We start from the raw sequence: 45,652 nt of genomic DNA on the forward strand, positions 1-45,652 counted from the left end.
GGGTGTAGGCGGTGGCGAAGGATTCCGGGTGGGTGCGGCGGAGGTGCAGGGCTGTGGTGGTGACGTGGAGCTTCTCCTGTGCCGGAGGTGCCTGGTCGCTGTTCGCGCCGTTCCCCGCGCCCCCGGGGGCGAAGGTGACTGGGTGGCGGTTGTCGGGGTCGACCAGGGTGTGCAGGGGGTGTTCGCTGCCCTGGTAGAGGTCGGGGACGCCGGGCATGGTGAGGTGCAGTAGCGCGGCGGCGAGGGTGTTGCTGCGGGCGTAGGGGGCCAGGCGGGTGACGAACGCGGTGATGCGGGCGGCCAGTTCCGGGGTGGCGGGGACGGCGCGGGCGAAGTCCTCGACGGCGCGTTCGTAGTCCCCGTCCGGCGTGGTCCAACTGGTGCGGAGCTTGGCCTCGCGGACCGACTTGAGGGCGGTGGCGGCCAGCCGGTCGGCGTCGATCGGCCAGGCGGCCAGCGCGGTCTGGAACACCAGGTAGGCGGCGTTGGCGTCGCCGTAGGGGGCCGGCAGCAGCTTGGTCCAGGCTGCCAGCTCGGTGCGCCACTCGTCCGGGAGCTCGGCCAGCACGGCCAGGCGGGCGCGGGCGTCGGCGCTCCGCTTGGTGTCGTGGGTGGAGAGCACCGTCATCGCCGCCGGGCGGTCGCGCTGCATCCGGACGCAGTAGGCGTGGAACTCGGAGGGGGTCAGGCCCGGGCCGGCAGGGTCGCCGCCGACCTCGTTGAGGGACAGCAGCGGGTAGCGGCGGTAGAAGGCGGTGTCCTCGACGCCCTTGGCGGCGACCACCGACGCGGTCTGGGCCAGTCGGATCCGGAACTCGTCCTTGACCGGGCTGCGCCCGTGCCGGCCCAGGGCGAGGTCCCTGACCAGGTCGGCGGTGGCGGCGTGGTGCGGGGGCAGCAGGGTGCGGGCGGTGGCGGCCGCACCGGTGAGGCGCTCGATGTCGGCGGGGGAGTCCGGCTCGCCGGGCACCGGGTAGGGCCGGTAGACCGGGTAGGCGGCCAGGGTCCCGGCTATCGCCGCGCGCAGCGCCCAGACGGGGTGGTCGCGCAGTTCGGGGGCGTCGTCGGTGCATATCGCGGTGGCCAGCCGGGTCAGCCGGGCGATCTCGGCGGCCAGCGCGCCGTCGGGGGCCGTCATCTCGGTCCGGCCGCGCCTGGCGGCGGCGGTGGCGCTGTCGACCCGCGCTGCCGGGTCGTGGGCGGTCAGGTGGTCGGAGTAGACGGTGGTGAGGGCCGCTGTGCCCGGCCCGTCGGTGAGCAGGCCGTCGATGCGGCGCAGCGCGTCGTAGCCGGTGGTGCCCGCGCAGGCCCAGTCCGGTCGGAGCTCCTCGTCGGCGGTGAGGATCTTCTCGACCACGACGTAGGCCCCGCCGGTGGCCTCGGCCAGTCGGGCCAGGTAGCCGCGCGGGTCGGCCAGCCCGTCGGGGTGGTCGATGCGGAAGCCCTGGACCACACCCTCGGCGTGCAGTCGCAGCAGCACCTCGTGGGTGGCCCGGAACACCTCGGGGTGCTCCACCCGGACGCCGACCAGGTCGGAGACGGTGAAGAAGCGCCGGTAGTTCAGCTGGGTGCGGGCCATCCGCCACCAGGCCAGCCGGTAGAACTGCTGGTCGAGCAGGTCCGGCAGCGGGAGCTGCTCGGTACCGGGGCGGATCGGGAAGGCGTGGTCGTAGTAGCGCAGCACCGGCTCGCCGTGCCAACTGTCGGTCTTGAGGTGGGCCAGTTCCACCCCGAGCCGGTCGGCCAGCACCGGCAGCAGGATCCGGCCGGACCCGGCCGCCCAGTCGACGTCGAACCAGGCCGCGGCCGGCGACTGCGGGCCGTCGCGGAGCAGCTGCCACCAGACCGGGTTGCGGTGCGCCGGGACCGGGGCCGCCATGTGGTTCGGCACGGCGTCGACGATCAGGCCGAGGCCGTGGGTCCGAGCGGTGGCGGCCAGGGCGCGCAGCCCGTCCTCACCGCCGATCTCCTCGCGGACGCGGGTGTGGTCCACCACGTCGTAGCCGTGGGTGGAGCCGGTGACTGCCTCCAGGACCGGGGACAGGTGCAGATGCGACACCCCGAGACCGGCCAGGTAGGGGACGGCCAGCCCGGCCTCGGCGAAGCCGAAGGCGGGCTGGAGCTGCAGTCGGTAGGTGGCCGTCGGGACGCTCGGCTGTTCGGCGGTCATGCCCCACGCTTACCCCGTCCGGGGCCGTCGCACGACCCGGAGGGCCCACCTGGGCGACGGTGGCCGGTCAAGGACCCTCCGGTGTCCGGTTCAGGCCGGGCGCTGGAGCACCATCATCGACCGGTCCGCCAGGTGCAGGCCGTCCCCGGCGCGCACCTTCTGGCCGGTTCCCGGGGCGATCACCCAGGGCAGCGCGGTGTCGACGACCACCTGCCACTCCCGGCCGTGGTTGATCGGGACGGTGAAGTCGATGCCCTTGTCGCCGGCGTTGAAGAGCAGCAGGAAGGAGTCGTCGGTGATCTTGCCGCCGCGGCGGTCCGGTTCGGAGATGGCGTAGCCGTTGAGGAAGACCGTGAGCGACTTGGCGTAGGAGGCGGACCAGTCCTCGCCGGTCATCTCCTCCCCGCCGGGGGTGAACCAGGCGATGTCGGTGAGGTCGTCGTGGGTGCCGGAGACCGGGCGGCCGTGGAAGAACCGGCGGCGGCGGAAGACCGGGTGGTCCCGGCGCAGCCAGACCATGTGCCGGGTGAACTCCAGCAGCTGGGCGGCTGAGCTCTCGATGTTCGGGGTCTCCTCCGTGTCCGTCTCCTCCTCGGCGGAGGGCGGCATCCGGGTGGGGCCGATGGCGGCCTCGGGCCAGTGCACCCAGGAGATCGCGTTGTCCTGGCAGTAGGCGTTGTTGTTGCCGCCCTGGGTGCGCCCGAACTCGTCGCCGTGGGACAGCATCGGCACGCCCTGGGAGAGCATCAGGGTGGCGATGAAGTTGCGCTGCTGACGGCCTCTCAGCGCCAGCACGCCGGGGTCGTCGGTGTCGCCCTCGGCCCCGCAGTTCCAGGAGCGGTTGAAGCTCTCGCCGTCCCGGTTGTCCTCGTGGTTGGCCTCGTTGTGCTTGCCGTTGTAGGAGACCAGGTCGCGCAGGGTGAAGCCGTCGTGGCAGGTGACGAAGTTGATCGAGGCGATGGGCCGGCGGCCGTCGTCCTGGTAGAGGTCGGAGGAGCCGGTCAGCCGGGAGGCGAACTCGGCCAGCGCCGCGTTCTCGCCGCGCCACAGGTCGCGCACGGTGTCGCGGTACTGGCCGTTCCACTCGGTCCACAGCGGCGGGAAGTTGCCGACCTGGTAGCCGCCCTCGCCGATGTCCCAGGGCTCGGCGATCAGCTTGGCCTGGGAGACGATCGGGTCCTGCTGGACCAGGTCGAAGAACGAGGACAGCCGGTCCACCTCGTGGAACTGCCGGGCCAGGGTCGCCGCGAGGTCGAAGCGGAAGCCGTCGACGTGCATCTCGGTGACCCAGTAGCGCAGCGAGTCCATGATCAGCTGCAGCACGTGCGGATGCCGCATCAGCAGGCTGTTGCCGGTGCCGGTGGTGTCCTCGTAGTAGCGGCGGTCCTCGGCCAGCCGGTAGTACGCGGAGTTGTCCAGGCCGCGGAAGGCCAGGGTGGGGCCCAGGTGGTTGCCCTCGGCGGTGTGGTTGTAGACCACGTCCAGGATGACCTCGATACCGGCCGCGTGCAGGGCCTTCACCATGGACTTGAACTCCTGCACCTGCTGGCCGCGGTCGCCCAGCGAGGAGTACTCGCCCTGCGGGGCGAAGAAGCCGATGGTGTTGTAGCCCCAGTAGTTGGACAGGCCCAGGTCCACCAGGCGGTGGTCGTGGACGAACTGGTGTACGGGCATCAGTTCGATCGCGGTCACGCCCAGCTTGACCAGGTGCTCCACCACGGCCGGATGCGCTATTCCGGCGTAGGTGCCCCGGATCTCCTCGGGGATGCCCGGGTGCAGGAAGGTCAGGCCCTTGACGTGGGCCTCGTAGATGACGGTGCGGTGGTAGTCGGTGCGTGGCGGTCGGTCGTTGCCCCAGTCGAAGAAGGGGTTCACCACCACCGAGGCCATGGTGTGAGGGGCCGAGTCCAGGTCGTTGCGCTGCTCCGGCGATCCGAAGTGGTAGCCGTAGACGGACTCGTCCCAGTCGACCCGGCCGCTCATCGCCTTGGCGTAGGGGTCCAGCAGCAGCTTGGAGCCGTTGCAGCGGTCCCCCTTGCGCGGCTCGTAGGGTCCGTGCACCCGGAAGCCGTAGCGCTGCCCCGGCTGGATGCCGGGCAGGTAGGCGTGCCGGACGAAGGCGTCGGTCTCCCGCAGCTCCACCGAGGTCTCCGAGCCGTCGTCCCCCAGCAGGCACAGCTCGACCCGCTCGGCGACCTCGGAGAACACGGCGAAGTTGGTCCCGGCGCCGTCGTAGGTGGCACCCAGGGGGTACGGATGTCCCGGCCAGACCTGCATCGTCGTCAACAACTCCCACTAGTGCCAGTGCCGACCCCCGCGGAGAAGATCGGCAACCATTACGTCCCCTATGCCCAGGGAGGGGGCCCGTCATGTCCACCCGCATCGTGTCGCAGCCGGTGCCCGGTCATGGCCGATTCCCGGCTACTTCGCCCGAACGGGTGTCCCAGTGGCCGACGGTGACGGTGTGGCAGCACTGCGGAAGCGGGCGGTGCGTCGCGGTCGACCACAGTACTCTTGATCGTCCGGAGTCACCCGGACGGGCTACTGAGGAGCCTCCGGCGCGGTACGTTGTCGGCGACGGTTCGGCGATCGCCCGGCAGCACGGGAGTTGAACCGTGGTTGAACACGGTCGAGAGGAACGGTGAGGTCCGGGATGGTCGTCCCCGACGGGGGTGCCGCAGGAGGCACGGCGCGGGGAGAGGCCCCGACCACGGTCGTCCGAGGCGGCCCCGGCCGGACCGCACCGCACCAGCCGGGCCCGCTGGAGCCCGCGCTGGCCTGGCCCGCGGCGGCCTGGGACGAGGCCAGGACCCGGGTCCGCCGGGCCGGGCGCGCCTATGTCTGGCTCAACCTGGTCGAGCAGCGGCTGCGCTCGGTCGTCGCCGAGGTGCTGCGCCCGGTCTACGAGCCGGTGCACGGCGAGGACTGGGTGATCGCCGCCGCCGGACCGGCCGGCGAGGAGTGGGTCCAGCGCGCGGGCGCGGTCCGCGAGGTCAGCCGGCGCAAGGGCTATCTGCTGGACCCGGACGACGACGCCCTTGTGGTGTTCCTCACGCTGCCGCAGCTGCGCGAGCTGATGGTCCAGCACTGGCCCTGCTTCGAGCCGTTCCTGAGCGACCGTCGGGAGGTCGAGGTCGCCCTGGACGAGCTGGAGGTCGCCCGGCACGTGGTCTCCCGCAACCGGGCGCTGTCCGAGAACGTGCTGGCCCAGGCCGAGCGCGCGGCCGCCAGGCTGCTGCAGCTGCTGGACGGCCGGGTGGACGCGGCCCGGCTGCGCGCCCCGGTGGACGTGGTCGAGGAGCTGGTGGGCGACCGCTACGCGGATGTGATCGGGGTGCACCAGGACCGGGTCAGGCTGCAGCGCGACCTGCCGGTGGAGGACCTGCTGGCCGGGGCCCGCCGACTGGACGCGGTGGGGATCTCGCTCAACCTGCTGTGCCAGAACTTCACCGGGCGGCGGCTGGTCGGGCTGGCCGACAGCGGCTGCCGGGTCCGGCTGCTCTTCCTCAACCCGGCCAGCAGCGCGCTGCGGCGCCGCGAGCGGGAGTTGGGCATCGGGCGCGGCGAGCTGGGCAAGGCCGTGGAGACCAACATCATGCACGTCCGGCGGGTCCGGGCCCGGCTGCGCGACGCCGGCTCCTTCGAGATCCGGGTCTACGACGAGATGCCGCGCTTCACCGCCTACCTGGTCGACGGGGACGGCCCGGACGGCCTCGGCGTCGTCCAGTCATATCTGCGCCGCTCGCGCGGCATAGAGTCGCCGGCGCTGGTGCTGCGCGGCGGGACGCCGGGTCCGATCCTGTCCGGACGTCCCCCCGAGCCGGGCCTGTTCCAGGTCTACCAGGAGGAGTTCGAGGGCACCTGGAGCGACTCCCGCTCGGTCTCCTGAGCCGCCTCCGTCCCCACCCGCCCCTCCCGTCCTGTTGTCAGTGGTGCACGGGATGATGGTGCAGCAAGCGGACGAGAGGACGACACGATGAGCTGGCTGCAGGACACCCTGGTCGGATTCGACCTGGAGACCACCGGGACCGACCCCGCCGAGTCACGGATCGTCACCGCCGCGCTGGTGGAGGCCGAGGGCGGCGTGGTGGTGCGCGAGCGGGACTGGCTGGCGGACCCCGGCGTCGCCATCCCGGACGAGGCCGCGGCGATCCACGGGATCGTCACCGACCGCGCGGTGGCCGAGGGCCGGCCCGCGGCCGACGTCGCCGAGGAGGTCGCGACCGCGCTGTGCGAGTACTGGCGGGCCGGCGTCCCGGTGGTGGTCTTCAACGCCTCGTTCGACCTCAGCCTGCTCGCCGCCGAGCTGCGCCGGCACGGCCTGCCCTCGTTGGAGCAGCGCCTCGGCGGGCGGCCGCCGGGCCCGGTGCTGGACCCGCTGGCCGTGGACCGTGCGGTGGACCGCTTCCGCAAGGGCTCGCGCACCCTGCAGAGCGCCTGCGCGGTGTACGGGGTGGAGCTGGCCGACGCGCACCGGGCCGGCAGCGACGCCCTCGCCGCGGTGCGGGTGGCGCTGGCGCTGGGACGCAAGTACCCGCAGGAGGTCGGCGGCCTGGACCCGGCCGAGCTGCACACCCGTCAGGTCGGCTGGTACGCCACTTGGGCCAAGGGGTTGCAGGAGTGGCTGCGGAAGAAGGACCCGCAGGCGGTGGTGAGCGTGGACTGGCCGACCCGCGCAGCAGTCGGCTGACCCTCTCCCCCCGTGTGGAGAGGGTCAGCCGACTGGGTCATCAGGGACCGTTCACCGGTCCGTACGCGGCCGGGGTCGCCGACGGTTCGTCAGAAACCGTCCCCGGAGCTGTAGGCCGGCTCGGGGGCCGGGGCCGGGGCCGGGGCCGGGGTCGGCGCCGGGACCTCGCGGCGCGGCTCCGCGGTCCCGCCGTCGAGGTCGCCGGCCGTCTCGCCGTGGCCCAGCCGGGGCAGCCAGCCCAGCCAGCGGGGCAGCCACCAGTTGCGCTCGCCCAGCAGGCTCATCACCGAGGGCAGCAGCACCGCGCGGATGACGGTCGCGTCGATCAGGACCGCGACGGCCAGGCCGATGCCCATCTGCTTCATGGACTGCATGTCCAGGGTGCCGAAGACCGCGAACACCGCCACCATGATCGCCGCCGCGCTGCTGACCACTCCGGCCGTGGTGGTGATGCCGTGGGAGACGGCCGCCCGGGTGGACAGGCCCCGGTCGTGCGCCTCCTTGATCCGCGAGACCACGAACACGTGGTAGTCCATGCTCAGCCCGAACAGGATCACGAAGAGGAACAGCGGGACCCAGGTCTCGATCGCGCCGACGCCCGAGGTGCCCAGCAGCGAGGCGCCGACTCCGTGCTGGAAGACCAACGTCAGCGCTCCGTAGGAGGCGGCGACCGACAGCAGGTTGAGCGCCAGCGCGGTCAGCGCCACCGTCACCGAGCGGAAGGAGAGCAGCATCAGCAGGAAGGCGAAGCCCATCACGAAGGCGAACACCGGAAGCAGGCTGCCGGTCATCTGCGAGTTGAAGTCCTCCGACCCGGCCGTCTGACCGGTGACGTCGGCCTGGGCGCCGGCGACCTTGCCGAAGGTCTGCGGGACCAGCGTGCCGCGCAGCGCGGCCAGCGCATCACTGCTGGTCCTGTCGTTGCCGCTGCCGGCCATCGGCACGTCCAGCGTCTCCAGGCCCTTGTCCGGGTGGGCGGTGACGGTGATCGGGTCGTGCAGCAGCCCGGTGGCCACGGCCTCGGACTTGAAGTCGGCCAGCGCGGTGGCCATCGCCGGCGAGTCCAGCCGGTCGGACGTGACCACCACGGTGGCCTGGTTGGGGTTGCCGGGGAAGGCGGCGGCGATCTTCTGCTGGGTGGCCACCAGCGGATTGCCCTTGGGCAGTTGCTGGGCGAAGGTCAGGTTGGCGGTGTGCATGCTGAGCAGCGGTGCGGCCAGGGCCAGCAGGAAGGCGGTGGCGACGGCGGCGGAGACCAGCGGTCGGCGCAGCACCCGTCCGAGCACGGCCCGCCAGAAGGCGCTGCCGGCCTCGGCGCCGGGACCGGTCTTCGAAGGCTGCATCATCCGGCGGCCCAGGAACGGGACCCGGCCCTTCATCACCCGGTCGCCCAGCATCGACAGCAGTGCCGGGAGGACGGTGACCGAGCCGAGCACCGCGGTGATCACGACCAGGATGGTGGCCATGCCCATGGCCTGGAAGTCGGCGATGCCGGTGAGGAACATCCCGGCCATGGCGACCACCACGGTGAGCCCGGAGACCATGACGGCCCGTCCCGAGGTGGCCGCGGCGATCTTCAGCGCGGCCTCGGGGGAGCGGCCCCTGGCCCGCTCCTCACGCTCGCGGCGCAGGTAGAAGAGGCAGTAGTCGACGCCGACGGCCAGTCCGACCAGCAGCATCACCGAGGATGCGTCGTCGCTGGTGTGCAGCAGGTGGCTGGAGAGCGCGACCAGTCCGCCGGCGGCGACGAAGGCGGTGAGCGCGAGCAGCACCGGCAGCACGGCGGCCACCAGGGCGCCGAAGGCGATCAGCAGGATGCCCAGCGCCAGCGGCACGGCGGTCCACTCGGCGCGGCTGAAGTCATGGGTGAAGGCCTCCTTGAACCACTTGTCGGCGCTGGCGTCGCCGAACTCCTGGACCGTCAGCTGTCCGTGCCGGGCCTGGACGCCGGCCACCGCGGACAGCACCGGGGCGACCCGGTCGCCCGCGGTGCCGGGGTCCCCGGCCATGGTGACCACCACCAGCGCCGAGTGCCCGTCCGGGGCCACCGTGCCGTTGGTGTAGGGGGACTTGACAGCCGAGGCCGCGCCGGTCGCCCTGATCGCGGCCATGGTGTCGTCGACGGTGCTGCGGAAGCGCGGATCGGTGGCGGTGAAGCCGCTGCTCTGGATCAGTACGGTCTCGGTGGCCGGGGAGTGCAGTCCGGCCGCGGCGATCATCTGATCGGCCCGGCCGGACTGGCCCAGGCCGTTGTCCTTGTCGGTGGTCTTCAGGCTCCCGGCCATCCCGCCGAGGACGGTGGCCAGGACGACGAACAGCAGCCAGCCGAAGACGGCGGTCTTGCGGTGCCTGGCGCTCCAGCCGCCGATGGAGGCGGCGAGGCCGAGGCGCTCGGGCGCAGCGGCCCCGCGCTTCGGTGACGTACGGGCATGGGATGTCACGGTGGTCCCCCTGGGCCGGATTTCGGACGGTGCGGGCGGGTGCCGAAGCACACCGACGAAGCTACGGAGCAGGGCTCCGAAGGGACATCCGGCCAGCGGGGGATCGGACCCTGGGTCTGGCCCCAGGGTCTCCCGGGGGCTGTCCCCACCCCCTGCCTCCGGTCCCCCTCAGGGTCCGTCTCCGCCCTGAGGGGGAGATGACTCCACCCGGGGGACGAGGAAACGGCCGGTCGCGGCGGGTGAAGATAGTTCCCGGACATCTAAGGGTTCCGTCAGCAGTCCAGGGACCTGGGTTCTGACTTGCCGCGCGGCAAGTCGGTTTCCTATGATGCCCGGACCACACTTACTTGCCGACCGGCTAGCATTACCGGACCGATCGCGCTGCCCGTGCACCTTCGCCGGGGCGGAGTGATCTACGCCTTGGAGGCGCACCCAGATGTTTCATCGGATAGGACGCACCGTCGTGCGTCACCCGGTCTGGACGATCGTGGCGTGGATCGTCGCGGCCGTCGTGATCGCTATGACGGCGCCCACGCTGGCGTCCAACAGTGACGAGAGCAGCTTCCTGCCGAAGAGCTACGAGTCCATCCAGGCGATGACGCTCCAGCAGAAGGCGTTCCCCGCAGCCTTCACCCCGGCCGCCGAAGCTCTGTTCCAGCGCACCGACGGCCAGGCGCTGACCGCGGCCGACAAGGCCACCGTCGCCAAGGTCACCAGTGAGCTGAACAAGGAGACCATCAAGGACGTCCAGGGCGTCTTCGCCGGTCCTTACTCCTCCGACGGCAAGTACGGCCTCAGCCTCGTCAAGATGGACGACAAGAGCAACGGCCAGCCCTCGCAGGCGGACGCGGCCAAGGCGCTCCGCGACGACATGGCGACCCTGACCAAGGGCACCGACATCAGCGCCAAGCTCGGCGGCTCGGCCGCGCAGGTGCTGGACCAGCAGGACGCGTCCAAGCGCGGTCAGTCGCTGATCGGCGTCGGCACCTTCGTGATCATCATCGTGGCGATGATCCTGATCTTCCGTGCGCCACTGATGGCGATCCTGCCGCTGCTGCTCATCGGCATTGTCGCGGTGGCCGCGAACGGTCTGATCGCGGACATCACCAAGCTGCTCGGACTGGAGTCCAACTCCTCGGTGTCCGGCATCCTCATCGTGGTGCTGTTCGGTGTCGGCACGGACTACATCCTGTTCCTGATGTTCCGTTACCGAGAACGGCTGCGGGCGGGTGACGACTCCAAGGAGGCCATGATCACGGCGGTCGGCCGGGTCGGCGAGGCCATCGCCTCCGCCGCCGGCGCGGTCATCATCGCCTTCCTGGCGCTGTCGCTCTCCTCGGTCTCCTTCCTCAAGCAGATGGGCCCGGCGCTGGCCATCTCGGTCGGCGTCACCCTGATCGCGGGCCTCACCCTGGTCCCCGCCGTGTTCTCGCTGATCCCGCCGCGGGCTCTGTTCTGGCCGTCCAAGAAGTGGAAGGTCGAGCCGCACGGCTCGGCGTTCGCCAAGGTCGGCCGCGGCGTGCAGCGCCGTCCCGCCCTGGTCGCCATCGTCTCCGGCCTGCTGATGGTCGCCCTGGCGCTCGTCGCCACCAGCTACAAGGCCAGCTTCGACTTCGCCTCGGGCTCGATGCCCAAGACCAAGGAGTCGATGGTCGTCCAGGACACCGTCACCAAGGCGTTCAGCGCCGGTGCCACCCAGCCCACCCAGGTCTACCTGACCTCCGAGAACGGTTCCCCGCTGGACAGGACCGCGGTGGCCGCCTTCGGCCAGAAGCTCACCACGGTCCCCGGCGTGGGCTCGGTGGCCCCGGCGACCTACAACAAGGACGCCAGCACCGCCAGCATCTCGGTGATCCTCAAGTACGACCCGCAGAGCTCGGCCGCCATGAGTACGGTCGACAGCATCCGCACGACCGCCCATGCCAACGCACCCAACGGTGACAAGGCGCTGGTCGGCGGTATCTCGGCGATCTACAAGGACATCAACAAGGCGATCAACCACGACTACCTGGTGGTCTTCCCGGTCGCCGGCCTCCTGATCATGCTGATCCTGGGCCTGATGCTGCGCAGCGTGGTCGCGCCCTGGTACCTGATGGCCTCGGTCGGCCTCGGCTTCGCGGCCACCCTGGGCGCCACCGTGCTGATCTTCCAGCACATCCAGAACCAGTCGGGGCTGATGTTCATGCTCCCGGTGTTCATGTACCTGTTCGTGGTCGCCATCGGCACGGACTACAACATCCTGATGATCTCCCGGCTCCGCGAGGAGGCCCGTGAGGGCCGCGAGCCCAGGGAGGCGGCATCGCAGGCGCTGCGCCACGCCGGCCCCACCGTGGCGGCCGCCGGCGCGATCCTGGCCGGCACCTTCGCCAGCATGATGCTCGCCGGGAACACCCTGTTCGCGGAGATGGGCTTCTCGATCAGCTTCGGCATCGTGATCGCGGCCTTCGTCATGGCGATGTTCTTCACCCCGTCGCTGACCGCGCTGATCGGGCACGCCGCCTGGTGGCCCGGCCGCGCCGACCGGCAGACCCAGGCCAAGGGCGAGAGCCGCGTGGTCGCGGGCAACGTCCCGGCGGTGGGCAAGCGGGACGACCTGGACTCCTCCTCGCGGAGGTAGTGCAGCAGTAGCAGAACAGCAGCACACAGCAGGACAGCGGGCGAGGGCCGTCGTACTCCGGTACGGCGGCCCTCGCCCGCTGCGTCCGTCAATCGGTGGCCGGCTGCTCGGAGTCCAGAATCTCCGTCATCGCCCCGGACAGGGCGTCCAGTGCGGCCACGGCCTCGGCCAGTCGCTGCCCGCCGAGCCGCTCGACCAGCTTGCGGGCGAGCTCCGCATGGGCGGGACCGATCGCGTGGACCGCGGCCCGGCCCTGTTCGGTGGCCTGGACCAGCTTGGCCCGCCGATGCGCCGGATTGGGCAGGTACTCGGCCAGTCCCTGCTCCACCAAGAGGTCCGCCAGCCGCTGCACGCTCTGCCGGGTGATCCCCATGCTGCGGGCGATTCCGGCCACGGTCAGCGGCTCGACCAGGACGGCGCCCAGCACCTGCCAGCGGGCCGCGGTGAGTCCGATCGGGCGGGACAACTGCTCGGCGGCCTCCAGGAACAGGCCGTTGGCCCGGAAGGAGCCCAGTGCGGCGGCGGACAGCAGCGCCCCGGGGGTGGGTGCCGGCGCGGACGCCGCGGTGGGCGCGAGGGTGGGCGCGGTCTCCGTCATGCGGTGGAGACCAGGCTCATCAGCTCGCCGAAGGCGGCCGCCTCGGAACGGCTGAACAGCCGGAACCAGGCGTCCAGCACGGCCGGCTGCCAGATGCCCAGCTCGGCGATGGCCTCGCGGGCGAAGGCCACCGAATCCGTCGGTCCGGCGGTGATCAGCCCGCGGTCGCGGACCGCGTCGGCGTCCCGGTAGCGGGCGCCGCCCCGGTAGCCGCTCATCGCCAGGTACTCGGCGGCGGCCCCGGTGTGGTCGCGGTCGTCCAGCAGTCCGGCGGCCGCGAAGCCGAAGACGGCCCCGCAGATCGCCGCCACCGGCGCACCGGCGTCCAGGAACTCGCGTGCCTTGAGCGGGAACCCGGTGTGGCCGCCGGCCTCCCAGCCACCACCGCCGGGGACGATCAGCATGGCGCTGTCGGCGGGGGAGAGCTCGTCCAGCGCCAGGTCGGGCACGACGGTCACTCCGCCCATGGTGCGCACCGGCTCCCGGTCGACGCCGACGGTGCGGACGTCATGGGTGGCGCCGCCGATCTGGAAGGTCCCGCTACGGATCTGCGCCACCGCCAGCCCGGCCTCCCAGTCGGCGAGTCCGTCGTAGACGGCGAGGTGGACGATCGGTGCGACTGCTCGTGTGTGCTCCGCTTGATTCGCCATGACAGCATTCTGTCACTTCGACAGCATGCTGTCGATATCACGGGCGGATGCACTGCCCCAGATACTCCGGCGGCACGGCGTCGGTGAGCCAGACGCCGTTGGCGCTGACCCGGAAGCGGTGGCCGTCGGCGGACATCCGGGCGGCGTCGACGGTGAGCACGACCGGGCGGCCCCGGCGGGTGCCGACCCGGGTGGCCGTCCCGGCGTCGGGCGAGAGGTGCACGGCGTGCCGGTTCATCGGGCGCAGGCCTTCGGCCCGGATGGCGTCCAGCGCCTGCGGATGGGTGCCGTGGAAGAGCAGCGCCGGGGGCTCGGCGGCCTCGTAGCCCAGCTCGACCGGGACCGAGTGGCCCTGGCTGGCCCGGATCCGGGTGCCGGTCGGGTCGAACGCGAAGCGCTGCTTGTCGTTCCGCTCGACGACGAGGTCGAGCTGGGCCCGGGTTAGCGGGCGGCCGCAGGCCGCGAGCGCGGCCAGCAGGTCGCTGACCCCGACCCAGCCGGCCGGGTCGAGGGTGAGGCCGACCCGGCCCGGGTCGTGACGGAGGATCAGGGAGAGGAATCTGGAGGCTCGTACCTCAAAAGGCTGGAGCGCCAACCGCTGTGCGCGGTCGGGGTCGTCGATGGATGCGGATTCGGACATACCGCGATGGTAGGGCGGGTGCTATGTCCAAGTCGCCTGGATTTCAACCCGGTTGATCGGGCCTCAACCCGGTTGGTCAGGCCGACGCGGCCAGCGGCAGGCGGCCCCCGTCGCGCAGCGCCTCGTCGTGGCGGCGCAGCAGCAGGCGGGCCAGCTCCGGGGTCGCGCCCAGCGGTGCGGCGACGATGTCCACGCCGGCCGTGGCTGCCTGGGCCGCGATGCGGTCCGGCAGCAGCCCCGGCGCCAGCAGGTACGGGGCCACCGCCACCCGCTCCAGCCCGCGGGCGCGCAGCGCGGCGACGGCGTCGGCGACCCGGGGCGGTGCGGCGGAGGCGTGGGCCACCTCGACGCCGCCCCAGCCGCGCAGCCGCTGCCAGGCGGCGGCCACCTCCAGGGTCACCGCATTGGCGGCCGGGTCGGAGGAGCCGGCCGAGGCGAGCACGATCCCGGTACCGGCCGAGGGCCGTACCCCCGCCTCGGCCAGCCGCCGGTCCAGCGCCTCCAGCAGCAGCGGGGAGGGGCCCAGCACCGCTCCCTGACGGACGGTCACCGAACCCCGCCGGGAGGCGGCCGCCTCCGCCAGTACCGCCGGGATGTCACTGCGGGCGTGGAAGGCGTGGTTCAGCAGCAGCGGGAGCGCCACGACCTCGCCCCGCAGCCGGGACAGCAGCTGCGGGATCCGCGGCGCGCAGTGGTCCAGGTAGCCGGTCTCCACCGGCAGGGATGGCCGCTGCGCCCGCACCAGCGCCGCCAGGTCGGTGACCGTGGCGGCGTGGCGCGGGTCGCGGCTGCCGTGCGCGACCAGGAGCAGCGTGCCGCCCCCGGTCATCGACGGGCCACCAGCAGGCCGCGGGAGCGGAGCACCCGGCGCTCCAGCGGGGCGAAGATCAGCAGTTCGATACCGATGCCGACCAGCAGGATCAGCAGGATGGTGGAGAGCACCCCGGGCATGTCCTGGACCTCGCGGGCGTTCTCCAGCGACTGCCCGAGGCCCAGCCCCAGCGCGGGCGAGCTGGCGATCAGCTCGGCGGCCATCAGCGAGCGCCAGGCGAAGGCCCAGCCCTGCTTCAGTCCGGCCAGGTAGCCGGGCAGCGCGGCCGGCAGCAGCACGAACCAGACGCCGCGCAGCCCGGTGGCGCCCAGGGTGCGCCCCGCCCGCAGGTACAGCGGCTGGATCTGGTCCACGCCGGCCACCAGGCCGTTGGCGATGGAGGGGACGGCGCCGAGCAGCACCACGGCGTAGATCGTGGCGTTGCTGAGCCCGAACCAGATGACGGCCGCAGGGACCCAGGCCACCGAGGGGATGGACTGCAGGCCGGACAGGATCGGCCCGATCGCCGCCCGCACCGGCTTGACCTTGGCGACCAGCAGGCCCAGCGGCGTGCCCAGGACGACCGAGGCCAGGAAGCCGAGGGCGCCGCGGGACAGCGAGGTCCAGATGGTGCCGAGGATGGTGCCCTCGAGCCACTGGTTGTAGAGGCTGTTCCAGACGTCGAGCGGGCTCGGCAGCAGGTCGGGCCGCTTGATGTGGGCCGCGTAGGCGAGCTGCCAGAGCAGCAGCACCAGGGCTATCGCGACCAGCGGCGGGACGACCTTGCTGACCAGGATGGTGCGCAGGGGGGTCCGTTCGACGGCCTGGGTCTCCAGGGCGTCCAGTCCCGCACCCAGTGCCGCGGCGTCGTCGGCGGCGCCGCTCGCGGTGGCGGCCGCGGCGTCGGCGCTCTTCACGTCGGTGCTCTTCACGTCGGCGGTGGGCTCGGCGGCTTCAGTCGCCACCTCGGTCAGCTGCTCAGTGCTGGACATGGCGGCGGATCTCCCCTCGGAGCTGGTCGGTGATCTCGATGGAGAGGTCCGCGACCGCGGCGTCCTCGATGCGGCGCGGCTGCGGCAGGTCGATCCGCCATTCGCGGGCGATCCGGCCCGGGCGGGAGGACAGCAGGACCACCCGTTGGGCCAGTCGCACCGCCTCGCGCACATTGTGGGTGACGAAGACGACGGAGATGTTCGTCTCCGCCCAGATCCTCGTCAGCTCCTCGTGCAGCACGTCGCGGGTGATCGCGTCGAGCGCGGCGAAGGGCTCGTCCATCAGCAGCACCTTGGCGTCCTGGGCGAGCGCGCGGGCCAGCGCCACGCGCTGGCGCATGCCGCCGGAGAGCTCGTGCACCCGCTTGCGGTGGGCGCCGCCGAGGCGGACCAGGGCGAGCAGCCGCTCGGCCTCGGCGCGCCGCTCGGCCCGCGGCAGGCCGCGCAGCCGCAGCGCCAGCTCGATGTTCTGACCGGCCGTCAGCCAGGGGAACAGCGCGTGCTCCTGGAACATCAGCGCGGCGCGGCCGCCGGGGACCTCGATGCTGCCGCTGCTGGGCCTGTCGAGACCGGCCACCAGGTTGAGCAGGGTGGACTTGCCACAGCCGGAAGCGCCCAGGAGGCAGACGAACTCGCCGGGCGCGACGCTGAGGCTGATGTCGTCCAGCACGGGGTGTTCGGCGCCGGTACGGCCGAACGACTTGCTGACGTGGTCGAGCGTCACGGCGGGCGGTTCCGTGGCGAGGACGGGGCTGGGCAGCTGGTCGGTGACTACCGAAGCCATTCGGTCACCTCCTGGAACGGTGCGGAAGGGGGAGCGGGAAGAGCAGGACGGGAACGGGGGGCGGGGGCCGGAGCCCGTCCCGCAGGCATCGACATGGATGCGGGACGGGCCCCGGAGCTTGTCACTGCGTGCCGAGCCCGGCGGCGGAGACGGTCGGCCGACCCGCTGCCTTCAGGACCTTGTTGAGCAGCGTCAGGTCGTAGATGCCGGACAGGTCGGGCTTGGCCAGCAGGCCGGCCGTGACCGCGTGGTCGGCCTCGGTCTGCAGCGAGGCGGCGAGCGGGTCGTCGGTGACGGCCAGCTCGGCCCAGGCGGCGTCGAGGACCGAGGTGGGCAGCTCCTTCTTGGTGAGGGTCTTCAGCGCGGCGTTGGCGTCGGTCCTGGCCGCGGCCGGGTTGGCCGTGATCCAGGCGTTGGTGTCGACCGAGGCCTTCAGTACGGCCTCGACGACGTCGGGGTGCGCCTTGAGGAAGGTCTGCGAGACGATCACGTTGGTGGACACGAACTTGCCGCCCGGCCACAGGCTCTTCTCGTCGACCAGCACCTTGGCTCCCTCCGCCACCAGCTTGGAGGCGGTGGGCTCGGGCACCCAGGCGCCGTCGACGGCGCCGGACTCGTAGGCCGTCGGGGTGAGCGAGTTGTCGGTGCGGATCACCGACACGTCGCCCTTGCCGGACTTGGCGTCGACCTTGAAGCCCTTGGTGGACAGGAAGTTGAGCAGCGCCACGTCCTGGGTGTTGGCCAGCTGCGGGGTGGCGATCTTCTTGCCCTTGAGGTCCGCGACGCTCTTGATCTTCGCCGGGTCGACCACCAGTTCGGCGCCGCCGGTGGTGGCGCCGGAGATGATCTTCAGGGCGGAGCCGGCGGACTTCACATAGCCGTTGATGGCCGGGGAGGGGCCGATCCAGGCGATGTCGACGGCGCCGGAGTTCAGCGCCTCGATCTCGGACGGTCCGGCGTTGAAGATCTGGGTCTTGACGTCGGTCGCGCCCAGGTCCTTCTGGAACTGGCCGTTCTGGATCCCGATCAGCGGCGTCGCATGGGTCAGGTTGGCGAAGTAGCCGATCCGGACGGTGTCGGCGGAGAGCTTGGCCCCGGTCGCCGAGCCGGAGGCCTGGGTGGCGGCAGCGGCCGAGGTGTCCGCCTTGGACCCGTAGCCGCAGGCGCTGAGCAGTCCGACGAGGGCCAGGCCGGTGCCGGCCGTGATGAACGAGCGTCTGTTGCGGATCCGGGAGAGCGCAGACATGGAGGGGGTCCCTAACGATGGTTGGCAGGAAGCGGACGGGTTGTGACGAGTCGTCAACAGCCGGTGGCGCGACACTGGGCGATGCCGCCCTGGCCCGCACCGAGCGCGCCGCTGCCGACGCGCCCGCCTTCCTTCGCCATGCGGGAGAAAGCCTCGCCGCCCATCGTGTGCATCCCTTCGTCGGTCGTCTTCGGAACTGCTAGAACGCCTCGCCGGCCATGCCGGCCGTCAGGGTGGTTCCGTCGGCCGGGTCGATCAGCAGGAACGAGCCGGTGTGGCGGTTCACCGCGTAGGGGTCCAGGGCCAGCGGCTCGGAGGTGCGCAGCACCACCTGGCCGATGTCGTTGACCTGGAGGCTCTCCGGCTGGGGGATCCGGTCCAGGGTGTCGATGTCGATCCGGTAGGGCAGTTCCTTGACGATCGCCCGGACCGTGCGGGTGGTGTGCTTGAGCAGCACCCGGTCGCCGACCCGCAGCGGGCGCTCGTGCAGGTGCGACACGGTCGCCAGTACGTCCTGGGTGGACTCGGGGGCCGCCCCGGCGGCGATCAGGTCGCCTCGGGAGACGTCGATGTCGTCGGTCAGACGCACCGTCACCGACTGCGGCGCCCAGGCGATGTCGGTCTGCTTGCCCAGCACGTCGATCCCGGCCACGGAGGTGGTCAGCCCGGACGGCAGCACCGTCACCGGGTCGCCGGCCCGTAGCACGCCGGAGGCCAGCTGGCCGGCGTAGCCGCGGTAGTCCAGGTGCTCGGCGCTCTGCGGGCGGATCACGAACTGGACCGGGAAGCGGGCCGGCTCGTCCGAGGGGTCGGAGCCGACCGGCACCGTCTCCAGGTGCTCCAGCAGGGTGGGGCCGCCGTACCAGTCCATGTGCGCGGAGGGCTCGACCACGTTGTCCCCGGCCAGCGCCGAGATCGGGATCGCGGTACTCCAGTTTTCTGGGGCGAGTCCTCCGGACCGCCCGGCGGGGACGCCGAGCGAGGCCGCGTAGGCGTTGAACTCCTCGGCGATGGCCGCGAACACCGGCTCGGCGTAGTCGACCAGGTCCATCTTGTTGACGGCCAGGACGACATGCGGGACGCGCAGCAGCGCGGCGACGGCCGCGTGCCTGCGGGTCTGCTGCACCACGCCGTTGCGGGCGTCGACCAGTACCACGGCGAGTTCGGCGGTGGAGGCGCCGGTGACCATGTTGCGGGTGTACTGAACGTGGCCGGGGGTGTCCGCCAGGATGAAGCGGCGGCGGGCGGTGGCGAAGTAGCGGTAGGCCACGTCGATGGTGATGCCCTGCTCGCGCTCGGCCCGCAGGCCGTCGGTGAGCAGCGCCAGGTCGGGGGCCTCCTGGCCGCGCTGCTGGGAGGCGGTGGTGACCGCCTCCAGCTGGTCGGTCAGGATCGACTTGGAGTCGTGAAGCAGCCGGCCGACCAGCGTCGACTTGCCGTCGTCGACGGAGCCCGCGGTGGCGAAGCGCAGCAGCGCGGTCGCCGACCCGGTCTCCAACGCGGGGGTGGTGTGGTGCAGTTCGGTGCTCATGCTTAGAAGTACCCCTCGCGCTTGCGGTCTTCCATGGCGGCCTCGGACACCTTGTCGTCGGCCCGGGTGGCCCCGCGTTCGGTCAGTCGGCTGGCGGCCACCTCGGTGACGACGTCGGCGACGGTGGTCGCGTCGGAGTCCACCGCGCCGGTGCAGGACATGTCGCCGACGGTGCGGTAGCGCACCTGGCGCCGCTCGACCGTCTCGCCCTCCTTGGGGCCGCCCCACTCGCCCGCGGTCAGCCACATCCCGCTGCGCTTGAAGACGTCGCGCTCATGGGCGTAGTAGATGGCGGGGAGCTCGATCTTCTCGCGCTCGATGTACTGCCAGACGTCCAGCTCGGTCCAGTTGGACAGCGGGAACACCCGGACGTGCTCGCCGGGGGAGTGCCGGCCGTTGTAGAGCGACCACAGCTCGGGGCGCTGGCGGCGCGGGTCCCAGGCGCCGAACTCGTCGCGCAGCGAGAAGACCCGCTCCTTGGCGCGGGCCTTCTCCTCGTCCCGGCGGCCGCCGCCGAAGACCGCGTCGAAGCGGTTGGACTCGATGCCGTCCAGCAGCGGCACGGTCTGCAGCGGGTTGCGCAGCCCGTCCGGGCGCTCCCGGAGCCGACCGGAGTCGATGAAGTCCTGGACCTTGGCGACGTGCAGCCGCAGGCCGTGCTCGGCCACGGTGCGGTCGCGGTACTCCAGCACCTCGGGGAAGTTGTGGCCGGTGTCCACGTGCAGCAGCGAGAACGGGATCTGGGCCGGCCAGAAGGCCTTGAGTGCCAGGTGCAGCATGACGATGGAGTCCTTGCCGCCCGAGAAGAGGATCACCGGGCGCTCGAACTCGCCGGCCACCTCACGGAAGATGTGGACGGCCTCGGCCTCCAGGGCGTCCAGGTGCGAGAGCGCGTAGGGGTTCTCGTACGCCTCGGCGGTCAGGATGTCGGTCGCGGTGGTCACGCCAGTCCCCTCTCGGTGAGCAGTGCGTGCAGGGCGGCGGCCGAGTCGGCCACCGGCTGGGTGTGCGCCTGGATGCGCAGGTCGGGTGCGGTGGGGGCCTCGTAGGGGTCGTCCACCCCGGTGAGGCCGGAGATCTCGCCCGCCGCCTGCTTGGCGTACAGGCCCTTGACGTCGCGCTCCGAGCAGACCTCGACCGGTGTGGCGACGTGCACCTCCAGGTACGGCGTCCCCTGCCCGGCGTGGCGGGCGGCGACGGCGGCGCGGGAGGCGGCGTAGGGGGCGATCACCGGTGCGAGCACCTTGACGCCGTTGGAGGCCAGCAGTTCGGCCACGAAGCCGATCCGCTGGATGTTGGTGTCCCGGTCCGCAGGGCTGAAGCCGAGCCCGGCGGAGAGGAAGGTACGGATCTCGTCCCCGTCCAGGATCTCCACCCGGTGGCCCTCGGCGCGCAACCGCTCCGCGAGCGCCAGCGCGATGGTGGTCTTCCCGGCGCTGGGCAGGCCGGTCAGCCACACGGTGGCGCCGGCTGCGGCCACGGCGGCCGCCGGGGCGGTCGCTGCGTCGACGGTGGTGGTCATCGGTCTCTGCTCCAAGGTGGGTCGGGTGGGGCTGTCAAGGGCGCATGGGGTAAGAGTGCTGGATGAGTCTGAGAGCTTCCTGACCTACAGGTGAATGCCGCACTCGGTCTTGCCTGCTCCGGCCCAGCGGCCGGAACGGGCGTCCTCACCTGCGAGGATCCGCCGGGTGCAGGACTCGGGGGAGCAGCCGATGGACGCGTAGCCGTCACTGAGCAGCAGGTTCAGCAGAATCCCGTGCTCGGCGACGTAGGCGTCCACGTCCGCCTGGGTCCAGCGGGCGATCGGGGCGATCTTCACCTTCTGCCGCTTGGCGTCGTAGCTGACGATCGGGGTGTTCGCCCGGGTCGGCGACTCGTCCCGGCGCAGCCCGGTCGCCCAGGCGTCGTAGCCGGCCAGGCTGCGGTTGAGCGGCTCGACCTTGCGCAGGGCGCAGCAGAGGTCGGGGTCGCGGTCGTGCAGCCGCGGCCCGTACTCGGCGTCCTGTTCGGCCACGGTCTGGCGGGGCGTCAGGGTGATCACGTTGACCGGGTAGACCTCCGCGACGGCGTCGCGGGTGCCCAGGGTCTCGGCGAAGTGGTAGCCGGTGTCCAGGAAGATCACATCCACGCCGGGGAGCGCGGTGGACGCCAGGTGCGCGACGACCGCGTCCTCCATCGAGGAGGTGACGGCGAAGCGCTTGCCGAAGGTCTCGGCGGCCCAGCGCATGATCTCCTGCGCGGAGGCGTTCTCCAGCTCCCGGTTCGCCTGTTCGGCGAGGTCCCGGAGCTCCTCGGGAGTTCTGGTCGGTATGTCAGTCCTTGTTGCCATCTGACGGTCCCCCAGATGTGGATGAATGCGAAGAAAGCAGGCCTAGGAACTTCAGGGAGAACGCCCGACGACAACTCGCGCATTCCCAACCCCCGTGCCCCCCTTCCTCACTGGGGCGCAGGTCCTCGTCCCCGCAGTACGGGCAGTAGAACGGTGCGGCTCGCTCGGTCACTTGAGGGCCCCTTCGTCGGCACGGAGCGCCCATTCGGCGAAGCGCTCGTCCTCGGTGCGCTCTGCCTCGAAGCGGCGCAGGACGCGCTCGATGTAGTCGGGGAGTTCGTCCGCGGTGACCTTGAGGCCGCGCAGCTTGCGCCCGAAGCCGGCCTGGAAGCCGAGGCTGCCGCCGAGGTGCACCTGGAACCCCTCGACCTGCTCGCCGTCGGCGTTCAGCATCAGCTGGCCCTTGAGGCCGAAGTCGCCGGTCTGGATCCGGGCGCAGGCGTTCGGGCAGCCGTTGATGTTGATGCTGATCGGCTGGTCGAAGTCGGGGAGGCGCTTCTCCAGGTCGGCGATGAGGTCGTGGCCGCGGCCCTTGGTCTCGACGATGGCCAGCTTGCAGAACTCGATGCCGGTGCAGGCGATGGTGCCGCGCCGGAACGAGGACGGGCGGACCTGGAAGTCCAGCGCGTCCAGCGCCGCCACCAGCGAGTCGACCTGGTCCGGTGCGACGTCCAGGATGATCATCTTCTGCTCGACCGTGGTGCTCAGCCGGTCCGAACCGTGTGCGGCGGCGACATCGGCGATCTTCGCCAGGGTCGCGCCGTCGATGCGGCCGACCTTGGGGGCGAAGCCGACATAGAAGTTGCCGTCCTGCTGCGGGTGCACGCCCACGTGGTCGCGCCAGCGGGTGCTGGGCTCGGCCGGCGCCGGGCCGTCCAGCAGCGGGCGCTTGAGGTACTCGTCCTCCAGCACCTGCCGGAACTTTTCCGGTCCCCAGTCGGCCATCAGGAACTTCAGCCGGGCGCGGGTGCGCAGCCGGCGGTAGCCGTAGTCGCGGAAGATGCCGACCACGCCGGCCCAGACGTCGGGGACCTGCTCCAGCGGGACCCAGGCGCCCAGGCGCTCGGCCAGCCGGGGGTTGGTGGACAGGCCGCCGCCGACCCAGAGGTCGAAGCCGGGGCCGTGCTCCGGGTGGACCACGCCGACGAAGGCGACGTCGTTGATCTCGTGCACCACGTCCTGGACCGGCGATCCGGAGATCGCGGTCTTGAACTTGCGCGGCAGGTTGGAGAACTCCTTGTCACCGATGTAGCGCTGGTGGATCTCGTCCACCGCCCAGCTGCCGTCGATGATCTCGTCCGCGGCGATGCCGGCCACCGGCGAACCGATGATCACGCGCGGGCAGTCGCCGCAGGCCTCGGTGGTGGACAGGCCGACGGCCTCCAGCTTCTGCCAGATCGCCGGGACGTCCTCGATCCGGATCCAGTGCAGCTGGATGTTCTGCCGGTCGGTGATGTCGGCGGTGCCGCGGGCGTAGGTCTCGGAGACCTCGCCGATGGCGCGCAGCTGGGCGGTGGTCAGCCGGCCGCCGTCGATGCGGACCCGCATCATGAAGTACTCGTCGTCCAGCTCGTGCGGTTCCAGGATGGCGGTCTTGCCGCCGTCGATGCCGGCCCGGCGCTGGGTGTAGAGGCCCCACCACCGCATCCGGCCGCGCAGGTCGGCCGGGTCGATGCTGTCGAAGCCGCGGTGGGCGTAGATCGTCTCAATGCGTGTCCGCACATTGAGACCGTCGTCGTCCTTCTTGAACTGCTCATTGCCGTTCAGCGGAGTGAAGTGACCCATGCCCCACTGACCCTCACCGCGGTGGCGGGTCACCTTGCGGTTGGCCGCCGGGCGGCGCTCGGCGGCGTCGTCGTGGCTGGGGGTCGAAGCCATGGTGCAGTCCTTCGGCAGAGTGGCGGGGCCTGGGGTTCGGTACCGGCTCCCGGTCTGCACAGCGGCATTGACCTGCACAGTCGTGCTCGGCTTGTGCGGTCGTGCGAGCGGTGGCCTGACCGGGCCGACAGGCGGCGGGTTGAGAGCGGCAGTAGGGGCTCAGGTCACCGGACAGATGGCGCTGGACATGCGGCCGAGGTCGACGTGAAGTCGACCGACCAAGGCAGTTCCGGCACCAGACATGGCAGAAGCGTCGCACGCCGATCTTTCTGGCGTCCACCACCGTCCAGAATATGAACATTTGTGTCTCAGGTGGTGGGATCAGCGCAGGCTCGGCCGGGTCCGGTCCACGATGGCCGCCAGATCGGCGCCGACCGGCAGCGTACCGAAGGTCGAACCCCGGTCCCCGCCCAGGCGGGAGCGGCAGAAGGCGTCGGCGACTGCCGCCGGGGCGTGCCTGAGCAGCAGCGAGGCCTGCAGCAGCAGCGCCAGCCGCTCCACCACCCGGCGCGCCCTGGCCTCCAGCCCGGCCGGGTCGGCGAGCTCGTCCAGCAGTTCCTTCACGGCGGCGTCGAAGTGCCGGTCGGCGCCCTCGGCGAGCCGCAGCTCGGCCAGGAAGGCGTCCACCGCCTGCTGCTCCCGGGTCAGCACCCGCAGCACGTCCAGGGCGTTGACATTGCCCGAGCCCTCCCAGACCGAGTTCAGCGGCGACTCGCGGAACAGCCGGGGCATCCCCGACTCCTCGACGTAGCCGTTGCCGCCCAGGCACTCCAGCGCCTCCGCGGCGACCACCGGGCAGCGCTTGGTGATCCAGTATTTGGACACCGCGACCGCCAGTCGGCGGAACTCGCGCTCCTGCGGGGTGTTCCTGTCGAAGGCCGAGGCCAGCCGTAGCGCGGTCGCGGTGGCCGCCTCGGACTCCAGCGCCAGGTCGGCCAGGACGTTGCGCATCAGCGGCTTGTCGATCAGCGGGCCGCCGAAGGCGCTGCGGTGCGCGGCGTGGTGCGCGGCCTGCGCCAGCGCCTGCCGCATCAGCGAGGTGGAGCCGAGCACGCAGTCCATCCGGGTGGCCGAGACCATCTCGATGATGGTGGCCACCCCGCGCCCCTCCGGACCCAGCCGCTGCGCCCAGGTGGTGCCGTCGAACTCGACCTCGGAGGAGGCGTTGGAGCGGTTGCCCAGCTTGTCCTTGAGCCGCTGGATCCGGAAGGTGTTGCGGGTGCCGTCCGCCAGCACCCGGGGCAGCACGAAGCAGGTCAGCCCGCCGGGGGCCTGCGCCAGCACCAGGAAGACGTCCGACATCGGCGCGGAGCAGAACCACTTGTGCCCGGTCAGCAGGTACTCCCCGTCGGCCGCCAGCGGCACGGCACGGGTGGTGTTGGCGCGGACGTCCGAGCCGCCCTGCTTCTCGGTCATCCCCATGCCGGCGATCAGCCCGCGCTTGTGCTGCGGCGCCCGCAGCCCGAAGTCGTAGCTGCGGGAGGTCAGCAGCGGCACCCACTGCTCGGCCAGCGCCGGGTCGGTGCGCAGCGCCGGGACGGCGGCGTGCGTCATCGAGACCGGGCAGCCGTGCCCGTACTCGGCCTGCGACCAGACCATGAACCCGGCGGCCCGGCGCAGATGCCCGTCCGGACGGGTCCAGGCGTCACCGGTCAGTCCGGCCGAGACGGCGCGCTCCATCAGCGAGTGCCAGGCCGGGTGGAACTCCACCTCGTCGATCCGGTTGCCGTAGCGGTCGTGGGTGCGCAGCACCGGCTCATGCGTGTTGGCCAGCTCGCCCCAGTGCTGCGCCTCGGCCGACCCCGCCGCCCGCCCCAGCTCCCCGAGCTCGCCGTCGATCTCCGGCAGCCGCTCGGGCGCGGCGTACCGGGCCACGCCCTCGCGCAGCGCGGCGTCGGCCGCGTAGACGTCGTAGCCGGCGAGCGGCGGGGCCTGGTTGGTGACGTCGTGGGTGGTCATGTCCGTCACGTTAGCCCTCGTCCCCCGCTCCGTCAGCCCATCCGCAGCCGGGCGGCGGCCCGGATCAGGCCGGGGGAGAGCCGCCCCAGCAGCCGGCCCGCCTTGGCCTCGACCGTCACCGGGACGAACGGGCGGTCGTCGGCGACGGCCTTCAGGATCGCGGCGGCGACCTTCTCCGGCGGGAAGTTGCGGCGCGCGTAGAGGCCGCTGACCCGGCGCCGCTGGGCGCTCTGCTCGGAGTCGTCCAGCCCGGAGAAGGTGGTGCTGCGGGTGATGTTGGTGTTCACGATGCCCGGATAGATCGCCGACACCTTGATGCCCTGCCCGGCCAGCTCGGCGCGCAGGCAGTCGGAGAGCATGGAGACCCCGGCCTTGCTGGTGGCGTAGGCGGTCAGCATCCGGGACGGCAGATAGGCCGCGGCCGAGGCCAGGTTGACGATGTGGCCGCCCTCGCCGCGCGCCGCCATCAGCGAGCCGAAGGCGCGGCAGCCGTGGATCACGCCCCAGAGGTTGACGTCCAGCACCCGCCTCCACTCCGCCTCGGTGGTCTCCAGGAAGCCGCCGGAGTGGCCCACCCCGGCGTTGTTGACCAGCACGTCCGGGACACCGTGCTCGGCCGCGACCTCGGCGGCCAGCGCGTCCATGGCAGGGCCGTCGGAGACGTCCACCTGGTAGGCGTGGGCGGCGGCGCCCAGCAGCCCGGCCAGCTCGACGGTGCGCTCGGCGGACTCCAGGTCCCGGTCCAGCAGCACCAGCTCGGCGCCCCGGTCCGCGAACGCCAGCGCGGTGGCCCGGCCGATGCCGCTGCCGGCGCCGGTCAGCACCACCAGCCGGCGCGGGGACCTGGGCAGCGGCGTACCGCCCTCGTGGTGGGCGGCGAGCCGATCCCTCGGGGAGCGACCCCCCGAACCCCCACGGACCCCGCCGTCGGCTGTGCTCGCATCGGAGGCATCCCCGTCGTGAAGCCGAGCGAATTCGCGGACCATACGTGCCACGGTGGTTCCCTTCTCCAGCAGCGCGCCCCAGTGCCCGGTGGCCAGGGTGCGCCGCCACAGCTCGGGCGCCCATCGCTCCAGGCCCTCGGTCAGCGCCGGGCTCACATAGTTGTCCCTGGTCAGGGTGATCGTCTGGACCGGCACCCGGGTCGGCCGCCGGCCGGGGTTGAGCAGCCGCGGGAGCATATTGGCGCGGTAGAGGGCGATCCCGCGCACCGCGTCGCCGGCCAGCTGCTGCGCCGGGCGGTCGGAGCGCGCGCTGACGCCCTCGACGACCCGCAGCACCGTGTCCCAGCGGGTGGCCAGCCCGTGCTGCCAGGCCAGCGGGGCCAGCCCGGGCAGGTGGAACGCGACGATGTACCAGGAGTGCGCCGCCTGGCCCGCCAGCTGGGCGAGGTGACGGGGCGTCGGCCGGGCGAAGCGGTGCCGGGCCCAGTGGCCGACATGGTCCAGGCAGGGCCCGGAGATGGAGGTGTAGGAGGCGATCCGCTGCTCCGCGCCGGGGCGGGTGACCGCCTCCCAGGACTGGATGGAGCCCCAGTCGTGCGCCACCACATGCACCGGCCGGTCCGGGCTGACCGCGTCCGCGACCGCCGTCAGATCGTCGGCCAGGTGCTCCAGCCGGTAGTCGCGGACCCGCGCCGGCCGTCCCGAGTCACCGGCGCCGCGCACGTCGTAGAGCACCACCCGGTGGTCCGCCGCCAGCTCGGCGGCGACGTCGTCCCAGACCCGGTGGGTGTCCGGGTAGCCGTGCACCAGGACCACCGTGGGGCCGTCCGGATCGCCCTCGATGTGGACGGACAGCGGCAGGCCGGAAGGGCCGGCCACCGTGAGGTGCTGCTGACGGCTCGTCACTTCTGCTCCCAGCGCCGTACATGCGGCAGGTCGTCGTCCAGCCAGTAGGCGTCGTCCTCGGTGACGACCAGCAGTTCCTCGAACTTCAGCCCCACGTCCCGGAAGCCGAGATGCGGCTCGACCGCCCACAGGCCCGGGGTCGGCGGGTGCTGCGAGGAGCGGCCGTCGGCCCAGAGCGGGCTGCGGCCCTGGATCCGCTCGCTGACCAGCTCGCGGCCCAGGGTCTGCAGGGTGCGCACGCCGAAGCCGAACAGGTTGACCCCGGCCGGGCCGCGCTGGACCGTCTTCGTCACCTGGTGGCCGATCACCCGGCCCGGGTAGACCCGGTGCCGGTTGTCGTAGCCGTGCTTGGCGATCAGCGCGTCAACGGCGCCGTACACCTCGTTCAGCGGACGCCTGGCCTTCACCTCGCGGAGGATCAACTCCCGGTACTCGCGCAGGTCCTGGGCGATCATGTCCCAGATCGGGTTGTCGCCGACCTTGCCGGCGTAGCCGATGTCGGCGGTGTAGCCGTCCACGACCGGCGCGCAGTCCAGCACGAAGCACATGCCTTCCTCCAGCTTCCGTCCGCCGGCGAAGAACTGCAGCGGGGTGCGGAAGTGCCGGAAGGCGGTGCGGTCGCCGAACCAGGCGAAGGGGATGTGGAAGAAGTCCTGGACCCCGGCCCGGACCAGTTCCTGGCGCAGCCGGTTGGCGGCCTCCCGCTCGGTGACCCCGGGGGCCAGCCATTCGGCGACGGACTCGGCGCAGCGGTAGGCGAGTTGCTGGAGCTCGCGGAAGCGGTCCAGGTCCTCGGGGGTGTAGGGGAAGGCGGGCGGGCTCTTCGGCGGAGTGCTCTTCGGCGCGGTGCTCTCGGCGGTGGTCGGGGCTGTGGTCATGGGGTCTCATCCGTCCAGTTCGAGGCATTCGCCCTCGGGGGCTCGGGACACGCAGACGAGCATCTGGCCCTCGGCCCGCTCCTGGTCGCTGAGCCGGCGGTCGCGGTGCTCGACCGTACCGGCGGTGACCGTGCGGCGGCAGACGCCGCAGAAGCCCTGGCGGCAGGAGTACGGGGTGGCCGGGTCCTGGTCGCGCAGCACGTCCAGGGCGGAGCGGTCGGCGGGGACGGCGAGGGTCGTCCCGCTGCGGCGCAGCCGCAGGGTGAACGGCCGTCCGCCGGTGATCGGGGCCGCGGTGAAGCGCTCGAAGTGCAGGCCCCGGCCGGGGGAGCCGTCGAGGCCGGCCCGCACGGCGTCGAGCATCGGCGCCGGTCCGCACATGTAGACGGCCGCGCCGGGGGTGGGGGCGTGGCCCAGCAGTTCGGCGGCGTCGGCCGGGCCGCCGTGCTCGTCGTCGGGGCGGCGCACCACCCGGGCGGCGTCCGGGTCCAGGGCGGCGAGTTCGGCGGCGAAGGGCATGGTGGCGTCGGAGCGGCCGGTGTGCACCAGCCGCCAGTCCAGCCCGCGCCGGGCCGCCTCGCGGGCCATCGGCAGCAGCGGGGTGATCCCGATGCCGCCGGCGATCAGCAGCACCGCCGGGTCGGCGGCGAAGGGGAAGGCGTTGCGGGGATGACTGACCGTCAGTCCGGTTCCCACCGACAGGTCCTGGTGCACCTCCAGGGAACCGCCGCCGCCGGTGTCGATCCGGCGCACCGCGATCCGGTAGCCGTTGCGGTCGGCCGGGTCGCCGCACAGCGAGTACTGGCGGCGCAGCCCGGACGGGAGGTCGACGTCCAGGTGCGCGCCGGGCTGCCAGGCGGGCAGGGGAGTGCCGACGGGGGAGCGCAGTTCGAGCGAGACCACACCCTCGGCCTCGACGGTGCGGGCGGCCACCACGACCGGGAGCAGCGCCGGGGTGGGCGCGACGGTGCGGTGGCCGTAGCGGTCCTTGCGGGTGCTGATGGGCAGGTAGAAGCGGGTGACCCGGTCCAGGAGGCGCATGAAGCGGTCGTCGTGTCCGCGCCCGTACAGGTCGGGCGGGGGCGGCAGCGGGGTCGGTTCGGGGCTCATCCGGGTGGGGTTGTCCTCACGGGAGGGGGCTGGGGGCCCGACGGGACGTCAGTGCGCGGCGGCGCGGGCGGCCGGGGAGCTGCCGAGGTAGGCGACGGCCTGCCGGGTGGAGCCCTCCTGGGTCGGGTGGTAGTGCCGGCCGAGGTAGCGCGCGGCGGAGCGGCCGGCCCTGCCCAGCCGGGGCAGCAGCCCGCGCCGGGACGCCGCGGTGTAGGCGCGCCAGCTGGGGCGGGCCTGGCCGGGCGCCAGCGTCGGGTCGTTGGCCAGCAGGAAGCGGGTGCCGCGGACCCACAGGTGCACCAGCACGGGGCCGGTGATCGCCATGGCCCTGATCCGGCGGCCGTACCCCGGGTCGAGGTGCCGCAGCAGGTCGAAGGCGACACTGCGGTGCTCGACCTCCTCGGCGCCGTGCCAGCGGATCAGGTCCAGCATGGTCGGGTCGACGCCGGCCCGGTCCAGGCCGTCCGCGTTCAGCACCCAGTCGCCCAGGAAGGCGGTGAAGTGCTCGATGGCGGCGATCACGGCGACCCGCTCGACCACGTTCTCCCGAGCGGCGGTGCCGGTGAGTTCGGGGTGCTCGCCCAGCACCCGCTGGAACAGGTACTCGGCCTGCCGGGTGTAGGGGCGCGGGTCCAGGCCCTTGGCCAGCAGGTGGTCCAGCACGCCCTGGTGCGCCTCGGCGTGGACGGCCTCCTGGCCGATGAAGCCCAGCACCTCCTCGCGCAGCCGCTCGTCGCGGATCAGCGGGAGCGCCTCCTTGAAGGTCCGGACGAACCAGCGTTCGCCCTCGGGGAGCAGCAGGTGCAGCACGTTGATGACGTGGGTGGCCATCGGCTCGCCGGGGATCCAGTGCATCGGCAGGGCGTTCCAGTCGAACCGGACGTTCCTGGGCTGCAGGACGAGGCCGTGGTGTTCGTCGTCCCTGTCCGGAGTGCGGGGGGCCGGAGTGTGGGGCATGGGTCCTCCCTGACCGAATCCTCATCGGTGATTCTGGTTGATGCCCTTATTGATGCTTACTCAACAGTAGGGTCTATTGAGGACAAGTCAATAGACTGTGCACATGGTTCGTTCCGCCGGCTCCCGGCTGTCCCCCGCCGACCGCAAGACGCAGATCCTCGCCGCCGCGCGGGGGCTGCTGGAGAGTCGCAGCATCGACGCCCTCTCGGTGGAGGCGGTGGCCGAGGAGGTGGGAGTCTCGCCCGGACTGCTGTTCCACTACTTCGGCTCGCAGCGCAAGCTGCGCCAGGCGGTGCTGCGGACGGTGGCCGACGAACTGCTGGAGCACGTCCGGCCCGACCCCGCACTCACCCCCTCCGAGCAGCTGCGCTCCGGGATCGACACCTTCGTGGAACAGGTCTCCCGGCACCCCGCCGTCTATCTGGCCGTGGTCCGGCTGACCACCACCGGGGACAACGCGGAGATGAAGGCGCTGCACCGGGCCATGCGGACCACGTTCACCGAGTGGATCACGGCCGGGCTGATGGGCGCCGGGATGCCGCCGAACCCCTCCGTGGCGATGGCGGTGCAGGGGTGGCAGGCCTTCATGGAGGAGGTCGTGCTGGTCTGGCTGGACCAGCCCGCGGCGGAGCGGATGGAGCGGGCCGAGCTGGTGGAGCTCTGCCACCGCGCCTGCTACCAGCTGGTCATGGTGGCCCTGGACGACGCGGAGGCCTGGGAGCGGATGCGGCCGGCGCTGCGTCCCGAACCTTGAGCCCTAACTTTGAGAAGGCATAAGTTCGGCTTATGTGGTCATAGGCGAGGACGGGGTACTGTTCCTCGATCACTATTAGGCATGCTTACCCTTACCGGAGCCTGTCTGCCGTAACGCCTGAACCAAAGGACGCCTCATGCCTCGCCCTCTGCGGGTTGCCATCGTCGGAGCCGGCCCTGCCGGGATCTACGCCGCCGACGCCCTGATGAAGTCCGATGCCGCGGCCGAGCCCGGGGTCTCCATCGACCTGTTCGAGCGGATGCCGGCCCCCTTCGGACTGATCCGCTACGGCGTCGCGCCCGACCACCCGCGCATCAAGGGCATCATCACCGCGCTGCACCAGGTGCTCGACAAGCCGCAGATCCGCCTGTTCGGCAACATCGACTACCCGAGCGACCTCAACCTGGACGACCTGCGCCAGTTCTACGACGCCGTCATCTTCTCCACCGGCGCCAGCGCCGACCGGGCGCTGAACATACCCGGCATCGAGCTGGAGGGCTCCTACGGCGCCGCCGACTTCGTCTCCTGGTTCGACGGCCACCCGGACGTCCCCCGCACCTGGCCGTTGGAGGCCGAGAAGGTCGCCGTGCTCGGGGTCGGCAACGTCGCCCTGGACGTGGCCCGGATCCTGGCCAAGACCGGGGACGAGCTGCTGCCCACCGAGATCCCCGCCAACGTCCACGCCGGCCTGGCCGCCAACAAGGCGCTGGAGGTGCACGTCTTCGGACGCCGCGGTCCGGCCCAGGCCAAGTTCAGCCCGATGGAGCTGCGCGAGCTGGACCACTCGCCCAACATCGAGGTCATCGTCAACCCCGAGGACATCGACTACGACGAGGGCAGCATCACCACCCGGCGCAGCAACAAGCAGGCCGACATGGTCGCCTCCACGCTGGAGAACTGGGCCATCCGCGATGTCGGCGACCGCCCGCACAAGCTCTTCCTGCACTTCTTCGAGTCCCCGACCGAGGTGCTCGGCGAGGACGGCCGGGTGGTCGGGCTGCGCACCGAGCGCACCGAACTGGACGGCACCGGCAATGTGAAGGGGACCGGCAGGTTCACCGACTGGGAGGTCCAGTCGGTCTACCGCGCGGTCGGCTACCTCTCCTCAGAGCTGCCGAAGCTGCCGTTCGACGAGGACAGCGGGACGGTGCCGCACGAGGCCGGACGGGTGATCGAGGGCGGCGAGCACCTGGCCTCGACGTACGTCACCGGGTGGATCAAGCGCGGTCCGGTGGGGCTGATCGGGCACACCAAGGGCGACGCCAACGAGACCGTCGCCAACCTGCTCGCCGACCACCGGGCCGGGAGGCTGGCGGCGCCGGCGGAGCCGGAGGAAGCCGCGGTCACGGCGTTCCTGGAGGCGGCGGGCGTGCGGTACACGACGTGGGACGGCTGGTACAAGCTGGACGCGGCGGAGAAGGCGCTGGGGGCCGCGCAGGGGCGGGAGCGGGTGAAGATCGTTCCTCGGGACGGGATGCTGGACGCGAGCGGGGCGTAGCAGGAGTACGGCCGGGGCTGTGCGGCGAGTGCGCGTGGGTGCGTGGCTTGTCGCGCACGCAGCCGATCGAGCACAGCCCCGCTGGCCGGGTGCCTGGTCGGGGGCTGCTGGTTGGATAGGCTCTTAGGGTGCAACCAGCAGGCGAAACGCCATCACCCAAGGCCCGGCACCGGGCCAGGCCGTCCCGGCGGGCCGGGGAGCGGCGGGCCGGTGCGCGGTACCGGACGATCGCGTGGCAGCTGGTGAAGGACACCACCAACACCTGCCTGGAGTACCGGGTCACCGGGCTCGCCGCCGAGGTGGCGTTCTTCACGCTGATGTCGGTGCCGCCGCTGCTGCTGTGCGTCGCGGGGACGCTGGGCTACCTCAGCTCCGGCACCATCAACGTGCTGGAGCAGGACATCCTCAACGCGGCGGCCACCGTGCTGTCCCCGTCCTCCATCGACCAGACCGTCAAGCCCCTGCTGAACAGCGTCTTCAGCGCCGGCAGGCCGGACCTGATCTCGATCGGCTTCATGCTGGCGCTGTGGTCGGGATCGCGGGCGCTGTACGTCTTCGTCGAGACCGTGACCATCATGTACGGGCTGGAGGGCAAGCGCGGGATCATCCACACCCGGATGCTCTCGCTCGGCCTCTACATCGTCGCGCTGATCGTCGCCACCATCGTGCTGCCGCTGGTGGTGGCCGGTCCCGGAGAGGTGATCCACCTCTTCCCGCAGTCGGCGGGGCTGGTGCACGCGCTGTACTGGCCGGGGGCGATGGTGCTCTCGGTGGTCTTCCTCACCACGCTCTACCACGTGGCCGTCCCGGTGCGGACGCCGTGGAAGGAGGACCTGCCCGGGGCGCTGGTGGCGCTGCTGGTGCTGGTGATCGGCAGCGGCGTGCTGCGGCTCTACCTGGTGCACGCGGTCGAGGGGCCGACCGTGTACGGGTCGCTGGCCGCGCCGGTCGCGGTGCTGCTGTGGATCGGGGTGACCGCGCTCGCGGTGCTGATCGGCGCGGCGATGAACGCCGCCATCGACCGGATGTGGCCCAGCCGGGAGACGGCGATGGCCCGGGCCGAGAACGAGAAGGCCCGCGAGGAGGCGGCGGCGGAGCTGGTACGCCGTGCCGAGGCCCGCCGCGCGGCGGTGCGCAACAAGGCGGCCAACCCGGCGCCGGAGGGCGAGGAGGCCGAGGGCGAGGCCCCGTCCGAGTACCCGGAGCGCTGGGCCGACTTCCTGGCGCCGACCAACCTCCGCGACCGGATCCAGTCCCGGAAGATCCGCCGCCGCAACCCCTATCCGCCGCCCGAGGACCCGAAGGACCGCCGCAGGCGCGGCGGCTGGGAGCGCGGCCGCCGCGGCGGCCTCTGACCCGGTGCGGCCGCGAACCGGCCCGGACCGGTCGGTGCGGCACCGGAGTCGCTGCTCATGGGCAGTCAGATCCCGGAGCGGACAGCGCACTTCGTCATACCGCTGCGTACGGGGCTGGCCGGTGGAAAGAATGTTCCCATGCCTGACTGGGGAATCGCACTGATGACCGCATGCGCCGCGCTCGCGGGGAGCCTGGTGACCGGGTGGTACACCAGGGCGGCCGGCGGCCGTCAGGCCGATGCGGCCCGGCACGCCGGGAACCGGCAGGCGGACGCGGTACTGGAGACCGTCCGGATGACCTTGCAGGACCAGCGCTCGGTCCGCGAGCTCGACCTGCGCAGGGGCGCCTACGCGGAGTTCCTGGCCGCCGCCGAGGTGCTGGTGCTGACCCGCAGGACCCGGGTCGGCGACCCGGCCGACCTGCCCGCACTGCGCCGCGCCTTCTCCGCCGTCCTCCTGGAGGGCCCCGCCGACGCCGCCCGGACCGCCCGCGAGCTGGTCGACCTGCTCGGCACCGGACACGGCTCCCTCGACACGATCGAACAGCGCCGCGAAGCCTTCGTCGCGGCAGCCCAACAGGCCCTCCGGCCCGCCGATCCGGCGCCGCCGCCGGCGGCCCGCGCGGGAGGCGGAGATCCGTCGGCGCCGCCCCGGTGATGGGGTTCGCGTGTGGACGGTGAACTGCCTACTGGCGTACCCCGCGAACCGCTACCCTCAGCCTCCGTACTAGCCATGTCTAGCAGGGGGAGCTGGCCGAGTGACCAGTGTGACAGCAGGGCCCGCGGGAGCGGGGCGGAAGAATCTGGTGCTGACCGCGATGATCTTCGCGGTGGCGATGACCTTCATCGACCAGACCATCGTGTCGATCGCGGCACCGAAGATCCAGAGTGAACTGGGGCTCTCCAGCACCGGGATGCAGTGGGCGGTCAACTCCTATCTGCTCACCATGGCCGCGCTCTTCGCCTACGGCGGCCGGCTGGCCGACACCATGGGCCACCGCAGGATGGTCACCATCGGCGTGATCGTGTTCGCGGCGGCCTCCGCGCTGTGCGGGCTCACCCCCAAGGGGAGCCTGGCCGAGACCTGGATCGTGGTCTTCCGCGCGGTCCAGGGTGTGGGCGGCGCGCTGATGTACCCGGCGGCGCTGGCCATCGTCGTCAACACCTACGAACTGCGGGAGCGGGGACGGGCGCTGGCGCTCTTCTTCGGCATCGCCGGCGGCCTGACCGCGGTGGGCCCGGTGCTCGGCGGCTACCTCTCCGCCTGGACCTGGCGGGCCATCTTCTGGGTCAACGTCCCGATGGCGCTGATCGCCGTGGTGCTGATCGTGCTCTCGAAGCCGGTCACCAGGCACCGCCCGGCGCCGATGGACTACCGCGGCCTGGTGCTGATCGCCGGCGGTGTCGCGCTCAGCGTCTTCGGTTTCCAGCAGTCCAACGTCTGGGGCTGGAGCAACCCCGGCATCGGGCTGAGCATCGGGCTCGGCGCGGTGCTGCTGGTGCTGTTCTTCCGGTACGAGAAGACCGTCGCCTCACCGCTGATGAACGTCTCGATCTTCAACAACCGGGCCTTCCTGGTCCAGAACATCGTGCTGGGCGTCGCCATGACGGTGTTCGTCCCGCTGTTCTTCTTCGCCAGCGAGTACGCCGCCGTCTCCCTCGGGCAGAAGCCGTCCCAGGCCGGGGAGAGCCTGCTGTTCTTCTTCCTCGGCTTCGTCGTCGCCGCGCAGATCGGCGGCCGGATGCTGGACCGGGTCGGCGCCAAGCGCCCGGTGGTCAGCGGCTGCGCCGTCGCCGCGGTCGGCTTCTACCTCTGGGCCAAGCAGTTGACCACGCTGGACTTCGGCAAGGAGCAGTGGATGATCGTCATCGCCGGCGCCGGCATGGGCCTGATGATGGGCCCGGCCAACACCGACGCGGTCAACCGGGCCTCCAGCCTCTCCTACGGCGAGGCCACCGGCATCACCCAGACGGTCCGCAACTACGCGTCCAGCCTCAGCCTGGCCATCCTCGGCACGGTGATGGTCACCGAGACCCGCTCGCACCTGGTCTCCTCGCTCATCGGACAGGGCATGACCCACGCCGAGGCCGTCAAGGCGGCCGGCGCCAACTCGGGCAGCGGCGACTCCGGCGGCTCCACGGCGGCCATCCCGCACTTCGTCCGGGTGGACTTCGCCCAGGCCACCCAGACGGTCTTCTACATCATGGCCGGGGTGATGGCACTGGCCTTCGTGGTGGCGCTGCTGGGCCTGCGCCACGGACTCCAGGAGCAGCCGGAGCAGCAGGAGTCCGACGACGACCCGGCTGTGGCGGCCGCCTGACGGAGAGTCAGTCGGACCTTCGGCCGCGGCGCGTCGGCGGCTATGCGCCGGTGGCGCCCTTCAGGGCGCTGCCGGCGAGCCACTGGGTCCAGCTCAGGTTCCAGTCGCCGTAGCCGTTGCCGGCCTCGACGGTGTCCTTGGAGTGGACGACCTCGACCACGTCGCCGGGGATCACCTCGTTGTAGAACGCCTTCGCGGTGCCGTCGTCCGCGAGGCCGACACAGCCGTGGGTCACGTTCTCGCGGCCGCCGTAGGTGTCGGCCCTGGGGTTCTGGTGCACATAGGTCCCGGACGTGGTGATGTGCACCGCCCAGTAGTAGTAGCCCAGATAGGCGTCCCCGAGCCCGACGGTGCGCGAGTCCATCAGCACCTTCTGCGCCTTGTCCATGACCACCATCGTCCCGTTCCAGGTGTCCAGCCCCGGCTGGCCCGCGGTGATCGGGATGCTGGTCGTCCTCCCGTTGTCGACCACCGTCATCCGGTGGGTGCGCACGTCCACGACGGCCTTCAGGGAGCGGCCGACGCCGAAGTGCCGCACCGTGTGCGAGCCCAGCTGCAGCGTCACCCGGGTGCCGGGCTTCCAGTAGCCCTGCGGGCGGTAGTCCACCCGCTCGCCGTCCGGCAGGTCGCGGTCCTTGATCCAGCTCCAGGCCCCGGCCTGGCCGCCGGTGCGCACGGTCAGCCACTGCTCCACCGCGGCGCGCTGCGACGCCGGGACCGGCTGCTGGAAGGTGACGGATATCGGCATGCCGACCCCGACGGTCTGGCCCTCGGCGATGTTCACCTGAGCGGTGGCCAGTACGGCCGGCTCGGGAACGGTGGGACCGCTGGGGGAGGGCGAGGCCGACGGCGCCGCGGAGGCCGTTGCCGGGGCGGAGGGCGTGCCCGGTGCCGCCGAGGGGTCCGCCACGGCCCCGTTGCTCGCGCCGGCCCGGGGCGCGGCCCCCACGCCCGCCGCCGCGTCCGATCCGGCGCCGCCGGCCGAGCAGCCCGCCAGGGCGAGCGCGCAGACGGCCGCGGCCCCTGCGCCGACCAGGCCGTTCCCCCAACGGTAGGTCCGGCGAGCGGTGTTCACCTGCGCGTTCATGGTTCCCCCGAAAATGTCCCAGTGTTCTTCTCGAATAGCCTTACGCATCCTGCCCATGACTTGGTTGCACCCCTGAGCGATCCGGTCCGGCAGCGGGAAAACGGGTTGGCGACCGGTCCTGTGCCGGTTACCGTGATCGGGCACAGGACATCGGCCGGGCACAGGGATTCCGGAGGTGAGGACGTTCATGACTTTCGCCGCGGCGGGCAGGGCCCGCATTCAGAAGTCGATCGACCCCACTTCTGCGGCCACTGGCTGACGCGACGTCAAAAGCCGACGGGGCCGCCCTCCGAAGGGCCTTCTCTTGTTGCACGATTCCACGCATCCGCTCGCCCGCTACGGCTGGGACGGCCCGTGGGCCGAGCAGTTCTCCGACCATGCCGCAGCCGGTCTGCTGCCCGGACGCATCGTCCGGGTCGACCGCGGCTTCTGCGAGGTCGTGGTCGCCGATGCGGGCCGGGCCGTCCCGGTCCGTGCCGACATCGCGCCGGTGGCCGTCCACGATCCGCTGCACTACGCCTGCACCGGCGACTGGGCCGCCGTGGGCGACGGGCCGACCGGCCCCTGCCTGCGTGCGCTGCTGCCGCGCCGCACCTCGGTGGTGCGGTCCACCTCCTCCAAGCGCTCCGAGGGGCAGGTACTGGCGGCCAATGTCGACACCGTCGTCATCGCCGTCTCACTGTCGGTGGAGCCCGACCTCGGCCGGGTCGAACGCTTCCTGGCCCTGGCCTGGGAGAGCGGCGCCCGGCCGCTGGTGCTGCTCACCAAGGCGGACGCCGCCCCCGACGGCGACCTGATCAGGGAGGACGTCGAACGGGTCAGCCCGGGTGCCGACGTCCTCGTGGTCAGCGCGCTGACCGGACGGGGGATGGCGGCGCTCGCCGACCGGCTGTCCGGCACCAGCGCGCTGGTCGGGCTGTCCGGCGCGGGCAAGTCCACCCTCACCAACGCGCTGACCGGGCGCAGCGGACCGGACGCGGCGGAGGTCCGGCCGATCGGCGCAGCCGGCAAGGGCCGGCACACCACCACCGCCAGGGAACTGCTGCCGCTGCCGGGCGGCGGGGTCCTGATCGACACCCCGGGCCTGCGCGGGGTCGGCATGTTCGACGCCGCGCAGGGCCTCCGGCAGGCCTTCGGCGAGATCGCGGCACTGGCGCGGGACTGCCGCTTCGGCGACTGCCGCCATGTCGCCGAGCCCGGCTGCGCGGTCCTGGCCGCGCTGCGGGACGGCACGCTGGACGAACGCCGGCTGGACAGCTACCGCAAGCTGGAGCGCGAGAACCGGCGGATGGCCGCGCGGACGGACGCCCGGCTGCGCGCCGAGCAGCTGCGGTACCGGAAGGCCGCCGACCGGGAGCGCGGCGCCGCGCTGCGGGCCAAGGGCCGCCGCTGACCGGCTCAGCGGTCCTGCGGGCCGCCGTCCCGGGGCCTGCGCCGGGCCTGCCACGCCTTGGCGAGGCCCGGCGGCAGGCCCTGGCCGTCGCGCCACAGGGTGAAGGCGATCGCGGCGAGGGCCAGCAGGGCGATCACGATGCCGATCAGTACCACGGCCATGGCGACCTCCTCGGACTGCGTACCCCTCTGGTGCCCGGTCGGCCCGGCCCCCACACCGCGCGGCGGTCCGGATCTGCCGGTGACAATCCTGTTGCCCGAACGTCGAACTGACGGCTCCTTGGGTCGGCGAGGACGGGGTAGGAGCCTGGTCGAGGGCGTCGGTGCGACGCTCCCCGGCACCCCTGGCAGAGGAGACATCCATGAGGTCCCTGCGTGGCGACGCGACGGAGACCCAGCGGCCCGTCGTCGAGGAGCGGCGGTACGCCCGACGCCGCGTCCCCTGGTACATCAGCATCCCGATCACCTTCGTGGTGATCGTCGCGCTCTTCCTCGCCGCAGCCAAGTTCAACTGGCTTCCCTCACTGCCCAATCCGTTCGGCACCAGGACCGTCGACCGCAGCCAGCCGGCGGTGCTCCAGTCCATCGAGAACATGAGCCGCTACGAGGCGGCCGACGGCAACTTCCAACTGGTCGTCGACATCGACAAGGAGGCCAAGTTCCTGCCGTCGGCGCTGCTCGGCAAGCGCACCCTCTACGTCGCGGCCGGCACCGTCAACTCGTACGTGGACCTGGGCAAGGCGGGGGTGACGGTGAGCAGCGACCGCAGGAGCGCGACCATCGTGCTGCCGCACGCCGCGCTGGACAAGACGGCGCTGGACCCCAAGAACTCCTACACCTACGCCGAGTCGCGCGGACTGTTCAACCGCATCGGTGACTTCTTCTCCAGCGACCCCAACGACCAGCAGCAGCTGAACGTGCTGGCCGCGCAGAAGATCCAGACGGCGGCCGCCGCCAGCGGGCTGACCACCAGGGCGGAGCAGAACACCAGCGCCATGCTGAAGGGACTGCTCGGCTCGCTCGGCTTCACCACGGTGACGGTCAGTTACAAGTGAGCCGACCCGCACAACCCGGGGGCCCGCCGCCGGCGGGCCCCCGGGTTCCTGTGGGTCCCGGTGCGTTCCTGGGAGCAGCCCCTCAAATTCCGACCTCATCGGATCCTAAGAATTCATTAGGAGAAGTACGTGAGTCTTTGGGCTCATGGAGCAGACGCAACGCAGCAAGAGGGTCGGACAGGCTGTCCGCCGCAGGTCGGAGTACCTGGTGGAGGCCTTTCGCCCGCCGGGCGTCAGGCTGAGGCGGAAGGTCGCGCTCCCTGACCGGACAGCGACCGCACGGCTGGTCGACTCCCCGGTCTTCGTGATGTCCTCCCAGCGTTCCGGCTCGACGCTGCTGCGGGTGCTGCTCAACAGCCACTCGCGCATCCGCGCCCCGCACGAACTGCACCTGGACTCGCTCCAGGTGGGGATGGGCGCCGGGTACCTCGCCCCGGTCATGGACGAACTCGGCCTGGCCCGGCAGTCGTTGGAGCATCTGCTCTGGGACGGGGTGCTGGACCACGAACTGCGCCGCAGCGGCAAGTCCGTCATCGTCGACAAGACCCCTTCCAACGCCGACATCTGGCGCCGTATCTCGCAGGCCTGGCCGAACGCCCGCTACCTCTTCCTGCTCCGGCACCCGGGCTCGGTCCTGGAGTCGATGCTGACCCGGCACGCCGACTTCACCCGGGACCGGGCGATCGAGGATGTGCTGAGCCAGATCACCGCCGTGGACGAGGCGCGCCGATGTCTCGACGGCCTGACGGTCAGGTACGAGGAGCTCACCGCCGACCCCGAGCGCGAGACCCGCCGCATCTGCGGCTACCTGGGAGTCCTCTGGGAGCCGGAGATGCTCGACTACGGCAAGCAGGAGCACGGCCCCTTCAAGCCCTACTTCGGCGACTGGAGCGAGAACATCGCCTCCGGCCGGGTGCAGCGGGCCCGGCCGCTGCCGGCGGCGACCGAGCTTCCGGAGCCGCTCCGGGCGATCTCCCGGACCTGGGGATACGTCAGCTGACGGGGAGCGTCAGCAGGCGCAGGAGATGCCCGAGCGGGGGGCGGTGAGGTCGTCGACCGGCCGCTGCCCGGTCCCCTCGGCGCTGTCGAAGGCGAAGCCCTCGCGGACCCAGTACTCGAAGCCGCCCAGCATCTCCTTCACCGGGTGGCCGAGCCGGGCGAAGGCCAGGGCGGCCCGGGTGGCGCCGTTGCAGCCCGGGCCCCAGCAGTAGGTGACCACGGTGGCGCCGGCCGGTACCAGGGCCGGCGCCAGTTCGGCGATGCGCGCGGTGGGGAGGTGGACGGCCCCCGGAATGCGCCCCTGCGCCCAGGCGGCCTCGCTGCGGGTGTCGACCAGCACGATCCCGGCGATCCCCGCCGCCAGGTCGGCGTGGACGTCGGAGACATCGGCCTCGAAGGCCAGCCGCGCGGCGAAGTGGGCAGCTGCCTCGGCCGGCCCGGCCGCCGGGACGGAGAGAACCGCGCTGGTGGGGACAGTGGTGGGGGCTGCGGTGGCGGGAGCGGCGGTGGTCATTCGGACTCCTCGGGACGGGCGGGGACCGGTGCGTCCCCGTTGCAGCGATCATGTCGTTCGGGCCGGGCCCGCACGAGTGGCGTGGACGCCGCCGACCGTGAAGATTCCGCCAGCGGCGGACCGGCCGGACCGCCCGAACCGTGGTGTCCGATTCCCGCCAGTCATCGGCTCCGGAATGCCGCAGACTGGAGCATGTGATTGACGAGGAGAGCAGCTACCGAGCGGTGAGCAGCCGCGACGCGCGCTTCGACGGCGTGTTCTTCACCGCTGTCCGGACCACCGGCATCTACTGCCGCCCCAGCTGTCCGGCGATGACACCCAAGCGGCAGAACGTCCACTTCTACCCCAGCGCGGCGGCCGCCCAGGCCGGCGGCTACCGGGCGTGCCGCCGCTGCCGTCCGGACGCCGTCCCCGGCTCGCCGGACTGGAACCTGCGTGCCGACCTGGTCGGCCGGGCCATGCGCATGATCGGCGACGGCGTGGTCGACCGCGAGGGCGTCTCCGGACTCGCCGCGCGTCTCGGCTACAGCGAGCGGCACCTGACCCGCGAACTGGTCGCCGAGCTCGGCGCCGGCCCGCTGGCCCTGGCCCGCTCGCAGCGCGCGCACACCGCGCGGCTGCTGCTGCAGACCACCGGGCTCAGCGCGACCGACACCGCCTTCGCGGCCGGCTTCGCCAGCGTCCGCCAGTTCAACGACACCATGCGCGAGGTGTACGGGCTGACCCCGACCGAGCTGCGGCACAAGCCGGCCCGGGCGTCGTCCTCCGGCCCGGCCCCGTTGCCCGGGACGATCCCGCTGCGGCTGGCGCACCGTCAGCCGCTGGACGCCGCACACCTCTTCGACTTCCTGGCGGTCCGGGCGGTGCCCGGGGTGGAAGAGGTTGTCGCGGCGCGCGGCAGGAGCGCGGTCCGCACCTACCGCCGCACCCTGGCGCTGCCGGGCGGCCCCGGCGTCGCCGAGGTCGACCAGCCGCGGAAGCCGCAGGGCTGGCTGGACTGCCGGCTCCGGCTCACCTCGCTGCGCGACCTCACCACCGCGGTCCAGCGGATGCGCGCCCTGTTCGACCTGGACGCCGACCCCGACGCGGTGGACCGGGTGCTGGCGGCCGACCGTTGGCTGGCCCCGCTGGTCGCGGCCCGTCCCGGACTGCGCTCGCCCGGCCATGTCGACCCGCACGAGCTCGCCGTCCGCGCGGTGCTCGGCCAGCAGGTCAGCGTCGCCGCGGCGCGCACCCTGGCCGCGCGGCTGGCCGAGCGCTACGGCGAACGGCTGCCCACCCCCAGTGGGGGACTGACCTCGCTGTTCCCGGCGGCCGAGGCGCTGGCCGAGGCCGACCCGGCGGACCTGGCGATGCCGGGGGCGCGGCAGCGGGCGCTGCGCGGGCTGTGCTCGGCACTCGCCACCGGGGCGGTGGACCTCCGTCCGGGCGTCGACCGGGAGCAGGCCGCGGCGGCGCTGCTGGCCCTGCCCGGGATCGGCCCCTGGACCGTCGCCTACGTCCGGATGCGGGCCCTGGCCGACCCGGACGCCCACCTCCCCACCGACATCGGCGTCCGGCACGGCCTCGCCGCCGCGGGCGCGCCGGCGTCCGCGGACGCGGCGGGATGGCGGCCGTGGCGTTCCTACGCCGTCCACCACCTGTGGGTGGCGGCGACCGAAGCGAACCAGAACTGACGAAGGAGCACCTGATGACCAGCCACACCACGATGGACTCGCCGCTGGGCCCGCTGCTGCTGGTGGCGGACGAGCAGGGACGGCTCTCCCATGTGCTCGCGCCCAACACGAAGGGGCAGGTGAGCAGTCCCGACCCGGCCTGGACCGAGGACCCGGCACTGTTCACCGCGGCAGTCGCCCAGCTCACCGCGTACTTCGAGGGCGAGCTCAAGGAGTTCGACCTGCCGCTGGCCCCGGTCGGCAGCGAGTTCCGCCGACGGGTCTGGGACGCCCTGGACACCATCCCCTACGGCGCCACCACCACCTACGGCGAACTCGCCACGGCGGCGGGCCAGCGCCCCACCTCGGTCCGCGCGGTGGCCGGCGCGGTGGGGGCCAACCCGCTCCTCATCGTCCGCCCCTGCCACCGCGTCATCGGCGCCAACGGCGCCCTCACCGGCTTCGCCGCAGGGCTCGACGCCAAGAAGCTTCTCCTGGGCCTGGAAGGTGCCCACTAGCCGTCAGTTGAGCCCCCAGGGGCTCGGGGAACTGCGCTGCCAGCCCACTACGGAGGTGCATGGTGGGCAGCGCAGTTCCCCGCGCCCCTATGCGGAGGTGGTGGGTTCCCCCAGCGCGACGGCGAGCCGTTCCAGCCCGCCGAGCGCCCCGAGGACCGCTGCGCTGTCCTCGGGCGAGAGCACCGACAGCGCCGCAGCGAGCCGCTGCTCATGCGCTCGCTGCCAGTCCGCCAGCTGGCGGTACCCCGCCTCGGTCACGGCGATCCTCGCCGTCCTGCGGTCGCCCGGGTCGGCCTGCCGGTCCACGAAGCCCGAGTCCAGCAGCTTGCCGATCAACCCGCTGACGGTGTTCGGCGCCAGCCGCTGCCGCGCTGCCAGTTCGCCGACCCGCAGCGGCCCGGCGGCCAGCGTCTGCAGCAGCTCGATCTGCGCCATCGGCAGCGACTCCCACGGGTATTCCGTGCGGATACTGCTGCGCAGGGCCCGGCGCAGCCGGGTCACCGCGTCGGTCAGGCGCTGCACCTGCGCGGCATCGACGGTACGGGTTGCTTCCGACATGCGCACAGCCTAGTCGGACTCAACGGGCGACCCAGCCCCGCTCGTAGGCATGCCAGCCCAGCTGCATCCTGGTGCTCACCTCGGCGAGGTCCATCAACCGCTTCACCCTGCGCTGCACGGTCCGCAGCCCCAGGTCCAGCTGCTTGGCGACGCTGACGTCGGTCATCCCCACCAGCAGCAGCGAGAGGATCTGCAGGTCCACGTCCTCCGGCTGCTCGCCGGCGTCCCGGACCAGGGCGCGTCCGCCGGAGCCGTCGGACACCCGCAGCGGCAGCGCCGACTCCCACACCGACTCGAACAGCCCGGTCAGCGCCTCCAGCAGGCCGCCCGCGCGGACGATCAGCGCGGAGGGCTCGCCGGGGGCGTTCATCGGACGGAGCGGCAGCATCGCCATCGACCGGTCGGCCATGATCAGTTTGGTGGGGACCCGGTCGGCGACCCTGACCTCCTCGTTCCGCTCCAGGGCGGTGAAAAGGGCCAGGGCGTTGCCGGGGTCGTCCAGGGCGGCCCGCTCCAGGACCACCCGGTAGTCGACCCCGCGCGCGACCGCGGTCGGCTCGGCGTCGTTCTCGTCCCCGGTGACGGCGATCGGGGAGCTGGTGACCAGCGCGAGCACCTCGTGCTCCGCGCCCAGTTGCAGCTGCTCGAAGCGGTGCCGCACGGCTGCGGCGCCGGTGACGACCTCGATGAGGTCGCCCAGCGACAGTCCGACGGCGTTGCGGCGGTACTCCTGCGACAGGATCTCGACCGACTGCTCCGCCTGGGTCAGTTCGTGCCTGCGCTCGGACAGGAGCGCTCCCAGTGCGACGGCGGGCGGCGCGGCGACATGCCGTCCGGGCTCGACCGTGGACTGCGCCACCAGGCCGAGGCCCTCCAGGATGCCCAGGGAGCCGGCCACCTGGCAGTGCGGCAGGCTCAGCTTGTCCGCGAGCTCGTCGGCCGATGCGGAGCCCAGACCGACGAGCAGCCGGTAGACCTCTTCGCTCGCGTCGTCCAGTCCGACGAAGCCAAGCACCTGACCCGCCTCGCTCTCGCGTCGCTGTTCCGTCCGGGAAGCCGGAGTAATCGCACTAGTTGAAGGTCATCATGCCTGGCCAGGAGCTTTCCGGGTAGTCGGGGCCTTGTGGAGGAAGTGTGGTTGCGCGCCAATGGGTGATCCGATTCGCCCGTTCCGCCCGGTGAGCGGGGTCGGGACGTGGACAATGGCGTCCGTCCGGGGTGCGGAATTGTCGCTGAGGAGACGAATCGATGAGCAGCCAGGGTGGACCCGCGTCGGGTGGGGCGGACGGTTCCTGGTGGGACGCAGTGTACGAGGGACCGGAGGACGAGGTTCCGGACACGCCGCAGGCCGATCCGGGGCCCGGCTCGGTGGACGACTGGTTCGACTCGGCCAGCGGCATGTTGAACGGGGCCGCGCCGTCGCCCCCGGCCGCCGCTCCCGGCCAGGTGCAGGGCGCGGTTCCGAACGATCCGCCCACGCCGGCCGAAGGACCGTCCAAGGACGCCGCCGAACCGCCGCTGCCGCCGCTGCCGGTGCGTCCGCCGCGGATCCCCGCGCTGAGGCCTGAGCCCAAGCCCGAGGCGAAGCCCGACCCCAGGCCTGAGGCGAGGCCCGATCCCAGGGTGGTCCCCGCGCCGCGGGCGCCGCAGGACGACGCGGATACGGTTTCTGACGAACCGTTCGAACCCTACGACCCGTACGACGACATCCCGGACATCCCGGTACCGCCGCTGCCCACCGCGGCGCCGGCCGCTCCGCCGCGCACCCCGCCCGGTACCCCGCCGATCCCTGACACGCCGCCTCCTCCCGCCGTTC

The 45,652-nt window shown here is 72.0% G+C and carries 40 protein-coding genes and 1 pseudogene; 14 read left to right on the top strand and 27 right to left on the bottom strand.

The genetic code is table 11. The annotated features are described in order from the left end of the window. The coding region (treY, locus tag TR46_RS07605) for a malto-oligosyltrehalose synthase (protein WP_042395825.1) at positions 1-2,170 on the bottom strand (2,170 nt) is incomplete at its 3' end. A gap of 90 nt (positions 2,171-2,260) precedes the next feature. Then, positions 2,261-4,447, bottom strand: coding sequence for a glycogen debranching protein GlgX (glgX, locus tag TR46_RS07610; RefSeq protein ID WP_042395828.1), 2,187 nt, complete (start codon positions 4,445-4,447; stop codon positions 2,261-2,263). A gap of 376 nt (positions 4,448-4,823) precedes the next feature. Between glgX and TR46_RS07615 the strand changes: the two genes are divergently transcribed. Beyond that, the gene (locus tag TR46_RS07615; protein ID WP_161790097.1) at positions 4,824-6,059 is read left to right on the top strand and encodes a DUF5919 domain-containing protein; all 1,236 of its coding nucleotides are present in this window, start codon (positions 4,824-4,826) and stop codon (positions 6,057-6,059) included. A gap of 87 nt (positions 6,060-6,146) precedes the next feature. Continuing rightward, a complete protein-coding gene (locus TR46_RS07620) occupies positions 6,147-6,860 on the top strand; it encodes an exonuclease domain-containing protein (RefSeq protein ID WP_042395831.1) in 714 nt (237 codons plus the stop codon). A gap of 89 nt (positions 6,861-6,949) precedes the next feature. Here the strand turns inward: TR46_RS07620 and TR46_RS07625 are convergent, their stop codons facing one another. Next, entirely contained in the window at positions 6,950-9,301 is a 2,352-nt protein-coding gene (locus TR46_RS07625; protein ID WP_042395835.1) for an MMPL family transporter, read from the bottom strand. Positions 9,302-9,737: 436 nt separating this feature from the next. Here TR46_RS07625 and TR46_RS07630 point away from each other — a divergent pair, with 436 nt between their 5' ends. Then, positions 9,738-11,918, top strand: coding sequence for an MMPL family transporter (locus TR46_RS07630; protein ID WP_042395838.1), 2,181 nt, complete (start codon positions 9,738-9,740; stop codon positions 11,916-11,918). Positions 11,919-12,006: 88 nt separating this feature from the next. Here TR46_RS07630 and TR46_RS07635 read toward each other — a convergent pair whose 3' ends face one another. From TR46_RS07635 to TR46_RS07720, 19 genes are all read right to left on the bottom strand, one after another. Then, the gene (locus tag TR46_RS07635) at positions 12,007-12,516 is read right to left on the bottom strand and encodes a MarR family winged helix-turn-helix transcriptional regulator (protein ID WP_052432609.1); all 510 of its coding nucleotides are present in this window, start codon (positions 12,514-12,516) and stop codon (positions 12,007-12,009) included. After that, the gene (locus tag TR46_RS07640) at positions 12,513-13,166 is read right to left on the bottom strand and encodes a DJ-1/PfpI family protein (RefSeq protein ID WP_042395841.1); all 654 of its coding nucleotides are present in this window, start codon (positions 13,164-13,166) and stop codon (positions 12,513-12,515) included. The genes TR46_RS07635 and TR46_RS07640 overlap by 4 nt, the downstream gene beginning before the upstream one ends. A gap of 37 nt (positions 13,167-13,203) precedes the next feature. Further along, positions 13,204-13,806 carry an RNA 2'-phosphotransferase gene (locus TR46_RS07645; RefSeq protein ID WP_084718070.1) on the bottom strand — a complete coding sequence of 201 codons (603 nt, stop codon included), beginning with the start codon at positions 13,804-13,806 and terminating at the stop codon, positions 13,204-13,206. A gap of 76 nt (positions 13,807-13,882) precedes the next feature. After that, positions 13,883-14,635, bottom strand: a complete 753-nt coding sequence (locus TR46_RS07650; RefSeq protein WP_042395845.1) for a sirohydrochlorin chelatase — start codon at positions 14,633-14,635, stop codon at positions 13,883-13,885. Next, entirely contained in the window at positions 14,632-15,609 is a 978-nt protein-coding gene (locus TR46_RS07655) for an ABC transporter permease (protein ID WP_084718072.1), read from the bottom strand. Before TR46_RS07655 ends, TR46_RS07650 begins: the two co-directional genes overlap by 4 nt. Further along, positions 15,596-16,393, bottom strand: a complete 798-nt coding sequence (locus TR46_RS07660) for an ABC transporter ATP-binding protein (RefSeq protein WP_042395850.1) — start codon at positions 16,391-16,393, stop codon at positions 15,596-15,598. Before TR46_RS07660 ends, TR46_RS07655 begins: the two co-directional genes overlap by 14 nt. A gap of 121 nt (positions 16,394-16,514) precedes the next feature. Beyond that, entirely contained in the window at positions 16,515-17,639 is a 1,125-nt protein-coding gene (locus TR46_RS07665; RefSeq protein ID WP_042395853.1) for an aliphatic sulfonate ABC transporter substrate-binding protein, read from the bottom strand. A 199-nt stretch (positions 17,640-17,838) separates the two neighbouring features. Further along, positions 17,839-19,170, bottom strand: a complete 1,332-nt coding sequence (locus TR46_RS07675; protein WP_042395859.1) for a sulfate adenylyltransferase subunit 1 — start codon at positions 19,168-19,170, stop codon at positions 17,839-17,841. A gap of 2 nt (positions 19,171-19,172) precedes the next feature. Then, entirely contained in the window at positions 19,173-20,114 is a 942-nt protein-coding gene (gene cysD, locus TR46_RS07680; protein WP_042395861.1) for a sulfate adenylyltransferase subunit CysD, read from the bottom strand. Next, positions 20,111-20,692: an adenylyl-sulfate kinase gene (gene cysC, locus TR46_RS07685; protein ID WP_042395862.1), complete on the bottom strand. Its 582-nt coding sequence runs from the start codon at positions 20,690-20,692 to the stop codon at positions 20,111-20,113. The genes cysD and cysC overlap by 4 nt, the downstream gene beginning before the upstream one ends. Positions 20,693-20,776: 84 nt before the next feature. Then, complete coding sequence (locus TR46_RS07690; protein ID WP_042395865.1) at positions 20,777-21,499, bottom strand: phosphoadenylyl-sulfate reductase; 723 nt, start codon at positions 21,497-21,499, stop codon at positions 20,777-20,779. Continuing rightward, positions 21,483-21,671 (bottom strand): hypothetical protein, encoded by a 189-nt coding sequence (locus tag TR46_RS44045; RefSeq protein ID WP_084718074.1) that lies wholly within the window; start codon positions 21,669-21,671, stop codon positions 21,483-21,485. Before TR46_RS44045 ends, TR46_RS07690 begins: the two co-directional genes overlap by 17 nt. Continuing rightward, positions 21,668-23,377, bottom strand: a complete 1,710-nt coding sequence (locus TR46_RS07695) for a nitrite/sulfite reductase (RefSeq protein ID WP_042395866.1) — start codon at positions 23,375-23,377, stop codon at positions 21,668-21,670. Before TR46_RS07695 ends, TR46_RS44045 begins: the two co-directional genes overlap by 4 nt. Before the next feature lie 159 nt (positions 23,378-23,536). Beyond that, the gene (locus TR46_RS45290; protein ID WP_332262522.1) at positions 23,537-23,620 is read right to left on the bottom strand and encodes a putative leader peptide; all 84 of its coding nucleotides are present in this window, start codon (positions 23,618-23,620) and stop codon (positions 23,537-23,539) included. Between the two features lie 78 nt (positions 23,621-23,698). After that, entirely contained in the window at positions 23,699-25,336 is a 1,638-nt protein-coding gene (locus TR46_RS07700) for an acyl-CoA dehydrogenase family protein (RefSeq protein WP_042395869.1), read from the bottom strand. A 32-nt stretch (positions 25,337-25,368) separates the two neighbouring features. After that, on the bottom strand, positions 25,369-27,186 hold the full coding sequence (locus TR46_RS07705) for an SDR family oxidoreductase (RefSeq protein ID WP_052432610.1): 1,818 nt from the start codon (positions 27,184-27,186) through the stop codon (positions 25,369-25,371). Then, positions 27,183-28,064, bottom strand: a complete 882-nt coding sequence (locus TR46_RS07710) for a M24 family metallopeptidase (RefSeq protein WP_042395872.1) — start codon at positions 28,062-28,064, stop codon at positions 27,183-27,185. The genes TR46_RS07705 and TR46_RS07710 overlap by 4 nt, the downstream gene beginning before the upstream one ends. A gap of 6 nt (positions 28,065-28,070) precedes the next feature. After that, positions 28,071-29,174, bottom strand: a complete 1,104-nt coding sequence (locus TR46_RS07715) for a PDR/VanB family oxidoreductase (RefSeq protein ID WP_042395875.1) — start codon at positions 29,172-29,174, stop codon at positions 28,071-28,073. Between the two features lie 48 nt (positions 29,175-29,222). Beyond that, the gene (locus TR46_RS07720; RefSeq protein ID WP_042395877.1) at positions 29,223-30,131 is read right to left on the bottom strand and encodes a metal-dependent hydrolase; all 909 of its coding nucleotides are present in this window, start codon (positions 30,129-30,131) and stop codon (positions 29,223-29,225) included. A 103-nt stretch (positions 30,132-30,234) separates the two neighbouring features. On the opposite strand from TR46_RS07720, the gene TR46_RS07725 reads away from it, so the two are divergent. From TR46_RS07725 to TR46_RS07745, 5 genes are all read left to right on the top strand, one after another. After that, the gene (locus tag TR46_RS07725; RefSeq protein ID WP_042395880.1) at positions 30,235-30,885 is read left to right on the top strand and encodes a TetR/AcrR family transcriptional regulator; all 651 of its coding nucleotides are present in this window, start codon (positions 30,235-30,237) and stop codon (positions 30,883-30,885) included. Between the two features lie 136 nt (positions 30,886-31,021). Then, positions 31,022-32,383, top strand: coding sequence for an FAD-dependent oxidoreductase (locus TR46_RS07730; RefSeq protein ID WP_042395882.1), 1,362 nt, complete (start codon positions 31,022-31,024; stop codon positions 32,381-32,383). Between the two features lie 128 nt (positions 32,384-32,511). Beyond that, positions 32,512-33,738, top strand: a complete 1,227-nt coding sequence (locus TR46_RS07735) for a YihY/virulence factor BrkB family protein (protein ID WP_236655248.1) — start codon at positions 32,512-32,514, stop codon at positions 33,736-33,738. Positions 33,739-33,876: 138 nt separating this feature from the next. Then, a complete protein-coding gene (locus tag TR46_RS07740) occupies positions 33,877-34,395 on the top strand; it encodes a hypothetical protein (protein ID WP_042395884.1) in 519 nt (172 codons plus the stop codon). A gap of 100 nt (positions 34,396-34,495) precedes the next feature. Continuing rightward, complete coding sequence (locus tag TR46_RS07745) at positions 34,496-36,058, top strand: MFS transporter (protein ID WP_042395886.1); 1,563 nt, start codon at positions 34,496-34,498, stop codon at positions 36,056-36,058. Positions 36,059-36,098: 40 nt separating this feature from the next. Here the strand turns inward: TR46_RS07745 and TR46_RS07750 are convergent, their stop codons facing one another. Continuing rightward, the gene (locus TR46_RS07750) at positions 36,099-37,145 is read right to left on the bottom strand and encodes a L,D-transpeptidase (protein ID WP_042395890.1); all 1,047 of its coding nucleotides are present in this window, start codon (positions 37,143-37,145) and stop codon (positions 36,099-36,101) included. 307 nt (positions 37,146-37,452) lie between these two features. Between TR46_RS07750 and rsgA the strand changes: the two genes are divergently transcribed. Further along, positions 37,453-38,538 carry a ribosome small subunit-dependent GTPase A gene (gene rsgA / locus TR46_RS07755; protein ID WP_439654346.1) on the top strand — a complete coding sequence of 362 codons (1,086 nt, stop codon included), beginning with the start codon at positions 37,453-37,455 and terminating at the stop codon, positions 38,536-38,538. A gap of 5 nt (positions 38,539-38,543) precedes the next feature. Here rsgA and TR46_RS42130 read toward each other — a convergent pair whose 3' ends face one another. Then, positions 38,544-38,699, bottom strand: coding sequence for a hypothetical protein (locus tag TR46_RS42130; protein ID WP_161790098.1), 156 nt, complete (start codon positions 38,697-38,699; stop codon positions 38,544-38,546). Between the two features lie 200 nt (positions 38,700-38,899). Between TR46_RS42130 and TR46_RS07760 the strand changes: the two genes are divergently transcribed. Together TR46_RS07760 and TR46_RS07765 are read left to right on the top strand one after the other, a co-directional pair. Next, positions 38,900-39,592: a DUF4230 domain-containing protein gene (locus TR46_RS07760; RefSeq protein ID WP_084718076.1), complete on the top strand. Its 693-nt coding sequence runs from the start codon at positions 38,900-38,902 to the stop codon at positions 39,590-39,592. A gap of 145 nt (positions 39,593-39,737) precedes the next feature. Continuing rightward, the gene (locus TR46_RS07765) at positions 39,738-40,592 is read left to right on the top strand and encodes a sulfotransferase family protein (RefSeq protein ID WP_063770544.1); all 855 of its coding nucleotides are present in this window, start codon (positions 39,738-39,740) and stop codon (positions 40,590-40,592) included. Positions 40,593-40,601: 9 nt separating this feature from the next. On the opposite strand, the gene TR46_RS07770 is transcribed toward TR46_RS07765, so the two are convergent. Then, positions 40,602-41,105 carry a rhodanese-like domain-containing protein gene (locus TR46_RS07770; RefSeq protein WP_042395895.1) on the bottom strand — a complete coding sequence of 168 codons (504 nt, stop codon included), beginning with the start codon at positions 41,103-41,105 and terminating at the stop codon, positions 40,602-40,604. 194 nt (positions 41,106-41,299) lie between these two features. Here TR46_RS07770 and TR46_RS07775 point away from each other — a divergent pair, with 194 nt between their 5' ends. Together TR46_RS07775 and TR46_RS07780 are read left to right on the top strand one after the other, a co-directional pair. Next, the gene (locus TR46_RS07775) at positions 41,300-42,781 is read left to right on the top strand and encodes a DNA-3-methyladenine glycosylase 2 family protein (RefSeq protein ID WP_152626342.1); all 1,482 of its coding nucleotides are present in this window, start codon (positions 41,300-41,302) and stop codon (positions 42,779-42,781) included. Positions 42,782-42,795: 14 nt separating this feature from the next. Beyond that, positions 42,796-43,278 (top strand): methylated-DNA--[protein]-cysteine S-methyltransferase, encoded by a 483-nt coding sequence (locus TR46_RS07780; RefSeq protein ID WP_042395897.1) that lies wholly within the window; start codon positions 42,796-42,798, stop codon positions 43,276-43,278. Between the two features lie 87 nt (positions 43,279-43,365). Here TR46_RS07780 and TR46_RS07785 read toward each other — a convergent pair whose 3' ends face one another. Further along, positions 43,366-43,836: a MarR family winged helix-turn-helix transcriptional regulator gene (locus TR46_RS07785; protein ID WP_042395900.1), complete on the bottom strand. Its 471-nt coding sequence runs from the start codon at positions 43,834-43,836 to the stop codon at positions 43,366-43,368. A 19-nt stretch (positions 43,837-43,855) separates the two neighbouring features. Next, entirely contained in the window at positions 43,856-44,851 is a 996-nt protein-coding gene (locus TR46_RS07790; RefSeq protein WP_042395905.1) for a helix-turn-helix domain-containing protein, read from the bottom strand. Positions 44,852-45,084: 233 nt separating this feature from the next. On the opposite strand from TR46_RS07790, the pseudogene TR46_RS42135 reads away from it, so the two are divergent. After that, positions 45,085-45,652 (top strand): annotated as a pseudogene (locus tag TR46_RS42135) (hypothetical protein); the annotation flags it as partial.

The organism is Streptacidiphilus carbonis (genome assembly GCF_000787775.1).
Lineage (GTDB): Bacteria > Actinomycetota > Actinomycetes > Streptomycetales > Streptomycetaceae > Streptacidiphilus > Streptacidiphilus carbonis.

What these genes read in the sequence shown, in the direction of transcription:
- glgX (WP_042395828.1), bottom strand. Translation starts at nt 4,447, where the DNA reads ATGCAGGTCTGGCCGGGACATCCGTACCCCCTGGGTGCCACCTACGAC.
- TR46_RS07615 (WP_161790097.1), top strand. Translation starts at nt 4,824, where the DNA reads ATGGTCGTCCCCGACGGGGGTGCCGCAGGAGGCACGGCGCGGGGAGAG.
- TR46_RS07620 (WP_042395831.1), top strand. Translation starts at nt 6,147, where the DNA reads ATGAGCTGGCTGCAGGACACCCTGGTCGGATTCGACCTGGAGACCACC.
- TR46_RS07630 (WP_042395838.1), top strand. Translation starts at nt 9,738, where the DNA reads ATGTTTCATCGGATAGGACGCACCGTCGTGCGTCACCCGGTCTGGACG.
- TR46_RS07635 (WP_052432609.1), bottom strand. Translation starts at nt 12,516, where the DNA reads ATGACGGAGACCGCGCCCACCCTCGCGCCCACCGCGGCGTCCGCGCCG.
- TR46_RS07640 (WP_042395841.1), bottom strand. Translation starts at nt 13,166, where the DNA reads ATGGCGAATCAAGCGGAGCACACACGAGCAGTCGCACCGATCGTCCAC.
- TR46_RS07645 (WP_084718070.1), bottom strand. Translation starts at nt 13,806, where the DNA reads ATGTCCGAATCCGCATCCATCGACGACCCCGACCGCGCACAGCGGTTG.
- TR46_RS07650 (WP_042395845.1), bottom strand. Translation starts at nt 14,635, where the DNA reads ATGACCGGGGGCGGCACGCTGCTCCTGGTCGCGCACGGCAGCCGCGAC.
- TR46_RS07655 (WP_084718072.1), bottom strand. Translation starts at nt 15,609, where the DNA reads ATGTCCAGCACTGAGCAGCTGACCGAGGTGGCGACTGAAGCCGCCGAG.
- TR46_RS07660 (WP_042395850.1), bottom strand. Translation starts at nt 16,393, where the DNA reads ATGGCTTCGGTAGTCACCGACCAGCTGCCCAGCCCCGTCCTCGCCACG.
- TR46_RS07665 (WP_042395853.1), bottom strand. Translation starts at nt 17,639, where the DNA reads ATGTCTGCGCTCTCCCGGATCCGCAACAGACGCTCGTTCATCACGGCC.
- TR46_RS07675 (WP_042395859.1), bottom strand. Translation starts at nt 19,170, where the DNA reads ATGAGCACCGAACTGCACCACACCACCCCCGCGTTGGAGACCGGGTCG.
- cysC (WP_042395862.1), bottom strand. Translation starts at nt 20,692, where the DNA reads ATGACCACCACCGTCGACGCAGCGACCGCCCCGGCGGCCGCCGTGGCC.
- TR46_RS07690 (WP_042395865.1), bottom strand. Translation starts at nt 21,499, where the DNA reads ATGGCAACAAGGACTGACATACCGACCAGAACTCCCGAGGAGCTCCGG.
- TR46_RS07695 (WP_042395866.1), bottom strand. Translation starts at nt 23,377, where the DNA reads ATGGCTTCGACCCCCAGCCACGACGACGCCGCCGAGCGCCGCCCGGCG.
- TR46_RS45290 (WP_332262522.1), bottom strand. Translation starts at nt 23,620, where the DNA reads ATGTCTGGTGCCGGAACTGCCTTGGTCGGTCGACTTCACGTCGACCTC.
- TR46_RS07700 (WP_042395869.1), bottom strand. Translation starts at nt 25,336, where the DNA reads ATGACCACCCACGACGTCACCAACCAGGCCCCGCCGCTCGCCGGCTAC.
- TR46_RS07710 (WP_042395872.1), bottom strand. Translation starts at nt 28,064, where the DNA reads ATGACCACAGCCCCGACCACCGCCGAGAGCACCGCGCCGAAGAGCACT.
- TR46_RS07715 (WP_042395875.1), bottom strand. Translation starts at nt 29,174, where the DNA reads ATGAGCCCCGAACCGACCCCGCTGCCGCCCCCGCCCGACCTGTACGGG.
- TR46_RS07720 (WP_042395877.1), bottom strand. Translation starts at nt 30,131, where the DNA reads ATGCCCCACACTCCGGCCCCCCGCACTCCGGACAGGGACGACGAACAC.
- TR46_RS07725 (WP_042395880.1), top strand. Translation starts at nt 30,235, where the DNA reads ATGGTTCGTTCCGCCGGCTCCCGGCTGTCCCCCGCCGACCGCAAGACG.
- TR46_RS07730 (WP_042395882.1), top strand. Translation starts at nt 31,022, where the DNA reads ATGCCTCGCCCTCTGCGGGTTGCCATCGTCGGAGCCGGCCCTGCCGGG.
- TR46_RS07740 (WP_042395884.1), top strand. Translation starts at nt 33,877, where the DNA reads ATGCCTGACTGGGGAATCGCACTGATGACCGCATGCGCCGCGCTCGCG.
- TR46_RS07750 (WP_042395890.1), bottom strand. Translation starts at nt 37,145, where the DNA reads ATGAACGCGCAGGTGAACACCGCTCGCCGGACCTACCGTTGGGGGAAC.
- TR46_RS42130 (WP_161790098.1), bottom strand. Translation starts at nt 38,699, where the DNA reads ATGGCCGTGGTACTGATCGGCATCGTGATCGCCCTGCTGGCCCTCGCC.
- TR46_RS07760 (WP_084718076.1), top strand. Translation starts at nt 38,900, where the DNA reads ATGAGGTCCCTGCGTGGCGACGCGACGGAGACCCAGCGGCCCGTCGTC.
- TR46_RS07765 (WP_063770544.1), top strand. Translation starts at nt 39,738, where the DNA reads ATGGAGCAGACGCAACGCAGCAAGAGGGTCGGACAGGCTGTCCGCCGC.
- TR46_RS07770 (WP_042395895.1), bottom strand. Translation starts at nt 41,105, where the DNA reads ATGACCACCGCCGCTCCCGCCACCGCAGCCCCCACCACTGTCCCCACC.
- TR46_RS07780 (WP_042395897.1), top strand. Translation starts at nt 42,796, where the DNA reads ATGACCAGCCACACCACGATGGACTCGCCGCTGGGCCCGCTGCTGCTG.
- TR46_RS07785 (WP_042395900.1), bottom strand. Translation starts at nt 43,836, where the DNA reads ATGTCGGAAGCAACCCGTACCGTCGATGCCGCGCAGGTGCAGCGCCTG.